Annotated in this window: 59 protein-coding genes and 1 pseudogene (2 of these 60 only partly in view); 34 read left to right on the plus strand and 26 right to left on the minus strand. The window is 37.3% G+C overall.

Annotated elements, in window-relative coordinates:
- Together GWI68_RS18775 and GWI68_RS18780 are read right to left on the minus strand one after the other, a co-directional pair.
- On the minus strand, nucleotides 1–552 hold the beginning of the coding sequence (locus GWI68_RS18775; protein WP_166541276.1) for a serine hydrolase. Its footprint begins 642 nt before the window's first position; 552 of the gene's 1,194 nt are visible here — the first part of the coding sequence; its start codon is at nucleotides 550–552; the stop codon falls past the left edge of the window.
- Between the two features lie 12 nt (nucleotides 553–564).
- Nucleotides 565–933, minus strand: a complete 369-nt coding sequence (locus GWI68_RS18780; RefSeq protein WP_166541277.1) for a hypothetical protein — start codon at nucleotides 931–933, stop codon at nucleotides 565–567.
- A 163-nt stretch (nucleotides 934–1,096) separates the two neighbouring features.
- Between GWI68_RS18780 and GWI68_RS18785 the strand changes: the two genes are divergently transcribed.
- Nucleotides 1,097–2,017, plus strand: coding sequence for a LysR family transcriptional regulator (locus GWI68_RS18785; protein ID WP_166541278.1), 921 nt, complete (start codon nucleotides 1,097–1,099; stop codon nucleotides 2,015–2,017).
- Between the two features lie 267 nt (nucleotides 2,018–2,284).
- Nucleotides 2,285–2,641 (plus strand): DUF4186 domain-containing protein, encoded by a 357-nt coding sequence (locus GWI68_RS18790; protein ID WP_166541279.1) that lies wholly within the window; start codon nucleotides 2,285–2,287, stop codon nucleotides 2,639–2,641.
- 264 nt (nucleotides 2,642–2,905) lie between these two features.
- Here the strand turns inward: GWI68_RS18790 and GWI68_RS18795 are convergent, their stop codons facing one another.
- On the minus strand, nucleotides 2,906–3,307 hold the full coding sequence (locus GWI68_RS18795) for a polyketide cyclase (protein ID WP_166541280.1): 402 nt from the start codon (nucleotides 3,305–3,307) through the stop codon (nucleotides 2,906–2,908).
- Nucleotides 3,308–3,414: 107 nt separating this feature from the next.
- Here GWI68_RS18795 and GWI68_RS18800 point away from each other — a divergent pair, with 107 nt between their 5' ends.
- The 4 genes from GWI68_RS18800 to GWI68_RS20545 all read left to right on the plus strand — a co-directional run bounded on the left by GWI68_RS18800 (nucleotide 3,415) and on the right by GWI68_RS20545 (nucleotide 7,242).
- Nucleotides 3,415–3,744 (plus strand): DHCW motif cupin fold protein, encoded by a 330-nt coding sequence (locus tag GWI68_RS18800; RefSeq protein ID WP_166541281.1) that lies wholly within the window; start codon nucleotides 3,415–3,417, stop codon nucleotides 3,742–3,744.
- 264 nt (nucleotides 3,745–4,008) lie between these two features.
- Nucleotides 4,009–5,130, plus strand: a complete 1,122-nt coding sequence (locus GWI68_RS18805; RefSeq protein ID WP_166541282.1) for a cupin domain-containing protein — start codon at nucleotides 4,009–4,011, stop codon at nucleotides 5,128–5,130.
- Nucleotides 5,131–5,479: 349 nt separating this feature from the next.
- Nucleotides 5,480–6,643 carry a 1,3-propanediol dehydrogenase gene (gene dhaT, locus GWI68_RS18810; protein ID WP_088495650.1) on the plus strand — a complete coding sequence of 388 codons (1,164 nt, stop codon included), beginning with the start codon at nucleotides 5,480–5,482 and terminating at the stop codon, nucleotides 6,641–6,643.
- 176 nt (nucleotides 6,644–6,819) lie between these two features.
- Nucleotides 6,820–7,242 carry a hypothetical protein gene (locus GWI68_RS20545; RefSeq protein ID WP_227336836.1) on the plus strand — a complete coding sequence of 141 codons (423 nt, stop codon included), beginning with the start codon at nucleotides 6,820–6,822 and terminating at the stop codon, nucleotides 7,240–7,242.
- Between the two features lie 98 nt (nucleotides 7,243–7,340).
- Here the strand turns inward: GWI68_RS20545 and GWI68_RS18820 are convergent, their stop codons facing one another.
- Nucleotides 7,341–7,595, minus strand: a complete 255-nt coding sequence (locus tag GWI68_RS18820) for a hypothetical protein (protein WP_166541095.1) — start codon at nucleotides 7,593–7,595, stop codon at nucleotides 7,341–7,343.
- Between the two features lie 97 nt (nucleotides 7,596–7,692).
- Nucleotides 7,693–7,995: a hypothetical protein gene (locus GWI68_RS18825; RefSeq protein ID WP_166541283.1), complete on the minus strand. Its 303-nt coding sequence runs from the start codon at nucleotides 7,993–7,995 to the stop codon at nucleotides 7,693–7,695.
- Between the two features lie 61 nt (nucleotides 7,996–8,056).
- Here GWI68_RS18825 and GWI68_RS18830 point away from each other — a divergent pair, with 61 nt between their 5' ends.
- Entirely contained in the window at nucleotides 8,057–8,560 is a 504-nt protein-coding gene (locus GWI68_RS18830) for an AAA family ATPase (protein ID WP_166541284.1), read from the plus strand.
- Between the two features lie 151 nt (nucleotides 8,561–8,711).
- Nucleotides 8,712–9,005 (plus strand): hypothetical protein, encoded by a 294-nt coding sequence (locus GWI68_RS18835; RefSeq protein ID WP_166541285.1) that lies wholly within the window; start codon nucleotides 8,712–8,714, stop codon nucleotides 9,003–9,005.
- A gap of 105 nt (nucleotides 9,006–9,110) precedes the next feature.
- On the opposite strand, the pseudogene tehA reads toward GWI68_RS18835, so the two are convergent.
- Nucleotides 9,111–10,097 (minus strand): annotated as a pseudogene (gene tehA, locus GWI68_RS18840) (dicarboxylate transporter/tellurite-resistance protein TehA).
- A gap of 229 nt (nucleotides 10,098–10,326) precedes the next feature.
- Here tehA and osmB point away from each other — a divergent pair.
- The 4 genes from osmB (at nucleotide 10,327) to GWI68_RS18860 (ending at nucleotide 12,578) form a co-directional block, all read left to right on the plus strand.
- The gene (osmB, locus tag GWI68_RS18845; RefSeq protein WP_166541286.1) at nucleotides 10,327–10,548 is read left to right on the plus strand and encodes an osmotically-inducible lipoprotein OsmB; all 222 of its coding nucleotides are present in this window, start codon (nucleotides 10,327–10,329) and stop codon (nucleotides 10,546–10,548) included.
- A 533-nt stretch (nucleotides 10,549–11,081) separates the two neighbouring features.
- Entirely contained in the window at nucleotides 11,082–11,831 is a 750-nt protein-coding gene (ydfG, locus tag GWI68_RS18850; protein ID WP_109408296.1) for a bifunctional NADP-dependent 3-hydroxy acid dehydrogenase/3-hydroxypropionate dehydrogenase YdfG, read from the plus strand.
- Nucleotides 11,832–11,931: 100 nt separating this feature from the next.
- Entirely contained in the window at nucleotides 11,932–12,288 is a 357-nt protein-coding gene (locus tag GWI68_RS18855; RefSeq protein ID WP_166541287.1) for a DUF1283 family protein, read from the plus strand.
- Nucleotides 12,289–12,341: 53 nt separating this feature from the next.
- Nucleotides 12,342–12,578 (plus strand): DUF1161 domain-containing protein, encoded by a 237-nt coding sequence (locus GWI68_RS18860; RefSeq protein ID WP_072068032.1) that lies wholly within the window; start codon nucleotides 12,342–12,344, stop codon nucleotides 12,576–12,578.
- Nucleotides 12,579–12,868: 290 nt separating this feature from the next.
- Here GWI68_RS18860 and bioD read toward each other — a convergent pair whose 3' ends face one another.
- From bioD to GWI68_RS18875, 3 genes are all read right to left on the minus strand, one after another.
- The gene (gene bioD / locus GWI68_RS18865; protein ID WP_072068031.1) at nucleotides 12,869–13,540 is read right to left on the minus strand and encodes a dethiobiotin synthase; all 672 of its coding nucleotides are present in this window, start codon (nucleotides 13,538–13,540) and stop codon (nucleotides 12,869–12,871) included.
- A gap of 196 nt (nucleotides 13,541–13,736) precedes the next feature.
- Nucleotides 13,737–14,948, minus strand: a complete 1,212-nt coding sequence (locus tag GWI68_RS18870; RefSeq protein WP_166541288.1) for an ROK family transcriptional regulator — start codon at nucleotides 14,946–14,948, stop codon at nucleotides 13,737–13,739.
- A gap of 129 nt (nucleotides 14,949–15,077) precedes the next feature.
- Nucleotides 15,078–15,992, minus strand: coding sequence for a LysR family transcriptional regulator (locus GWI68_RS18875; RefSeq protein ID WP_166541289.1), 915 nt, complete (start codon nucleotides 15,990–15,992; stop codon nucleotides 15,078–15,080).
- A gap of 125 nt (nucleotides 15,993–16,117) precedes the next feature.
- Here GWI68_RS18875 and GWI68_RS18880 point away from each other — a divergent pair, with 125 nt between their 5' ends.
- The 3 genes from GWI68_RS18880 to tus all read left to right on the plus strand — a co-directional run bounded on the left by GWI68_RS18880 (nucleotide 16,118) and on the right by tus (nucleotide 18,788).
- Nucleotides 16,118–17,401 (plus strand): MFS transporter, encoded by a 1,284-nt coding sequence (locus tag GWI68_RS18880; protein WP_166541290.1) that lies wholly within the window; start codon nucleotides 16,118–16,120, stop codon nucleotides 17,399–17,401.
- 110 nt (nucleotides 17,402–17,511) lie between these two features.
- Entirely contained in the window at nucleotides 17,512–17,682 is a 171-nt protein-coding gene (locus tag GWI68_RS18885; RefSeq protein ID WP_166541096.1) for a hypothetical protein, read from the plus strand.
- Between the two features lie 176 nt (nucleotides 17,683–17,858).
- Nucleotides 17,859–18,788, plus strand: coding sequence for a DNA replication terminus site-binding protein (tus, locus tag GWI68_RS18890; protein WP_166541291.1), 930 nt, complete (start codon nucleotides 17,859–17,861; stop codon nucleotides 18,786–18,788).
- Between the two features lie 12 nt (nucleotides 18,789–18,800).
- Here the strand turns inward: tus and GWI68_RS18895 are convergent, their stop codons facing one another.
- Nucleotides 18,801–19,217, minus strand: a complete 417-nt coding sequence (locus GWI68_RS18895; RefSeq protein ID WP_109408302.1) for a hypothetical protein — start codon at nucleotides 19,215–19,217, stop codon at nucleotides 18,801–18,803.
- A gap of 20 nt (nucleotides 19,218–19,237) precedes the next feature.
- Complete coding sequence (gene fumC / locus GWI68_RS18900; RefSeq protein ID WP_166541292.1) at nucleotides 19,238–20,635, minus strand: class II fumarate hydratase; 1,398 nt, start codon at nucleotides 20,633–20,635, stop codon at nucleotides 19,238–19,240.
- Between the two features lie 580 nt (nucleotides 20,636–21,215).
- Here fumC and GWI68_RS18905 point away from each other — a divergent pair.
- Entirely contained in the window at nucleotides 21,216–22,904 is a 1,689-nt protein-coding gene (locus tag GWI68_RS18905) for a YdgA family protein (RefSeq protein WP_166541293.1), read from the plus strand.
- An 84-nt stretch (nucleotides 22,905–22,988) separates the two neighbouring features.
- Here GWI68_RS18905 and GWI68_RS18910 read toward each other — a convergent pair whose 3' ends face one another.
- Nucleotides 22,989–23,957, minus strand: coding sequence for a VWA domain-containing protein (locus GWI68_RS18910; RefSeq protein ID WP_166541294.1), 969 nt, complete (start codon nucleotides 23,955–23,957; stop codon nucleotides 22,989–22,991).
- 660 nt (nucleotides 23,958–24,617) lie between these two features.
- Here GWI68_RS18910 and add point away from each other — a divergent pair.
- Nucleotides 24,618–25,619, plus strand: coding sequence for an adenosine deaminase (gene add / locus GWI68_RS18915; protein ID WP_109408305.1), 1,002 nt, complete (start codon nucleotides 24,618–24,620; stop codon nucleotides 25,617–25,619).
- A 137-nt stretch (nucleotides 25,620–25,756) separates the two neighbouring features.
- Complete coding sequence (locus GWI68_RS18920) at nucleotides 25,757–26,191, plus strand: DUF2007 domain-containing protein (RefSeq protein ID WP_166541295.1); 435 nt, start codon at nucleotides 25,757–25,759, stop codon at nucleotides 26,189–26,191.
- A gap of 99 nt (nucleotides 26,192–26,290) precedes the next feature.
- Here GWI68_RS18920 and GWI68_RS18925 read toward each other — a convergent pair whose 3' ends face one another.
- Together GWI68_RS18925 and GWI68_RS18930 are read right to left on the minus strand one after the other, a co-directional pair.
- Nucleotides 26,291–27,280, minus strand: coding sequence for a bile acid:sodium symporter family protein (locus GWI68_RS18925; protein WP_166541296.1), 990 nt, complete (start codon nucleotides 27,278–27,280; stop codon nucleotides 26,291–26,293).
- 22 nt (nucleotides 27,281–27,302) lie between these two features.
- On the minus strand, nucleotides 27,303–28,346 hold the full coding sequence (locus GWI68_RS18930; protein ID WP_166541297.1) for an oxidoreductase: 1,044 nt from the start codon (nucleotides 28,344–28,346) through the stop codon (nucleotides 27,303–27,305).
- Nucleotides 28,347–28,477: 131 nt separating this feature from the next.
- Here GWI68_RS18930 and GWI68_RS18935 point away from each other — a divergent pair, with 131 nt between their 5' ends.
- From GWI68_RS18935 to GWI68_RS18980, 10 genes are all read left to right on the plus strand, one after another.
- Nucleotides 28,478–28,945, plus strand: a complete 468-nt coding sequence (locus tag GWI68_RS18935; RefSeq protein WP_109408309.1) for a DUF2569 domain-containing protein — start codon at nucleotides 28,478–28,480, stop codon at nucleotides 28,943–28,945.
- Between the two features lie 94 nt (nucleotides 28,946–29,039).
- The gene (rsxA, locus tag GWI68_RS18940) at nucleotides 29,040–29,621 is read left to right on the plus strand and encodes an electron transport complex subunit RsxA (RefSeq protein WP_006536930.1); all 582 of its coding nucleotides are present in this window, start codon (nucleotides 29,040–29,042) and stop codon (nucleotides 29,619–29,621) included.
- Nucleotides 29,621–30,247, plus strand: coding sequence for an electron transport complex subunit RsxB (gene rsxB / locus GWI68_RS18945; RefSeq protein ID WP_036937055.1), 627 nt, complete (start codon nucleotides 29,621–29,623; stop codon nucleotides 30,245–30,247). Before rsxA ends, rsxB begins: the two co-directional genes overlap by 1 nt.
- Nucleotides 30,240–32,894: an electron transport complex subunit RsxC gene (gene rsxC, locus GWI68_RS18950; protein WP_166541298.1), complete on the plus strand. Its 2,655-nt coding sequence runs from the start codon at nucleotides 30,240–30,242 to the stop codon at nucleotides 32,892–32,894. Before rsxB ends, rsxC begins: the two co-directional genes overlap by 8 nt.
- 6 nt (nucleotides 32,895–32,900) lie before the next feature.
- Nucleotides 32,901–33,977 (plus strand): electron transport complex subunit RsxD, encoded by a 1,077-nt coding sequence (gene rsxD, locus GWI68_RS18955; RefSeq protein ID WP_166541299.1) that lies wholly within the window; start codon nucleotides 32,901–32,903, stop codon nucleotides 33,975–33,977.
- A gap of 18 nt (nucleotides 33,978–33,995) precedes the next feature.
- Nucleotides 33,996–34,622, plus strand: coding sequence for an electron transport complex subunit RsxG (gene rsxG, locus GWI68_RS18960; RefSeq protein WP_166541300.1), 627 nt, complete (start codon nucleotides 33,996–33,998; stop codon nucleotides 34,620–34,622).
- A gap of 1 nt (nucleotide 34,623) precedes the next feature.
- Nucleotides 34,624–35,328, plus strand: coding sequence for an electron transport complex subunit E (locus tag GWI68_RS18965; RefSeq protein ID WP_166541301.1), 705 nt, complete (start codon nucleotides 34,624–34,626; stop codon nucleotides 35,326–35,328).
- A gap of 12 nt (nucleotides 35,329–35,340) precedes the next feature.
- Complete coding sequence (gene nth / locus GWI68_RS18970) at nucleotides 35,341–35,979, plus strand: endonuclease III (protein WP_109408768.1); 639 nt, start codon at nucleotides 35,341–35,343, stop codon at nucleotides 35,977–35,979.
- A 113-nt stretch (nucleotides 35,980–36,092) separates the two neighbouring features.
- Entirely contained in the window at nucleotides 36,093–38,039 is a 1,947-nt protein-coding gene (locus GWI68_RS18975) for an exoribonuclease II (RefSeq protein ID WP_166541302.1), read from the plus strand.
- A 186-nt stretch (nucleotides 38,040–38,225) separates the two neighbouring features.
- Complete coding sequence (locus tag GWI68_RS18980) at nucleotides 38,226–38,774, plus strand: RNA 2'-phosphotransferase (protein WP_109408766.1); 549 nt, start codon at nucleotides 38,226–38,228, stop codon at nucleotides 38,772–38,774.
- A gap of 72 nt (nucleotides 38,775–38,846) precedes the next feature.
- On the opposite strand, the gene GWI68_RS18985 is transcribed toward GWI68_RS18980, so the two are convergent.
- The 6 genes from GWI68_RS18985 to pgpB form a co-directional block, all read right to left on the minus strand.
- A complete protein-coding gene (locus GWI68_RS18985; protein WP_166541303.1) occupies nucleotides 38,847–39,257 on the minus strand; it encodes a hypothetical protein in 411 nt (136 codons plus the stop codon).
- A 105-nt stretch (nucleotides 39,258–39,362) separates the two neighbouring features.
- A complete protein-coding gene (gene yciH / locus GWI68_RS18990) occupies nucleotides 39,363–39,686 on the minus strand; it encodes a stress response translation initiation inhibitor YciH (protein ID WP_072068012.1) in 324 nt (107 codons plus the stop codon).
- Between the two features lie 77 nt (nucleotides 39,687–39,763).
- A complete protein-coding gene (gene pyrF / locus GWI68_RS18995) occupies nucleotides 39,764–40,492 on the minus strand; it encodes an orotidine-5'-phosphate decarboxylase (RefSeq protein WP_109408764.1) in 729 nt (242 codons plus the stop codon).
- Between the two features lie 45 nt (nucleotides 40,493–40,537).
- Nucleotides 40,538–41,707 (minus strand): lipopolysaccharide assembly protein LapB, encoded by a 1,170-nt coding sequence (lapB, locus tag GWI68_RS19000; protein ID WP_166541304.1) that lies wholly within the window; start codon nucleotides 41,705–41,707, stop codon nucleotides 40,538–40,540.
- Nucleotides 41,708–41,719: 12 nt separating this feature from the next.
- Nucleotides 41,720–42,037, minus strand: coding sequence for a LapA family protein (locus GWI68_RS19005; protein ID WP_109408762.1), 318 nt, complete (start codon nucleotides 42,035–42,037; stop codon nucleotides 41,720–41,722).
- 159 nt (nucleotides 42,038–42,196) lie between these two features.
- Nucleotides 42,197–42,916, minus strand: coding sequence for a phosphatidylglycerophosphatase B (gene pgpB, locus GWI68_RS19010; protein WP_166541305.1), 720 nt, complete (start codon nucleotides 42,914–42,916; stop codon nucleotides 42,197–42,199).
- A gap of 266 nt (nucleotides 42,917–43,182) precedes the next feature.
- On the opposite strand from pgpB, the gene ribA reads away from it, so the two are divergent.
- The gene (gene ribA, locus GWI68_RS19015) at nucleotides 43,183–43,782 is read left to right on the plus strand and encodes a GTP cyclohydrolase II (protein ID WP_075672080.1); all 600 of its coding nucleotides are present in this window, start codon (nucleotides 43,183–43,185) and stop codon (nucleotides 43,780–43,782) included.
- A gap of 251 nt (nucleotides 43,783–44,033) precedes the next feature.
- A complete protein-coding gene (locus GWI68_RS19020; RefSeq protein ID WP_166541306.1) occupies nucleotides 44,034–44,849 on the plus strand; it encodes a MetQ/NlpA family lipoprotein in 816 nt (271 codons plus the stop codon).
- Between the two features lie 97 nt (nucleotides 44,850–44,946).
- Here the strand turns inward: GWI68_RS19020 and acnA are convergent, their stop codons facing one another.
- Nucleotides 44,947–47,619 (minus strand): aconitate hydratase AcnA, encoded by a 2,673-nt coding sequence (gene acnA, locus GWI68_RS19025; RefSeq protein WP_166541307.1) that lies wholly within the window; start codon nucleotides 47,617–47,619, stop codon nucleotides 44,947–44,949.
- 219 nt (nucleotides 47,620–47,838) lie between these two features.
- On the opposite strand from acnA, the gene GWI68_RS19030 reads away from it, so the two are divergent.
- On the plus strand, nucleotides 47,839–48,669 hold the full coding sequence (locus tag GWI68_RS19030; protein ID WP_166541308.1) for a hypothetical protein: 831 nt from the start codon (nucleotides 47,839–47,841) through the stop codon (nucleotides 48,667–48,669).
- Nucleotides 48,670–48,729: 60 nt separating this feature from the next.
- Here the strand turns inward: GWI68_RS19030 and cysB are convergent, their stop codons facing one another.
- The 3 genes from cysB to topA all read right to left on the minus strand — a co-directional run bounded on the left by cysB (nucleotide 48,730) and on the right by topA (nucleotide 53,222).
- On the minus strand, nucleotides 48,730–49,704 hold the full coding sequence (gene cysB / locus GWI68_RS19035) for an HTH-type transcriptional regulator CysB (protein WP_109408757.1): 975 nt from the start codon (nucleotides 49,702–49,704) through the stop codon (nucleotides 48,730–48,732).
- A 238-nt stretch (nucleotides 49,705–49,942) separates the two neighbouring features.
- Nucleotides 49,943–50,467 (minus strand): superoxide dismutase family protein, encoded by a 525-nt coding sequence (gene sodC, locus GWI68_RS19040; protein WP_109408756.1) that lies wholly within the window; start codon nucleotides 50,465–50,467, stop codon nucleotides 49,943–49,945.
- A gap of 157 nt (nucleotides 50,468–50,624) precedes the next feature.
- Nucleotides 50,625–53,222 carry a type I DNA topoisomerase gene (topA, locus tag GWI68_RS19045; protein WP_166541309.1) on the minus strand — a complete coding sequence of 866 codons (2,598 nt, stop codon included), beginning with the start codon at nucleotides 53,220–53,222 and terminating at the stop codon, nucleotides 50,625–50,627.
- 307 nt (nucleotides 53,223–53,529) lie between these two features.
- Between topA and GWI68_RS19050 the strand changes: the two genes are divergently transcribed.
- Nucleotides 53,530–53,778 carry a YciN family protein gene (locus GWI68_RS19050; RefSeq protein ID WP_072068001.1) on the plus strand — a complete coding sequence of 83 codons (249 nt, stop codon included), beginning with the start codon at nucleotides 53,530–53,532 and terminating at the stop codon, nucleotides 53,776–53,778.
- A gap of 481 nt (nucleotides 53,779–54,259) precedes the next feature.
- Here the strand turns inward: GWI68_RS19050 and sohB are convergent, their stop codons facing one another.
- A complete protein-coding gene (sohB, locus tag GWI68_RS19055; RefSeq protein WP_166541310.1) occupies nucleotides 54,260–55,306 on the minus strand; it encodes a protease SohB in 1,047 nt (348 codons plus the stop codon).
- 213 nt (nucleotides 55,307–55,519) lie between these two features.
- Between sohB and GWI68_RS19060 the strand changes: the two genes are divergently transcribed.
- Together GWI68_RS19060 and cobO are read left to right on the plus strand one after the other, a co-directional pair.
- Entirely contained in the window at nucleotides 55,520–56,281 is a 762-nt protein-coding gene (locus GWI68_RS19060) for a YciK family oxidoreductase (protein ID WP_176694681.1), read from the plus strand.
- 19 nt (nucleotides 56,282–56,300) lie between these two features.
- Complete coding sequence (gene cobO / locus GWI68_RS19065; protein ID WP_109408753.1) at nucleotides 56,301–56,891, plus strand: cob(I)yrinic acid a,c-diamide adenosyltransferase; 591 nt, start codon at nucleotides 56,301–56,303, stop codon at nucleotides 56,889–56,891.
- Between the two features lie 45 nt (nucleotides 56,892–56,936).
- Here cobO and GWI68_RS19070 read toward each other — a convergent pair whose 3' ends face one another.
- Nucleotides 56,937–57,671, minus strand: partial view of a hypothetical protein gene (locus GWI68_RS19070; protein WP_166541311.1) — the 3' portion only. 213 nt of this gene lie beyond the right edge of the window; only the last 735 of its 948 coding nucleotides appear in the window; its start codon lies off the right edge, out of view; it ends in the stop codon at nucleotides 56,937–56,939.

Here is a 57,671-nt window from a genome sequence, read left to right on the forward strand (position 1 = left end):
ATATGCCATATCTGAGGCAGAAGTGTATTGATTACCTGCATTTAATCCATGTACATTTTGAAAAATAGAATTTGTCATGCCAATATCTTTGGCGGTTTTATTCATTAATTCAACAAAGCCATCTTGACTATTGGCCATATACTTCGCGAGTGCAATTGCGGCATCATTAGCGGATTGGATCATTAATCCTTTTTTCAGAGAAGCCACATCGACCTGTTCACCAGCCTTAAGAAACATTAATGGCGAACCATTTAAAACGGGATTAGCATAAGCCCATGCTTCTTTATCTATAATAACGACATCTTCATTTTTGATATAACCTAATGATGTTGATTTTGCTACCAAATATGATGTCATTAATTTGACTAAACTTGCTGGTTCAATATGTTTTGTCCCTTCTTGTCCAACTAATATTTCTCCTGTTTCATAAGACATTAGCACCCAACTACCAGCAGAAATAATCGGCTTTTCTTCATTAGCATAAAGTGTCGTGGCAGAGATTAGGGCGATTAAAGGAATAGCAATTATAGGGGTGATTATCTTTTTATTCATAGTATTCAGTTTTTATTTAACAATGGGAAGGTTAGTGATCGAGATATTTTTAGATTTCACTGACTGACATTGGATACGTTCTCCATCATGAAACATAATCAGATGAAACTGGCTATTATCTATTTGATTAATATACATATCTCCATTTAAAAAAGGGTATAGGCTATATTTCACACCATTTATCATTTTTGTTTGCGAGCCTGGTGATACATAAAATTCATTATTATTTTTCAGTGTGCTGATTTTGTAATTAGTATGAAAAATAATAACTTCCCCTTTATTCATACAATCCAGTGTGATTTCCTTCATGGCATATGAAGCACTGCATAAAAAGCAACAAGAGAAAGATATTAATAATAGTAATATCTTATATTGGTACATTACGTATTCCTGTTTATTACTTAGAACAAATAGTGATTTCATTACTACTTGTTTATTATGAAAATATTTTTCAATAATAGATAAAATGAATCTCTATGTGAAAGTTGTTATTATGATGAAGATATAGCCTAAAATCTTCAACAGTAAATAGAGACTATCTAATATGAATAAAATTGATATCGAGTCAGTTGATTTAAATTTAATGAAAATATTTGAAGCGCTATTTGAAGAAGGTAGTGCGACAAGGGCCGCAATTAGGCTAGGTTTAACTCAATCTGCGGTTAGTGCATCATTATCAAAATTAAGAGTTATTTTTCACGATCCTCTATTTGAAAGAACAGGAAGGGGGTTAAAACCTTCGCCATACGCTAATGAGTTAGCGCCGATAATCGAGAGCGCATTAAGTCAATGTCGTTTAGTGGTAGCTTATGCTGTACCCAAAAATTATTTTGAAGGAAGAACCATTACGATTGGATTATCAGATGATTATGAAATTTCGATTGGTAAGCAGCTATTAGATACAATTAATGATGCATTACCAGGAATTCATGTTATTTATCGGCAAACACACTCGCGTGTTGTACAGGATATGCTCTTACAGCATCAAATTGATTTAGCCATAACTGCCGGCGGTATAGCATCTCATCTCATAAAAATACATCGTTTAGGCAAAGGTAATTATCTTTGCATTACAGATAAAAAAAATCCATTACCTCAAACTATTGAACAATATGCCGATTATCCTCATTTATTAGTGTCGTCTGGGGGATTTGTGGGGGTAGTGGATGAGGCACTAAAACCATTAGGACTAAAGCGAAAGATAAAGGTTTCTACGACACATTTTTCTGCTGTACCATTTTTGCTATCAGGTAATTATTTATTAACAACCATTCCATCTCATGCTGCATTAGCCATTGCTAAATTAACAGGAATGGTCGTGTTTGAACCGCCAGTTAATATGCCTTGTTACGAATTAATGATAGGTAATCGTATTGGAGGAAAACATGATGATGTTATCGATAAGATTAAAAAACTGATCATTGAAACATGTTCTACCTCTGAGTATCTAACGCTAAATATATAAAAATATTGATAAAGATCGAATGTTCGTGCTGAACCATCTATTATTCGACGCTACAACTATTACTTTGATGACTTTGTCAGAAATATATGATGAGTGAACAGGTAAGGGTACTTATCCAATGAAGCGTTTTATTCTCTTCATGGTGATAGGAGATAACCACATTTAGTAATTTTATCTACCATCAATGTTTGGGTAATAAACTAAAACATATGTGATTGTAAGCTATGTACTATAAGCGTACGATCATTGTTTTAGGTGGAAAATTTAATGAATAATGTAGATCTTTTATTTAACAGATTATCCAAATCAACTTTTCGACAAAAGTTTAAATTAGGGCCAAAAGAGCGACAATACTGTATTGATAAAGGCCCTGATACTATCGATCAACACGCTTTAGATTTTATTCAAAAACGCTTAGCTGCTGAAGAACCCAAAAATGATGGTAAGCAAACTCCAATGCGAGGACATCCTGTGTTTATTGCTCAGCATGCCACGGCGACTTGTTGTCGAGGATGTTTAAAAACCTGGCATGGTATAGAAAAACATCGTCAATTAACGGATGAAGAGCAAACATATATTGTTCAAATAATTCATCGTTGGCTAGTTAATCAAATGAATTCTTAAATTAATCAATAGAGTTAGATAATACGTTTCTTAACACGTATCTGAGGCAAGAGGGTTTTAAAAGCTAAATCCTTGAAAGGATCCATCTCATGAAGTTATTGGTTATTGGTTATTGGTTATTGGTTATTGGTTATTGGTTATTGGTTATTGGTTATTATATTCAATTTAACATAATATACATTATGCGAATCTTGGTGTCTAAATACAGATAGGCTCTTAAATCTCTGTTTTGGTCTGGTTGATTTATGTTGGTTCATTCTTAACTTAAGGCTTATTCGCCAATGCTTTTTCTAGGTCTTGAATATAGGTTTTCTGTCTTTTCTTCAGATACCACTTCACTAAAGGTTTTAAGAAAATCTTTTTGGATATCACGACTTCCGTAAAGTCGATTTCAGTAATTCCATTATCAGAGGTAAAAACACCCATCCAATGACCTTTGATGTTTTCATTTTCCATATCAAACTCCCATCGTTGATATGGCACTTTAGCTGTTACCGTAAATATGGTCGAATAACCATCTTTGGTGTGTTCAATAAATTTATGATCGTTTATCACTTCAATACTGCGTAAATCACTTCGCCATTGATAATTTTCTGTCAATGTAATCACTTGCCATAATTTTTCAATATCACACTGAAACGTCGCTTTTATATTTAGTGTTGCCATAAATTACCTCTGAGTCATCTTTTCTGCTTATTATATATTTTTACTTGCTAATATAATGTATTGTTAGCAAGCTTAGTGTCCTCAAAATCAATAAATAGGAAGAACAAATGAAAATGGCTAACATCCCTTTTGGTATAACTGATTGGAGCCGTATAGAGCCAGAAACTCATGCGGGAGAACAAGGTTTTGCGCTTTGGCGTACGGCCACATTTGGTGATATCAGAGTTCGCATGGTTGAATATTCAGCGGGTTATCTTGCGGATCATTGGTGTTTAAAAGGGCATATTTTATTATGTTTAGAGGGTGAACTACACTCTGAGCTTGATGACGGGCAAACCTTCGTATTGACACCGGGGATCAGCTATCAGGTCGGTGATAATGCCGAAGCACATCGTTCATCAACGGCTCTTGGGGCAAAGTTATTTATTGTTGATTGAAGTACAACAAGGATAGAAAGGCAGCTTGGGTCAGTCTGGTTCAAGCTTTACATTTTATTTTGTATATTTTTATTTCAGTAATTTCATTATTAGAAGTAAAATCCCCTACCCAATTTCCCTCTCAATTACCATTTTCCATATCAAACTCCCATCTCTGATCTTATTCCGATAAGAGTTATTGACTGGCATTTGATGCCAAACAAAAATATAACCACACATTACTTCTATAATTACCAGCTTATTCCTTTACACAGATGTGGTCACATGGTTAACAAACTGAATCTTAACTGGCCTGAATTTTTAGAAAAATACTGGCAAAAAAAACCTGTTGTATTGAAAAATGCATTTCCTAATTTTGTCGATCCTATTACTCCAGATGAATTAGCTGGTTTGGCAATGGAGCCAGAAGTTGACAGTCGTCTTGTCAGCCTCACAGACAACAAATGGCAGGCAAGCCATGGTCCATTTGAAGATTACAGCGAATTAGGCGAAAAAGGATGGTCACTACTGGTACAGGCTGTCAACCATTGGCATATGCCGTCAGCTGAGTTGGTGAAACCATTCCGTGTGTTGCCAGAATGGCGTCTTGATGATCTAATGATCTCCTATTCAGTACCCGGAGGTGGTGTCGGACCACATATTGATAACTATGATGTTTTTATCATTCAAGGAATGGGTCGTCGTCGCTGGCGTGTAGGTGATGCCCTACCAATGCGCCAGTTCTGCCCTCATCCTGCATTACTGCATGTTGATCCATTTGAGCCCATTATTGATGTAGAAATGGCACCGGGAGATATTCTGTATATTCCACCTGGATTCCCTCACGATGGCTTCACTTTCGAAGATACCATGAACTATTCTGTCGGCTTTCGTGGACCAAATGGCCGTGATTTGCTGAGCAGTTTTGCAGATTACGCACTGGAACAAGATCTAGGTGGAATAAATTATAGCGATCCTAATCTGACAGTACGCGACAATGCAGGAAGAATGGAAGCTCACGAAGTTGAACGCCTACGCGCCATGATGATTGAAATGATCAATAAACCTGGTGATTTTGAACAATGGTTAGGTCGTTTTGCTACCACTCCACGCCATGAACTGGACATTGCCCCTGCAGAACCACCATATCAGCCAGAAGAAGTATTAAGCGCGCTGAATGATGGTGAAAAATTGATCCGACTAAGCGGACTGCGCGTCCTACATATCGAAGATAATTTCTTTGTGAATACAGAAGTTTGGGCTACCAAAGAAACAAAAGGCGCAGATGCGCTGTGTCAGTTTACGGAAGTTGGAGCAGATGAACTCGGTGAAGCATTGATGGTTCCAGCCTTCGTTGCAGAATTAACCGAATTTATCAATCAAGGATATTGGTACTTCGACGAATAAACAACGCTTACCACATATAACATAATAAAACACCTGCTTGCGGGTGTTTTATCGTCTACGCATTCCTTTTACCTTATACCTCAAGCTATTTGGTTTTAGCTTAAAGTTCCTAATATTGCTTCTTATATTCCTTTTTTTGCCAAGATATTTAGAAACTCTAGCAGAGATTAGATGGATCACCTTTCCTCAAAGAAAGCATATCCTGTTGACTTATATCAAACCAACCAAAGTTAAACGAATCGATTCACCTCATTGATGAGCTACCTCTCTTGACTTAACAACCAATGAGGTGAGAATGCACTAATACTTTAATTTATCTGAATAATAATCTGATATTGGAAGGTTTATCATGAGCTATCGTATGTTTGATTACTTGGTACCGAATGTTAACTTTTTTGGTCCTGGTGCTATCTCTGTTGTTGGCGAACGTTGCAAATTATTGGGGGGTAAAAAAGCCCTGCTGGTAACGGATAAAGGCCTAAGAGCAATAAAAGATGGCGCCGTAGATAAAACTATTGGTTATCTAAAAGAAGCGGGTATTGATGTTGTCGTATTTGATGGCACAGAGCCTAACCCAAAAGACACTAATGTGCTTGAAGGTCTTGCAATGTTCCGTAAAGAACAATGTGACATGATAATTACAGTAGGTGGCGGTAGTCCACATGACTGTGGTAAAGGTATCGGTATTGCAGCTACTCATGAAGGTGATCTTTACAATTATGCAGGTATTGAAACACTAACAAATCCACTGCCACCTATTATTGCCGTAAATACTACTGCTGGTACAGCAAGTGAAGTCACCCGCCACTGTGTTCTGACCAACACAAAAACTAAAGTCAAATTCGTTATTGTGAGCTGGCGTAATCTCCCTTCCGTTTCTATTAACGATCCTCTGTTAATGATTGGTAAACCAGCAGGACTGACTGCCGCAACCGGTATGGATGCGTTAACTCACGCAGTTGAAGCTTATATTTCTAAAGATGCAAACCCCGTCACTGACGCTTCAGCTATTCAAGCAATCCGTTTAATTTCTCGTAACTTGCGTCAAGCCGTAGCCTTGGGGACAAACCTAAAAGCTCGTGAAAATATGGCTTATGCTTCACTTTTAGCAGGAATGGCATTTAATAACGCTAACCTTGGTTACGTTCATGCAATGGCTCACCAATTAGGTGGTTTATATGATATGCCTCATGGCGTAGCTAATGCGGTGCTATTACCACATGTACTGCGTTATAACCTGATTGCTAATCCAGAAAAATTTGCTGATATTGCTGAATTTATGGGTGAAAATATCACAGGGTTATCAGTGATGGATGCAGCAGAGCGCGCTATTGCAGCTATCGCTCGCCTATCTGCGGATATTGGTATTCCGCAACATTTAGGTGAATTAGGTGTGAAAGAGTCTGATTTTCCATATATGGCAGAAATGGCACTTAAAGACGGTAATGCATTCTCTAATCCTCGTAAAGGTAATGAAAAAGAGATCATTGAGATTTTCCGTCAAGCATTCTAATTTTTCTGAAAAATACCCGTCAGCTATGTTTTCTGTTGGCGGGTTTTTTAATGATATTTTATCTGTTTCTACTAGCCTGTATATTTAACTCATTAATATATAAAAATATATGTATATTATGTTTATAATAAGAGATAAATTAACGACTGTTTTATTTTCTTTTACAGGGAAATTCAATGAGTAGAAGTGGTAAAAATTATACCAAAGAAAAAATAACACGTCATAACATATTGATAAAAAGAAAAAATCACCCTATTCGTCTTTTTGTTAAAAGTTGGGATTTTTTAGGAAAACTACTCCTTAGCCTTTTTATTTTTATCCCTTTGATTTATGCATTAAGTGATCATGGAGATAAATTTATTTTAATGATTGTTTATGCTTGCCTTTGTACTCCGTTATTTCCATTTGCTAAAAGATGCAGTGATAATATACTGCTCCACTATTTTTCAAAATATACCTTTAATGAATATATTAATAACTCAGGTGCTAGAGGTGGGATAATATTTTACATTATCCTAATTATTCCATTTATTATTCCATTGGCAATAGGCTATTTTATTTATCAGATCAAAAAATATAATTCAAAACATCACATCTAATTATAGAAACTCATGCATTTACTAAAATTATGTTTTGATAAAAACAGATGATATGAGGTAAACAATAAAAAAAGAAATACTACAGATATTTTCAGTTTTCAGGGATATATTTTCCAATCTAAGGAACAAAAACCTTCGACAAAATCGAGTAAGTCTAAAATAGTGTCTTCATCCTCAATAACTCGTAATTGATTTAAACAATCTCGCATTATATCTTGAGTCATTCCATTGTATTTATAGGATAAAAGTAATTCCCTTAATACTAGTAAATCTCGATTTAAAGCAATGCCCTTTTGTATGTCATCAACGAGAGCTTGCTGTTGCTGGTAGTATTGCTGTTTTATTTTATCCATATCTAACCTAAACCTGTCTTTTTACCCTTTTATTTCTTAACTCATTAATAATCAACAATAAATTAGCTTTATTCTGACTCTACTGGCTTTATAAATTTCAAAATGCTTTCCATTGATCTTGGTATTCTAATGGCACTAACTCTTTGTTATAAATTTTATCGTGATAAATCACGCGTCCATCATGTCTACATTGAGGCACCGTCACAACACCAGCCTCAAAAGTGGCATGGCGCCAATCTTCTTTAATTAAACCGCGTCGCCATAAGCGATAATATCGATTTGCTTGTGACTCTAATTCACTTTCTTTTAAAATAACTGTTAGTGGTGCAAATAGTTGTTGCGAAAGGTGATATTTTTCCATCAACCAACGTTTATTTCTTTTGACTAGTTTTCTTTTCATCGTTATTAGCCCTATTTCCCCTTATACTCTTCTTATCTTAAAGCAACTTATTGAAAAAGAAATGAAGATTTGCATTATGGGCCCTTCTGGCGCAGGGAAAACAACGCTATCTAAAGAACTCGCTATCGCATTATCTTTACCTGTATATCCGTTTGATGCCATTTATTGGGATATGACTGGAGATGAATTCCATAAAAATAGTGAGAATTTTATAACATCTCAAGTAAATGCTATTAGAGAAACAGATAAATGGGTCGTTGAAGGTGCTTACGACAAACGTTTATTACCCTTTCTTAATGACTGCACTGTTATTTTTAGAATAGACATTTCTTATTGGAAACGTGTTAATTACTTAATAAAGCGTTTATTTATTAATAGAATTAAGCGCCAATTACCTAAAGAAACATTAGTGAATACGTGGGAACTTCTTTGCTTTTCAAAGAAATATGATAAGCGTTTAGATGCTTTCTTTAATAACCACTCTGAATTATCTTCAAAAGTGATTGTTATTAATGATATTTCTTTATGCGTAGAAATATTTAATAAGAAATTTAAAAATAAATAGATAATTAATAATGTCACATTTTTTAAATATTAATGAGTTATTTACCTATATGTGTATTTATCTATTTCAATTTATCGCTATAATTTAAAATCTTATCTTTATAAAAATATCATTACTCATTGTGTGCTTTATTTGACAAGGAAAATAAATAATGAAAAGTAATATGATGTCTTTTACTTCTGCATTATGTTGGTTAAGTTTTTGGTTTGGCTCTGTTCTTGTAGGTGCTTCATGGTTATATGCAAGATTACAAGAAAAAGTATTTTTAACTGGATTAGATAAAGGGTTTTTAGAATTAACATCACCAGATCCCACAGTGGCATTGATGTTATCGATTGGTATTATGATGGTTGCGTTAGGTTTGATTTATGTTCCTTTATATTACTCTGCCATGTTTATCGGTAATACTGTCGCTATTTTAAGCAGGAAGCCTATTAGAATTTAATACATGATAATATTAGATTTCTAACTTATTTTTTTGATTATTCCCTGTATTAAACAAAAAGAGCCTAATTTTTTACTTAGGCTCTTCTCCTTTTTTGAGTGATATTCATACCACTTTAGAAGGGCTATATAATTGTTTCAATCCTTTAAAAACCCATAATAATGAATGAAAAATAAGTAATAAAATAATGGCATTAGCAAAAACAAATAAAGCCATTGATAATAACTGCATGAAATGACTATTAGATGTCATGCTCATATTTAATGAGGCTTTTGCTAATGCTGAAACACCAAAAGAAAAACTCCAAAATGGTAATGAAAACGGTTGTTTCACAAACCAAGGAATTAATCTCATCATAAATAAGAGTTGTAATAACCCATAACCTAATAACATTTTTGCGAAGAAATCGATATGGTTGTCGTTGATAGCCAAATAAGCACTACAGGCAACCAAAGCGGGTGCTAATTGAATACCAAATGATAGCCGTGATTTTTCATCCATTAATCCTTCACTACGTATTCTTTTTAAAATAGCAGGTTCTAAACTTTACCACGAAAATACGCCAGCCCCAAAAAATAAAATACCCAAATCATTAAAACCAAATGCACCACATGCCATGGCACAGATAAAGTTATTAGCGACAGTTGGTAAATATAACACTGGTGTGGTCGCCATTTTAGGATATTCACCCTTCCATTGATAACCAATCAACCAACTGGAATACCCAAGCTGGGCAATTGCTCCGATGCTAAACAGTATCAAAGAAAATAAAGGTAAATATGGGCTTAGTCCTATCGAGACTAAGACTGTCGTTGCGGGAAATAAACTAGTAAATCCACTGGCAACCGGATGTTTAATTTCATTAAGAATTGCTTGTCGATGAAATAGCCATTTACTAAGCAAAAACAGCGTAAGCATTAACCAAACCAAGCAACCCACACCAATAAATATTTCACCAATATAAGCTGGATAATTATGCTCTTTAGCTGCATAGCGCCATGCCATTCCCGTACCAATCATCCCTAATACAACACCAAAATAGCCTGATGCAAACTGTGAAGAGAGTGCTTTTAATTTATTTATCAATATCATATTGTTACGTTAACTCATGTAAATGACATAATACATTGATGCTTTATTCTGAACATCAAATAATAATAGAGATAATAAAATTTATTTTTATAAAATGCATTTAAAATATGTGTTATCAATAACAACTCATTTTAAGACTATTCCCTTTTTGTGTTCCCGAATATTCTGATGCTTGTATGAATACGATAACGATATCTTTATATTGTCCTTTATTTTGGAGTTTATAAAAATGAATATCATGCTAAAAAAGATTGGAACACTGTGTGTCGCTTCTGTTCTACTTTTTTCTCTTGCTGGCTGTTCCAGCATGACAAAACGCGACCGTAATACAGCAATTGGAGCCGGTGCAGGTGCTATTGGTGGCGCTATTTTAACTGACGGTAGTGCATTGGGTACTATTGGCGGTGGTGTTTTAGGTGGCGTTATTGGCCATCAAGTTGGTAAAAAATAACCTTTCTATCCTTATTCTCTGCTAGACTGGGTCTTCATTATTTCGGCTCAGTTTAGCAACGAGTCACAATCAGATAATCTGTATTTATTTTGGTGTGATATGAATAAATCGTTTCTCTTTCAATTAAAAAAAACTTTCGTCGTTTTATATAAGTCGTTTAGTGATTTGATTCATATCGTAGTGACCCTTATTTTGTGTTACTTCTGTTTTCTTTTATCACCCACCTTGGTAATAGCCGTAATTGGCAGTATCATTATTATTATCACCCTATTTTTACTTAGTTTATTTGTTTTTCCGTGATACAAGGCATTCTCTTTGTCTCCCTTATTTTTTAATCAAAAATTGACTAAATAAACACCTCTTGTTCTGTCAGTTAAAAACAAAAATACAAGTTACTATTAAAGATAAAAATCTTTCACATCATAAAAGAACCTTGTTTTTAGGCTGATTTATCACAATCCTTACTTTTAAACTTGACTCTTTTTAGTGATAGCCTTTTACTTTCAATTATTATAACTATCGAGGGTAATTAAATGATTATTTTTATCACGGGTGCTTCTGCTGGCTTTGGTGAAGCCATTGCTCGTCATTTTATCAGCCATGGACACAAAGTTATTGGTACTGCTCGCCGTTTAGATAAGCTTAATAACTTACATAAAGAGTTAGGTGAGCAATTTTACCCATTACAGTTAGATGTTACAGATAAAAAAGCCGTTAGTGAGGTTTACACTCAATTACCTGAAAAATGGCGCGAAATCGATGTGTTAGTGAATAACGCTGGTTTAGCGTTAGGCTTAAACACCGCAGATAAAGCCAGTCTCGATGATTGGGATACGATGATCGAGACGAATAATAAAGGTCTTGTTCATGTTACTCGTGCCATTCTTCCTTTGATGGTGGAAAGAAACAAAGGCCATATCATTAATATTAGCTCAACCGCTGCATCCTGGCCTTATATGGGAGGTAATGTTTATGGGGCAACTAAAGCTTTTGTTAAACAATTTAGCTTAGGGTTACGAGCTGATCTACAAGGTAAAAAGGTACGTGTTACCGATATTGAACCTGGCCTTGTTGGTGGTACCGAGTTCTCATTAGTTCGTTTTAAAGGTGATAGTGACAAAGTTGAACAAACGTATGCAAATGCAAATGCGTTAACCCCAGAAGATGTTGCAGAAGCCGTGTATTGGACAGCAACATTACCTGCCCATGTTAATATTAATACCTTAGAAATGATGCCCGTTAGTCAATCATTTGCCGGGTTAAGTGTTCATCGTCAAAACTAAACGCACTGAAAAATCATTTTTTATTAAGGCATCAGCTATAATTATTAAGATATAATAGTCATTGACAGTAATAGCGACATAACTTTAGAGGATAGCAACTATGATCAATACACTAACTAAGAAACCAATGGTAAGAACCGTATTGTTCTCCTTATTTCTTGGTTTATCTGTGTCTTCTTTTTCTTCTATTGCCGCCTCTACCAATGTAACCATTAATGGTAATGGCTATGACAATGTCTTAGATAAAGAACAAGCTCGACAACTGAAAGAAGACTGGGATCAAAAGCGTGAGCTTCGGACTCAAGTCAATCAGCGAGAAAAAATTGAATTTAATAAAGTAGATAAAGCCATTGATGAGCGAGATGCTTGTCTGAAAAGTGCAAATGTCTACGCTTATTGGGAGCCTGAAACCCGCCGTTGTTTAGACAGTAATACTGGGCGCCCTGTTAATCCATAAGAAAATCGTGTAAAACAGTGATGTTTTGCGTTGTAAAACAAGGAGAATGTAATATGAAAAAATATATCTTTGCAGTAATGGCAACCCTCGTAGCATTTGCCCCTTTAGCAGCAAATGCAGGTTGTGATGAAGTCGTTGAATCTATTCAACAAAAAATCGTTAATAACGGTGTGCCCGCAGCTAACTTTACTTTAACTGTCGTTGAAAACGACCAAGTTGCACAAACAGAAGGTAAAGTGGTAGGCACTTGCGAGAATGACACTAAGAAGATCATCTATACTCGCCATTAATGTACTGCTGATAAAAACTTGTAATTAAAAAAGGGCGCAATTATTAGCGCCCTTTTCTTTATCATTCAATATGAATGAGTATCTTACTGATTTAAAATCATTTTATTTATTTTTTTCCATATTTACTTTAATTCTGTCGTTTTTTTTCATCATTATTCCAGTTTTAAGCAAAGTTCAGAAAAAACAAAAACACCCAATGAATTTACTCATCAGGCGTTTAAAAGTAACAAGTTTGGCTCCGTTAAAAAACAGGCAACTCAATCCACTTCGTTACTTATTTATATTCTCTCTTAAGCAGGTACAGCGATTTCCAACTGACTTAAATCAAGGTAACAAGAGAGATCACGTTCTTCAGGACGTAATAAATACGGGATTTCACCAATCAGCGGCGCAGGAATATGCTGAGACAGCCTTTCCACAATTTTCGCATAATAAGGTAATCCTGGATTTATTCTGTTAGCAACCCAACCGACTAATTTCAAACCATCGTTGATAATAGATTGTGCTGTTAATATTGAGTGATTAACACAGCCTGGTTGAATACCAACAACCAAAACAACTGGAATTTGTTCTTTTACCACCCAATCAGAATAAAAGGTATTATCATCGAGTAGATAACGCCAACCGCCATTACCTTCGATAACAACACACTCTGCTTTTTTACTTAAATTATCGAGCTCATTTGAAATTTTATTAAAATCAATTTCATTTTCGCTAACATAACAATTATCAAGCAAAATAGGATTAATTTCGTCGTAGCGAACTTCAACTGGCGATGAATTATGAATAATCATTGCATCACGATTACGCTCACCATCAGCCGTTTCATGTAATTCTGTTGCAATAGGCTTATAACCCACTGCCGTTGACCCGCCACGATTTAATGACTGAAGAAGTGCTCGGGTTACAACAGTTTTACCCACGTTGGTATCTGTCCCCGTAACAAAAAAGCGTGTTAACATATAATTTACTTCCGTTATGACAGATAAATCAGGTTCATAAAAAATGACAGAGATTAGAGTTTAGGGTAACACTGTTTCTGGTGGCTTGAGGTAGCTCAATTTTTTAGTTAATTGGTCGAAAATAGAGAATTCGTTAATGATCAATTGAGGTATTTACGCTTGCAAAACACTTCTGTTACGATTTTTTGCACTTCATTTAGCCTTGCATCAACTCAATTAACAAAGAACCGTTGTACAGAGCCTCTTTAACCAATGAGGCTGCTGGTAAAGTACCTTTATTTCTTAATTCTGTTTCTTCAATAATTAATGATTGGGCGTAACGAGGCATGGCCTGATTTTGAACATGACTTAAAATCAATGGAAAAAGAATAGATTTAGCTCGACAAAGTGGCGAACCAATTAATATTTTTTGTGGATTAAAGATATTAATCATCACAGAAAGAATAAAACCTAATCGCTGTGCAACTAAATGCACGACTTCAAGGGCTTGTTTATCTCCAACTAATATTGCATCACACAATGTTTCTATGGTAATAGGATATTTGTTTAGCAACGAGGTGGGATCTTCTTGTGCCAATAATTGAGCTTTTTTAATTAATTGAGGAATAGCAATTTCGGTTTCTAAACATCCTTTCGCCCCACAATAACAGCTATTTTCAGAGTCGATGACTTTAGTATGCCCAATTTCAACCGCACTGTGACTATGAGAATGTAATGTCCTCCCATTACTAATCACTCCGGCACCAACAATGTCATCAATGACAATTTGCAAAATATCTGTATTGTTTTTTGCCGCACCATATAAAGATTCAGCCATTGTCCAGGCCGTGACACTATGCTGTAAGAAAACAGAAACGCCTGTTTTTTCATGAATTTTATCAGCAAGAGGAACATCTTTAATATCATAATAAGGAGAACTATGAATAACCCCACTAATGGGATCAATAATCGCATTCATAGTAATACTTATGGCCGTCAGCCTTTCAACATGTGATTGATAGCGTTCGAAAAATTCATCAATAGCAAGTAAAAAATGAGTAAGAAAGTTATCACTGTTCTCTTTAGGAAAATCAAACGTGTCTTCAGTAACAAGTTTACTGTCTAGTTCTCTTAAACTAAAAAGTAAATTACCTTTATTGACTCGGATACAGAGAAATTGCCACCCTTGGCTTTCTAATTTTAATCCGACCGCAGGTCGGCCACGAAATCCCACATCCGGAAACTCTGTTTCATGAATAAGATGAGCTTCAACTAATTCCCGCGTAATTTTGGTAATACTCGCAGGAGCCAGTTCTGCTTTTTTTGACAGTGAAATACGGGAAATGGGGCCATGTTCATCAATCAAACGAAAGACTGTGCCAAGGTTAAACTGTTTCACGTGATCGATGTGGCTAGGTTGGTTCCCCATTGAATGTCATCCTTAATTAAGAAGCCATAATTAATTCGAGGCTCCAAATAATTCATTACCGATTATGTCGTCAATTTGTGATAATTGTACAATACTTACATAAAAAGCGTGATCAAAAACACAGATAAATCAATATTTTTGGTGATCTAAGATATTTTTTAACAACAATTGCGTTAATCGATTTGCTGCCGCGGGTATTGTGCGTTTTTTATGAGAAACTAACCAAACTTCAGAAAATGCTTGTGAATTAGCGAAGTGTAAATAATGCACACCATCGACTTTCATTCGAGTAAAAGATTTAGTCACAATTGAGATGCCTAGTCCTGCAGCAACTAACCCTAAAATCGTCATAGCTTCACCGGCTTCTTGTGCAATAGTTGGCGTAATTCCTGACAAACTTAGTAATTGAATTATTTCATCATAAAGGGCTGTACCAACATCTCTTTCAAAGAAAACAAAAGGATACTGCCCAATATCTTGAATATTAACGCCTGTTTCTTTGTAAGCAAGTAATGGATGCCCTTCATAAACAGCCAAAATAAAAGGCTCTCGAAACAATAGCTGGTGGTGTAAATTTTCGGGTAACGTGGTGTTTCGCATGATACCCAGATCAATACGCCCTGTAAGCAATGGTGATATTTGTTGCTTTGTATTCATTTGATGCATATGAATACCAACTTCAGGATAATTTTCTCTAAATTGCCTTAAACTCAACGTTACTAAATGCATAAAAGGTGTCGTTGATGTAAAACCTATAGATATTTCACCTAACTCACCTTTTTCCATTCTAGCTGCACGTGTTGCAGCGGCGTTGACCTGCGCCATAATTTGGTAAGACTCTTTTAAAAACATTTGACCTGCTGGTGTTAGTGCAACAGAACGATTAGTTCGCTCTAAAAGCCTGGCTCCTATTTCACTTTCAAGTGCTTGTATTTGTTGGCTCAGCGGTGGTTGAGAAATATTTAATCTTTCTGCTGCTTTGCCAAAATGAAGCTCTTCCGCTACAGCAATAAAATAACGTAAATGCCTCAATTCAATATTCATATTTCTCTCACTTTAGCATTGATACTTTAAAAGTCTTATTTCTAATGATTAATATATTAGACAAAAAAATCAAATATTTCTAACATTGACATAAATCAAATTTAAGTAATGGAAGTTTAATCAATATGGATACTCACGAAATAGACAGTAAAAGTATGAGCTTAGGCACTGATATTTCAGACAATACATCATGTATAGAAAAGCCAGCTCATCGCCAATCTAACCCAAAACACTATATTCAACGTGATGATGCACTGTATATAAAAGTGACAGTGTCATTTTTTATGGTGGGTTTAGCGACATTTGCCTTACTCTATTTTGTGCAACCCATATTGCCAGTGTTATCTAACGAATTTTCTGTTAGTCCAGCAACCAGTAGTCTAGCGCTCTCACTTTCAACCGCATTAATGGCATGTGGTTTATTAATCACAGGTCCACTTTCAGACGCTTTTGGGCGTAAAAATGTCATGGTCATTGCATTATTTTGCGCTGCATTTTTTACATTATTAAGTGCAACAATGAATAGTTGGACAGGCATCTTAATTACTCGCGCCTTAGTGGGGCTTTCATTAAGTGGCGTTGCTGCGGTGGCAATGACTTATTTAAGCGAAGAGATCCACCCTGCCTACTTAGCTCTATCAATGGGGTTATATATTAGTGGTAATTCTATTGGTGGAATGAGTGGTCGTGTTATTACTGGGGTATTAAGTGATTATTACTCTTGGCGTTTATCTGTCGTTATTCTCGGTATTTTTGCCCTTTTTGCTGCGATTACTTTTTGGAAGATATTACCTGCTTCAAAGCACTTTAGACCTACCACATTAAAACCGCGCAACCTTCTTATTACCACAAAATTGCATTTTAGAGATAAAGGATTACCTCTGTTATTTATCGAAGGTGGTTTATTAATGGGCGGATTTGTCACTTTATTTAACTACATTGGCTATCGTTTATTAGATGCCCCCTATTCATTAAGCCAAACAACTGTGGGATTGATTTCCATTGTCTATTTAAGTGGCACTTATAGTGCATCAAAAGCGGGATTACTAACCACTAAATATGGTTTAGGTAAAGTATTTATTGCGGGTATCTCTATGATGTTAATAGGTATATTGATTACCTTAATTGAATCATTGCCAGTTATCTTCGTCGGTATGCTTATCTTAACAACAGGTTTCTTTGCTGCACATGCAGTCGCAAGTAGTTGGGTTGGTCGCCGTGCAAAACGAGGACGAGCTCAAGCCTCTTCACTTTATCTTTTTACTTACTATGCGGGCTCTAGCCTTGCAGGTACTCTAGGGGGATTATTCTGGGTGAGTTTCGGTTGGTTGGGTGTAGGATTATTTATAGCTCTTTTAATGTTAATTGCCTTATTAATAGCATTACACTTAAACAAAGTTGCCCAGTAAATTCATTGATAATGAATAAAGTGCAAAAGCGGATTAATACGGTTTAATGTTGTCGATTTTGCACTTCTTTCTTAAGGTATAAACTTATTCTTTAAGAAGGAACAACGATTATGCCAATTATAAAACTATCCGTTACTCTGCTATTTCTCTTTTTTACATCTCTTACGAGTGCGTTTACAGAACACTGCCCACCAACAAAACCAGATTGTGATGTTACTCATGATTCATTAGCACAACAGAGTGAAAAACAGACTGTCTTTGATTTAAAAACCATCAAATAATCCCTTTTTAGGAAAAACACCATCCTAATATGCCCTTTTTACGGTATACTGTATAAATAAACAGTATACCGTGTTTTTGACATTTCCCTCTGCTAAGCGATGTACTTTTCACTGAATTTAATGTATTGTTTTAAATAAAGGCTAATTGTATGTTGTAACTAAATAAGGATATTAAGATGAGCAAATATGATTTAATTGAACAATTTAATCTCTGTTTTAAGCAGTTAGAGAACGAGATAAATACTCTGACAGAAAAGCTACAAAAACTAACATTATTACCTTCTGCTGTTTTTGAATTACCCGATGTAACGAAAGAAGAAGAACATGATGATGTTATACACGTGACGGTGTCACCTAGTTATGATGAAGAGGCCCGCGAGATTGCCTTAAAACTAATGGCCAACCTATTTATTTATGATAATGCACCGCATATCAGCAGTAAGCGTGCTATTCGTTTACCTGGTGTGCTTTGCTTTAGTACCAGTAACAATGAATTTAAGTCAGTAAAAGAAGACGTTGAACGTATTAACTCATTAAAAAAACAGCTTTCTGATATCGTGACTAAAAAATCTGGGATTTCTAAAGAAGAACGTTTTGATTTTGTTCATAATCAGTTAAAAGGCTTAATTACGCTAAATGCTTATCGCACCCTCACCTTGTTGTCTGATCCTGATACTGTACGTTTTGGTTGGGCAAATAAAAATATTATTAAAAATTTAACGCGCAATGACGTACTGGCTCAATTAGAAAAAAGCCGTGAAGCCAATCGTGCAGTTCCGCCATATACCAGTGAACAATGGGCAGAACGTATTGATAAAGAGATAATCACCCTTTCTCAATTACCTGAAAATGCAAAATTAAAAATAAAGCGCCCTGTAAAAGTACAACCTATTGCTCGTGTTTGGTACTCGGAGCTTCAAAAACAAGTACAATATGCTTGCCCATTGCCTTTATTGGCTTTCTATATTGATAAAGAGAGCGATTTTAAACCGATTATTGGCGAATTACCTGATTATGATGCCGATAACATTCAAATTCGCCATCGCCCTAAAGCTAAGAAACTACAACTGATTATTCCAAGAATGCATTTATATCTTGAAATATAATCAATTAAAAAGTTAATTAATGAGCTTAATTGAACTTCCTTTAAGAATTTGTATGAGATAATCATTAATATGAGCAAATTGATTATCTTCAATTTTCAAATCAATAGAGATCATGAGATTATTCTTTAATACAAAAATAATTTTCTCTCGTGTTAATGTAATATGTTCAAGGCTATTAATGGCTTCTATATCAGATAAATGCGTCATTAAACCGATGGAATTATCAATATCTTCTTCTTCCTCATCAAATCTTGAAAGAATGACAAAGTGCTCAGGTGAAACAGGATCATCCCCTATTCCAATAATAGTAACATCATCTTCAACGTAACAATTTACTTCGGTTGCAGTAAAAATAATTTCTTCATTCATTATTGTCGTCCCAAAACGATCTAAAAATCCCGCCATGATAGCGGGATTTAATTTCTGCATTAAATAAGTGTTATATACACTTATTTTTTCATGCTACCAACCATATCTTCTGGACGAACCCAGCTATCAAATTCTTCCGATGTGAGGTAGTTCAGTTTCAGCGCAGATTCTTTCAGCGTTAAGCCTTCTTTATGCGCTTTTTTCGCAATTTCAGCTGCTTTATCGTAGCCAATATGCGTATTTAATGCAGTCACTAGCATTAATGATTCATGCAGTAATTTATTGATACGCTCACGATTTGGTTCAATACCAATTGCACAGTGCTCATTGAAGCTACGCATACCATCAGCCAGTAAACGAACTGATTGTAAGAAGTTATCAATGATCATTGGACGATAAACGTTCAATTCAAAGTTACCTGACGCACCACCAATATTAATAGCAACGTCATTACCCATTACTTGAGCACATAACATTGTTAATGCTTCACACTGTGTTGGGTTAACTTTACCTGGCATGATGGAACTACCTGGCTCATTTTCTGGAATAGCAATTTCGCCAATACCACAACGAGGGCCTGATGCTAACCAACGCACGTCATTAGCAATCTTCATTAATGAAGAAGCCAGACCTTTTAATGCACCATGTGAATGAACTAATGCATCACAAGTTGCTAAGGCTTCAAATTTATTAGGCGCAGTGACAAATGGTTGACCTGATAATTCAGCGATACGTTTAGCCACACGAACAGCATATTCAGGATGAGTATTTAAACCTGTTCCAACGGCTGTACCACCCAGTGCTAATTCGCAAACATGAGGAACAGAGTCATCGATATGTTTGATGTTGTGCTCAAGCATAGCAGCCCAACCAGAGATCTCTTGGCCTAATGTCAGTGGTGTCGCATCTTGCAGGTGAGTACGACCAATTTTAACGATGTCATGGAAAGCTTCTGCTTTCTCTTTGAATACTTTCAGCAGTGATTTTAATTCTGGCAATAAATCCTGACGTAATGCAATAACAGCAGCGACATGCATGGCAGTTGGGAACACATCATTTGAACTTTGACTTTTATTAACATCATCATTCGGATGGATTTTGCGCTCCATGCCACGGATACCACCAAGTATCTCACTACCACGGTTAGCTAACACTTCATTCATATTCATGTTTGATTGAGTGCCAGAACCGGTCTGCCAGATTGCTAATGGGAATTCAGTTGGGTGTTTACCTGCAAGCACTTCATCTGCGGCTGCGATAATTGCATCAGCGCGCTCTTTTGGTAATAAACCTAAATCCATGTTAACACCAGCGGCTGCTTTCTTTGTGATAGCAAGCGCATGGATAAGTGCAACAGGCATTTTCTCAACTGAAATACGGAAGTGTTCAAGAGAACGCTGCGTTTGAGCTCCCCATAACTGGTCAGCTGGTACTTCGATTTGTCCCATTGAGTCTTTTTCAATGCGAGTGGCTGCCATTTCAATCTCCTTAAGTACACAGAATAATTGATTAATTCCGAATCACTTTCTAGTAAATAACTCGGATACCAGTATCATGCCATAAACAGAATAATAAATATGAGAGCTAAAGCGAGCTTATGAAATTTATAACAGAATGAAATCTGTTGATTTTTTGGGGAAAGTACGATTAGCAATCTTATTTTATTGCCAATGTTATTATTTAAGCTTTCATATTTATATCCATACTTATTATGAGCCTTTATTATTCATCATAAATAGAATCACATCACAATTAAATATTGTCTAAATCGAAAAATGAGTAAAAAAAGAGAGTTTTAATGATTATTTGAATTATCTTATAAATCATATCCATTTTGCTTTAAACTCATTATGTTAGCGAGTAACTAAGTAAGTTCTGATTGCGATTTTATTCCACTAAATCTATATTTACAGTTAATATAGGTGGCGATGTATATATGTGGATTATCTATATTTAAATTTAGTAAAATTTATCACCAATTTATCGGGTTGTTTAAGGGTTACAAAACAGCCTTTATAACGTACATCGCCAGATGTACACAGAGGATGGACTAGAATTATGAAGAAATCGCTTGTCGCTGTTGGTGTTATCGTCGCACTAGGTGTTGTTTGGACTGGTGCGTCGTGGTACATGGGCAGCAAAATTGAAAGTCGCTTACAGGAAGAAACGAAACTAGCTAATGTCCAATTAGCGCAACTTGCTAAAAATGCACAATTTGGCGCTGATATTAAACTTGAAATTCGTGACTATAAAAAAGGGGTATTCACCTCTAATGCAGACTTTGCTGTCGTGATTTCAAAAGATGCTAGTGAAGTCGTTGAAGACCAGGATAAAAAAGTAGAAGAGATTATCTTCACTACTGATATTGATCACGGCCCATTCCCTCTTTCTGATTTGGCTAAATTTAATTTAGCACCAAAATTAGCGGCCATGAATAATACGTTGGTCAACAATGATACAACTAAAGAATTATTCAAACTGACTAAAGATAAATCTCTTTTTGATATCCATACATCTTTAGCTTTTGATGGTGCAGTATCAGGTGAAGCTAAACTAAATCCTATCGATTTCGCTGAAAACGGTGGCACAGTTAAAACGACACCATTAACAATTGAATTCTCATCAGATAAAACCGCAACCAACTTCACTACCTCTGTAAAAGGTGATCAAGTTGTTGTGACTAAAGATGGCGAAGAAACTTTCACAATTAAAAATATTGCAGGTTCTGTTGCTGGAACTAAAGTTAACAACGATCAATATTTATTTAATGAGCAGTTATTAAGTTTTGCTGAAATTGCACATACCAGTAAAGACAAAGCCTCTGATTTTTCACTGAAAGATTTTTCTCTGACAACCAAAAGTGATATCAAAGATAAGCTCTTTAACATTTCTCAAACTTATTACTTTAAGTCACTGAATGTTGCAGGACTTGAATTTGGTGCAGGTAAATTCGGCTATTCAATTGATAAAGCTGATACTGATGCAATGTTGCTATTAACCAAAGTTTATAACAATTCGTTATTACCTTGGAATAAATACCATTATGGCAACGATGATATTGTAGAAAAAGCCGTTCGTGATGTACTGGAGAAAGGCTTAGTTTTCCGTATCGATGAAGCGTCTTTAACCAATAAAAGCGGTGTAAGTAAACTAAACTTTAACTTAGACTTAAATGCGTTTAACGTTAAAGTATTAGAAAGCCAAGAAAAATCACCAGCAGAATTATTTAACTATCTGTTTAAAAACATCGATTTCAATATTGATTTATCTCTTCCAATGTTAGCTGAGTTCCGTAACACCACTCAATACCTTGATGCAGCTCGTTACCAAGAAACCGCATTAACTGATGAAGAGAAAAAAGAAATTGAAACAGCAACAGCGACTGATATTGAACAGTTAAAAACTGAATTACAGCAAAATATCAATCAAATTTCTCAAGATGAGAAAGATGCATTACCTCTGATGCTACTTGCACAAGATGGTAAAGCATTAAGCCTGAAACTGAACTATGCTGCTGATAAATTTACCATGAATGGTAAAACCTATACTTTTGATGAGTTTATGGATGTTACTCAAGCTCCTCAAATGTTAGGTTTAGCCGCTATGTTATTCGGCATGGGTGCATCATCTTACGATTACGATGATTCTGATTATTCAGAAGAAGGTTATCAAGAAGAGATGACTGAAGATCCAGCGATTATCGAAGAGCAAGAAATCTTAATTCCTGAGCAACAACCAGCACAATAATTAAGTTTCTGTTAAAATAAATAAGTAAATAGAAACACCCCATTTGTCAAAACACAATGGGGTGTTTTTTTCTTCGTATTTTAATTAACAATCACAATCTTTAGCTGGAAGATGACGGTTGCCCCATTCATCTTTACAGCAAGAATCAATGGTTTTATTAATTATTCCTGCAAGTGTATTTACTGTTGAAATAATAGAAGTTAATTGTTCACAAACATGACCACAGTTAGATTTTTTATCATTCGGTTTAGGAATGTTTGGTAGTGTTAAACTATCACAGAGGATCTCTTGTAACACTAGAGAGAAATTCGCAATACCTGTAGTGTAAATATAAGAGCGCCCCCCTGTCTGCTCTGCTAAACGCACATACTCTTTTGTTACACGATCTCTATCAGCCACACTTGGGAAACGATCGAGGTTCGTTGCACTATCGTCTGGCGTTCCTTGGTAGGTATATACTTTGACTTTTTCCTGTTGGGCAACGGCAATCGCTTCATCATTTTTTATCTTTGCTGCGTTGGTCAATACACCTCCGCCACCTTCCATACCTTCATCACCCAAAACAAAAACTGCACGACGAGCACCATCACGCCAATCAAAATATTTACTTAAATCAATCACTGCTCGGCATAAATCTTCTTTATTACCCGCATGATCACGTCCATCAGCTTCTTTAAAGGGTTTTCTTGCCTGCAAACGACTTTCGGGTACACCTAATGCTTTTAAGTAGTCACTCGCTGATTGATCAAATTTAGTATCATCCCATGTACCTTCAATACCTAAAAAAGTTACCCGAAGTTTTGATGGGCAATTTTCCAGCGCTTTTTGTATTGCAATATCAATATCTTTACTCAAATCTAACGACTCATCAGCCATTGAACCACTGGTATCAATTACAACAACTAGATCTAATGCAATTGCACCATCACCAGTAACGACTTGCGATCCATAAGTGAGATTATTTGCCGATGAAGGAGGTAGTATTTTAGAAACTAATTGGTGTTGTATTGCATTATCTCTCTTTCCAAGATTTAAATTTGAATTCTCATTCATATTTATACGCCTTAAGTTTTAAACAATTAGGATTTAATTAAAAATAATTATTATGTAAATAATTATTTGCTGTTAAATATATCCATCAAACAGCAATTTATTATGGCGTCAATTTTCTATTCTTTATTCCTTATTTAATAAAAGAGATATATTGTTTTTTATTTTAATGAATAAAATATAAGCATAAATAATTTTTTATATTTATAAAAACATCTCACTATCGTTTACTCAAAAGTATTAGAAATCATAAAATGAGTAACTCATTGGGTAAAGTGATAAGAAAATCAAGATTTAAACTATTTTTTGCTTAACCTCCACCTTCAAATCTATCAGAATAATTGATAAGATATTTCAATTATTATGACAACTCTGTTTTCAGCTTAATTTTTAATGTATCAGTTATCTTGATAATACACGTCAATTGCATTGAATATTGTAGCTAATAAATAAACACCTCTCTTTTTCGCTTTCTATTTTTTAACTTAAAATTGAGAAAAAATGGCATTTTTAGTTTTAAAAACAACCAATTTAAGTTTATTTATTAGTGAATAAAATAAAAATCAGTCATAATAATCTGCAACTCATTTATATTTACCCGATTATAAGAAAATCACTATAAACGATAGATTTTCATTATTTCTATTAAAAGGAAAATAACACGTGATTGACACACAGTTGCCTTTAACCGATTTACATCGTCATTTAGATGGTAATATCCGCCCACAAACTATTTTAGATTTAGCAAAACAACACAATATTGCGCTCCCCGCTTATGAATTAGAAGCTTTGCGTCCTCATGTGCAAATTACAAAAAATGAGCCAAGTCTTGTGAGTTTCTTACAAAAATTAGATTGGGGAGTAGCAGTTTTAGCAGACTTAGATGCGTGTCATCGTGTTGCTTATGAAAACGTGGTGGATGTGGTTAATGCGGGTATTGATTACGCTGAACTGCGATTCTCTCCTTATTATATGGCAATGAAGCACCAGTTGCCTGTTGAAGGTGTCGTAGAAGCCATTGTTGATGGTGTACAAAGCGCACTGCAATCACACGATGTAGATATTCGTTTAATCGGTATTTTAAGCCGTACTTTTGGTGAAGATGCTTGCCAACAAGAATTAAATGGATTGTTGAAACATCAAGATAAAATTACTGCGCTCGATTTAGCGGGTGATGAATTAGGTTTTCCGGGTCACTTATTCCAACCTCATTTTAATCGTGCTCGTGACACAGGCTGGAATATTACAGTTCATGCCGGTGAAGCAGCAGGTGCTGAAAGTATCTGGCACGCAATTAAAGAATTAGGCGCAAGTCGTATCGGTCATGGTGTTAAGGCTATTGAAGATCCTCGTTTAATGGATTATCTCGCAGAGCATCAAATTGGTATTGAATCTTGCTTAACCTCAAACATTCAAACCAGCACTATCAATTCACTAGCAGAACATCCTCTAAAAACTTTCTTAGAGCATGGCATTATTGCATCGCTTAATACAGACGATCCTGCTGTTGAAGGCATTGAATTAAAACATGAATATAACGTTGCAGCACCAGCTGCGGGATTAACACCAGAGCAAATTCGCCAAACTCAAATTAATGGTTTAAAAATGGCGTTTATTAGCCAAGCTGAACGTGACGCATTAATTAAAAAAGTAAGCTTACGTTAATATTTAATGCTTTTTTCATCAAAACCATCTGTTAATCAGATGGTTTTTTTATATTCATAAAAAATAGATAGGATCATTAATGACGCTTAGACTAAAATTAATCTTCGTCAGAGATTATTTATCATTAAGGAAGAATTATGTGGAACATTCACCCAACAAGAGGTCATTATAAATTATTATCTCAATACTTATCGCCGCTTGATGCTTCAATTGAAGCAGGACTTCTCCAATCTGAAGGTATTGATGCTATTCTTTTAGATGAAAATATTGTTTGGAACAATCAGGTTTATGCTCAAGCAACCGGAGGTGTAAAACTGCTCGTTAATGATAAAGAATTTGAACAAGCACAAACCATACTTAATGAGCTTTACCAAGGTAAATATAATATTAACGATCAACTAGAACCGATTGATTGTGAATTAGAGACAACGGTAAAAAATAATAAAACAGATTATTTGAACATAGGTTTTGTTTTCTTAATTTACTTTGTGTTAGGTTTACCTCTTCCGTTAAAGTCACAACCTTCTTCATTGCTAGATAAAAAAGAAAACAACAAAGATCATAGTGAATAAAAAAAGCATCGATAAATAATCAAATCGATGCCTTTTTTATATTTGGCTCATAATCAATATTTAAACAATACTATTAATTATCCATCCAACTTAAATATGTTATTTCTTTTCAGCTTCTTTAGCTTGATTAGCGTAGCGCTGTGCTAATACAGCACAAACCATTAATTGGATCTGATGGAATATCATTAATGGTAATAACATTACCCCCACCGTTGCCGCAGGAAATAACACGTTAGCCATTGGTACACCATTTGCTAAACTCTTTTTAGAACCACAAAAAACAATGGTGATCTCATCGTCTTTATTAAAACCAAGCAACCTTGCACTGTACACGTTCACAAAAATGACAATCGCTAATAAAATACAGCTCACTACAGCAATCGTTAGTAACGACCAGCCGTCAATTTTATGCCAGATCCCTTCAACAACAGCTTCACTAAACGCCACATAAACCACCAGCAAAATAGAAGAACGATCTGTTCTATTAACTAATTTCTTATGCTTATCAACCCAACGACCAATTAAAGGGCGAGATAAATGACCAATAATAAAAGGCACCATTAATTGCAGTAAAATCGACTGAATTGCTCCAGCAGTATCAAAATCATCTGCTGAGCCTTGCGTTTGCATTAAAAAACCCACCAGCACCGGTGAAAGAAAAACACCTAGAATGCTCGATGCTGATGCACTACAAATAGCTGCGGCGACATTTCCCCCTGCCACAGAAGTAAAAGCAATGGCGGATTGAACGGTTGCAGGAAGAGCACAAAGGTATAAAAAACCCATATAGACTGTTGGTGACATCCATTCAGGCACAATCACTTGTAATCCTAGCCCCAAAATAGGGAAAAGAATAAAAGTGCTAGCAAATACGGTTAAATGTAATCGCCAATGCCCAAGCCCTGCCAGTATTGCCTCTCTAGAGAGCTTTGCACCATGCAAGAAGAAAAGTAGCGCAATAGCGCCTGTTGTTAGATATTGAAACAGGACTTTAATATCCCCTTGTGCGGGTAGTAGCGTTGCTAGGGTTACCACACAAATCATTATCATGAGAAAAGGATCAAGTTTTAATTTTTGCCACCAAGACATTAGATTTAGCGCTCCCTTTAGCTTATAGCGTAATAGTTTGTTTTAAACGATTTGAAATTTCGCCCGCTTCAATCAAACGCATAATGGCAGTTGCTTGTATTGGCGTAACGGGGTTTTCTTCACCCAATGTAATTGCACGATAAATTTGTTGATAATACGCAGGATAATTACCAGGGAGTGTTGCAAGCGTGGTTGTTTCTAACTCACCGGATGCTGATAATGTTGTTAATTCACCATCTTTATTATCCATTCCCCAATTATAAGTTTGATTAGGAAGATAACCGGCTTTTAAGGCATCTTCTTGAGTATCTAAACCGTATTTAACATAACTGCCTTTTGTTCCATGAATAGCAAAAATAGGTGTTGGAGATGCGACTAGCATAGAAGCATGAAGAATAACTCTAAGATTGTCATATTCTAATAACGCATGAAAGTAATCGGCATTTTTTGCATTAGGACGTAATTGAGCAATATCTGCCGTAATTGCTTTAGGCTCACCAAATAGGCAAACGGCTTGATCAAGAACATGGGGCGCTAAATCATACCAAAGTCCGCCACCAATTCCGGCATCTTCTCGCCAACGTTGACGCACGGTTGGGCGAAAGCGATCAAAATGAGCTTCATAGGCACTAATCTCACCGAGTGTTTTATCTGCTAAAAGTTTTTTAACCGTTAAGAAACCCGAATCCCAACGACGATTATGAAAAACAGAAAGTAGCTTACCGGCATTTGTTGCTTGTTGAGATAATTTTTCTGCTTCTTCCAGTGTTAGTGTAAACGGTTTATCAATAACAACATGTTTACCTTTTTCCAAAGCCTGTGAAGCTAACGAATAGTGAGTATTATTCGGTGTAGGGATAATAATTAAGTCTATTGAAGGATCATTAATAAGTGCTTGAGGATCTGCATAAACCGTGATGTGAGGAAAATCTTGTTTGACTTTATTTTCATCAGAGCTTGAAATTGCACTGAGGTTTAAGCCTTTGGTAGTTGTAATTAAGGGAGCATGAAAGGTTTTACTTGCATAGCCATACCCGATAATCCCAACATTGAGTTTATTTGCCATAACCCTATCCTATTTTTATCTGCTTTTTTATTAATAAAAATCACTTTCACTTTTGTAGCTAAATAAATAATAACAAAGTTTGTGATAATATCTCGTTTAGTTCTATACACACGAGTAGGAATAATTAATTAATGAAATTTGATCTCAAAGCAAACACGCAGAATAACCTTTCAGGAAAGGCGCCTATAACTGGATGGCTACTTGCGCCATTGGCTTATATGATCTTATCAATTATTGGCTCTGGCTTGATGTCTGTTCTCTACGTTCTTAAATATTTTGCGGATTTTTCGATCCTCCACCAGCTTCCTTTTCATTTAATATCAAGTTGGTATCTCTCTGCGTTAACCACGTGGGTGATGTTTGGTTTTACGGTATATCTACTACGCCAGTTTTTTTATCGCGCTAAAAACTTTCCACGTTTATTTATTTTATGGTTACTTATCAACTTACTATTAGCGATCAAAAGCTTTGGCTTTGCGCCTGTAGATGACCAAACAGCGTTAAAATCTCTTCTATGGTCTGTCTTCTCGACTGTCTGCTTTGTGCCTTATATCAAGTACTCTAAACGTGTTCGTGAAACTTTCACACAAGTTCGATAACTTCGTATCTTCACCCTTGATATTATATACGCTTGTTTAGCCTCTTTATTTCAGGAGGCTTTTTGTTTCTCTGTTTAACAATTTTGGCATAACAATGACTGATTACTTGCTTCTATTCGTCGGCACCGTATTGGTGAATAACTTTGTACTCGTCAAATTCCTAGGTTTATGCCCATTTATGGGTGTATCAAAAAAATTAGAAACCGCGATCGGTATGGGATTTGCGACGACCTTTGTTATGACTCTCGCCTCTATTAGTTCATGGCTGATGGATAACTTTATTTTAGTTCCTTTGGACTTACTTTATTTACGCACACTGAGCTTTATTTTAGTTATTGCAGTAGTTGTACAATTCACTGAAATGGTTGTAAGAAAAACAAGCCCGACACTCTATCGTTTGTTGGGGATCTTCTTACCTTTAATTACCACAAACTGTGCTGTCTTAGGCGTTGCGTTATTAAATATCAATCAAGCACACACGTTTATGCAGTCGGCTGTTTATGGTTTTGGTGCAGCAGTAGGTTTTTCTCTTGTGATGGTATTATTTGCCGCCATTAGAGAAAGGTTAGCAGTGGCAAATGTCCCTGCGCCATTTAAAGGTGCATCAATTGGTTTAATTACCGCAGGTTTAATGTCTCTCGCCTTTATGGGTTTTAGTGGTTTGGTGAAACTGTAATGAATTCTTTATGGATAGCAATTGGCGTACTTGGTGCGCTAGGTCTTATCTTTGGGCTAATTTTGGGCTATTCCGCGCGTCGTTTTAAAGTGGAAGAAGATCCTATTGTTGAAAAAATAGATGCTATTTTGCCACAGAGTCAATGTGGGCAATGTGGACATCCTGGTTGTCGCCCTTATGCCGACGCGGTTGCAAACAATGGTGAGATGATTAACCGGTGTGCGCCGGGTGGCGAACAAGTGATGTTAAAAATCGCAGAACTAATGGGTGTTGAACCTCAACCGCTTGATGGTGACGAAGAAGCATTAAATCCCGTTAGAAAAGTCGCCTTAATTGATGAAGATAATTGCATAGGATGTACTAAGTGCATTCAAGCTTGCCCTGTTGATGCCATTGTAGGTGCAACACGCGCAATGCATACGGTTATTGAAGACTTATGTACTGGATGTGACTTATGCGTTCCACCTTGCCCTACTGACTGTATTACCTTAGTGCCAGTCAAAGTAACAACCTCAAATTGGAAATGGGATTTAAATACCATCCCTGTTAAAAATATTCCAGCAGAGCCTGAAGAAACACCTGAAGATGAACCGTCATTAAAGACGGAGGATAACGCTCATGTTTAATCTCTTTTCGTTATTTAAAAAAGATAAAATCTGGGATTTTAAAGGCGGTATTCATCCTCCTGAAATGAAATTACAGTCAAGTCGCACACCAATGCGTATAGCACAATTGCCTGATGAAGTAATTGTCCCTATTCATCAACACTTAGGCGTACCTGGTCAACTTTGTGTTAGCGAGGGTGAACATGTTTTAAAAGGCCAACCTTTGACTAAAGGTGTTGGCAGAACACTCCCTGTTCATGCGTCTATTTCTGGTACTGTCACTGCTATAGAGCCTTTTCCAAGTGCTCACCCTTCGGGATTACCTGAAATTGCCGTAAGAATTCAATCTGACGGTAAAGATGAATGGCGTGAACAGTTCCCGCTCACTGATTACCAATCGCAAAGCAAAGAGACTTTACTCGCTCGTATCCATGAAGCGGGTATTGCTGGATTAGGGGGCGCCGGATTCCCGACTGCTTCAAAATTAAAAGGCGGTGGTGATTTAGTTAACACACTGATTGTCAATGCAGCAGAATGTGAACCTTATATCACAGCGGATGATCGCTTAATGCAAGAGCATGCTGATGAAGTGATTGCTGGTTGTCAGGTATTAATTCACCTTCTCTGTCCTGATGAAGTGTTAATTGGTATTGAAGATAACAAACCTGAAGCTATTGAAGCATTGAAATTGGCATTAAATGCCGTCCCTGATGAGAAACGAATTTTTATTCGTGTCATTCCCACAAAATATCCCTCTGGCGGTGCTAAACAACTGACCAAGATCTTAACAGGTAAAGAAGTGCCATCAGGTGGTCGTTCATCTGATATTGGTGTTTTGATGCAAAACGTGGGTACTGTTGTTGCTATCAAGCGTGCCATTATTGATGATGAGCCTTTAATTGAACGTGTTGTCACGATCACTGGTAATGGTGCCAAAACACCGGGTAACTTCTGGGCACGTTTGGGTACCCCTATTTATTCATTGCTAAAACAAGCGGGATTTGTTGCAGGCTCTGAACAAATGGTGATTATGGGTGGGCCATTAATGGGCTTTACCTTACCTGACTTAAATGCCCCTGTTGTTAAGATAACCAACTGCCTACTTATCCCTTCAGTTGAAGAAATGGATACAGATAATCTTGAAGAGGCGTGTATCCGTTGTGGTCATTGTGTTGATGCTTGCCCTAGTGGTTTATTACCCCAACAACTTTACTGGTTTAGTAAAGGTAAAGAGCATGAGAAAGCACAACAGCATAATTTATTTGATTGTATTGAATGTGGTGCTTGTGCGTTTGTTTGCCCAAGTAATATTCCGTTAGTTCAATACTATCGCCAAGAAAAGGCTGAAATACGTGAAATTGATGCAGAAGCAAAACGAGCAGCTGAAGCTAAAGCGCGTTTTGAAGCCAAAAAATTACGCATGGAGCGTGAAAAACTTGAGCGTGAAGCAAGGCATCAACGTGCGGCGGTTAAACTTGATGATAATGAACATAATGAAGTTCAATCTGCGCTCTCTCGTGTAAAAGAAAAACAGAGTATCGGTAAAATTATTTCTGTGAAAGCAGGTGAAGAGCCAGATAACGCAGCTGCTATCGCCGCACGTAGAAAGCGTAAAGAAGAAGTCAGAGCAAAACAAGCAGCCAAATTAGCACAGCAAAAAGCATTAGAAGCCTCAAATGATAATACAGTAAGTGACAACGAAGATGCTGATCCACGCAAAGCAGCTGTTGCTGCCGCACTGGCTCGTGTGAAAGCCAAAAAAGCACAACAAGCTTCTCAAGCAACGCCAACCGTTGAAGCTCCTGTTGAAAACGCAGAAGCCGAAGATGTCGATCCACGCAAAGCTGCCGTTGCGGCCGCTATTGCCAGAGCGAAAGCGAAAAAAGCACAACAAGCTTCTCAAGCAACGCCAACCGTTGAAGCTCCTGTTGAAAAAGCAGATGCCGAAGATGTCGATCCACGCAAAGCAGCTGTTGCTGCCGCACTGGCTCGTGTGAAAGCCAAAAAAGCACAGCAAGCTTCTCAAGCAACGCCAGCCGTTGAAGCTTCTGTTGAAAGCGCTGAAGCCGAAGATGTCGATCCACGCAAAGCTGCCGTTGCGGCCGCTATTGCCAGAGCGAAAGCGAAAAAAGCACAGCAAGCTTCTCAAGCAACGTCAACCGTTGAAGCTCCTGTTGAAAAAGCAGAAGCCGAAGATGTCGATCCACGCAAAGCAGCTGTTGCGGCCGCATTGGCTCGTGTGAAAGCGAAAAAAGCACAGCAAGCTTCTCAAGCAACGCCAACCGTTGAAGCTCCTGTTGAAAAAGCAGAAGCCGAAGATGTCGATCCACGCAAAGCTGCCGTTGCGGCCGCTATTGCCAGAGCGAAAGCGAAAAAAGCACAGCAAGCTTCTCAAGCAACGCCAGCCGTTGAAGCTCCTGTTGAAAAAGCAGAAGCCGAAGATATCGATCCACGCAAAGCTGCCGTTGCGGCCGCTATTGCCAGAGTGAAAGCGAAAAAAACACAGCAAGCTTCTCAAGCAATACCAGCCGTTGAAGCTCCTGTTGAAAAAGCAGAAGCCGAAGATGTCGATCCACGCAAAGCAGCCGTTGCGGCCGCTATTGCCAGAGTGAAAGCGAAAAAAGAAGCCGAACAACGTCGAGCTAAAGAAGAAGTTACCTTGGATTAATCACAGATGAAATTTAGACCGATACAAAATAACAACAGTAAATTAAAAATTGCGAGTTCCCCTTTTACGCATAATCAACAATCCACCAGCCAAGTTATGCTATGGGTTACATTAGCGGCATTACCGGGGATCATCAGTCAGATCTATTTTTTTGGTTTAGGCACTATTTACCAAATTATATTCGCCATCATCGTTGCGCTTGTGGCTGAAACTGTATGCGTAAAACTCAAAAAAGAAGATCCATTACTTTACCTTAAAGATAATTCCGCACTGCTTACTGGTGTATTGCTCGCAATTAGCATTCCGCCTTTGGCACCATGGTGGATCATTGTTTTAGGTACCTTTGTTGCTGTCGTTATCGCAAAACATATTTATGGCGGTTTAGGGCAAAATCCATTTAACCCCGCAATGGTAGGTTATGTAGTTTTACTTATCTCATTCCCAGTACAAATGACATCGTGGATGCCTCCTGTTGAATTACAAGCAGTCTCTTACAATGTCATGGACAGTTTAAGTATTTTCTTTACAGGTCATACATCATCAAGCTTAACACTTGAAGATTTAAGACGCTCTGTTGATGGCATTACACAAGCTACACCTCTTGATAGTTTTAAAACTGGATTATTAACTCATTCTATTGATGAAGTGTTAGCGACACCTATTTTACAAGGTGAGTTTGCCGGCATTGGATGGCAGTGGGTGAATGTAGCTTATTTAGTAGGTGGATTAGTTCTACTCTATAAACGCATTATTAGCTGGCATATCCCTGTTGCGATGATCTCAATGTTAGCCTTATGTTCGGTTATTAGTTGGGGGATCGATCCTACTCGTTACTCGCAACCCCTATTACAAATCTTCTCAGGGGCAACAATGTTAGGGGCTTTCTTCATAGCGACTGATCCTGTAAGTGCCTCTACAACCCCTAAAGGTCGTTTAATTTATGCGGGAATGATTGGTTTATTAGTTTGGGTTATCCGTGTTTATGGTGGATATCCAGATGCTGTTGCCTTTTCAGTATTACTTGCCAATATCGCTGTACCTTTAATCGATAGCTATACACGCCCTCGTGTTTATGGGCATTAATGTGCCAAGGAGAAAATGATGATCGATATCTTAAAACGTCATGGGCTAACATTAACTGTCTTTGCGGCTTGTACAACAGGTTTAACCGCTGTGGTGTACCACTTAACCGCAGATACCATTGCAGAGCAAGTGGCTATAGAAAAACAAAAATTATTGGATCAGGTGATCCCTCAAGCAATGTATGACAATGAACTTTCTAAAGATTGTTATCTACTTACGGCACCGGAATTGGGAAATTCAAAACCTCATAAACTTTATGTCGCACGTTTAGAAGGTAAACCCGTTGCAGCAGCCTTAGAATCTACCGCGCCAGATGGCTATTCAGGTGCAATTGAACTTCTTGTTGGCGCTGACTTTAAAGGCAACGTTCTAGGTGTTCGTGTAACCGCACATAACGAAACTCCTGGTCTGGGTGATAAAATTGAGACACGCATTTCCGATTGGATCACAACACTGAGCCATAAATTCATTTCCAGTGAAAACGATCCACATTGGGCGGTAAAAAAAGATGGTGGCGATTTTGATCAATTTACAGGTGCGACGATCACCCCCCGCGCTGTCGTTAACTCATCAAAACGCACAGCATGGCTAATACAATCATTACCAGAGAAATTAGAAACTCTCTCTGTCTGTGAGGCGAATTAATATGAACTCCATTAAAACGCTCTTTGCTCAAGGGTTATGGACAAACAACTCAGCTCTAGTGCAATTACTTGGTCTATGCCCTTTACTGGCGGTTTCCTCTACAGCAACTAACGCGCTAGGCTTAGGACTTGCGACAACATTAGTGCTATTTTGCACCAATGTGGCAGTTTCAAGTTTACGTCGTTGGGTTCCTTCTGAAATTCGTATCCCAATTTATGTTATGATAATCGCGTCTGTCGTCAGTGCTGTGCAATTACTGATCAACGCATACGCCTATGGTTTATACCAATCGTTGGGGATCTTTATTCCATTAATAGTCACCAACTGTATTGTTATTGGCCGTGCTGAAGCCTTCGCTGCTAAAAATGAAGTCTTTCCTTCTGCCATTGATGGTTTAGCAATGGGATTAGGGGCAACAGCCGCACTCTTTGTGTTAGGCGCGATCCGTGAAGTTTTAGGTAACGGAACATTATTTGACGGTGCAGATTTACTGTTAGGTGAATGGGCTCAAGTATTAAGAATCGAAATAGTTCATTTAGATTCCCCCTTCTTACTTGCCATTTTACCGCCAGGTGCTTTTATCGGTTTAGGCTTTATGTTAGCGGGAAAATACCTTATCGATGAAAGACAGAAAAAGCGCAGCGCTTCGATAATGAAAACTTATGAAAAAGAACAAGGCTGTGGTAGTCATATCGTTAAAAATTAATTTGTGAGCATAATGAATCAAGCAAAACGTATTGAAATTCTAACTCGGTTGCGTGATAACAATCCGCAACCTACGACAGAGCTAAAATTTGACTCTCCGTTTGAACTATTGATCTCCGTGTTACTCTCTGCACAAGCGACCGATGTGAGTGTCAATAAGGCAACTGCTAAACTTTATCCAGTTGCCAACACACCACAAGCTATCCTGAATTTAGGTGTGGATGGACTTAAGAAATACATTAAAACCATTGGCCTATATAATACCAAAGCTGAAAATGTGATTAAGACCTGTCAAATCTTGGTGGATAAACATCACAGTGAGGTTCCTGAAAACAGAGAAGCCCTTGAAGCTTTGCCTGGTGTTGGTCGCAAAACTGCAAATGTTGTTTTAAATACTGCATTTGGCTGGCCAACAATTGCTGTCGATACACATATCTTTAGAGTGAGTAATCGTACAGGCTTTGCCCCTGGCAAGAATGTCAATGAAGTTGAGCAAAAACTATTAAAGGTTGTTCCGGCAGAATTTAAAGTTGATTGCCATCACTGGCTTATTCTTCATGGTCGTTATACCTGTATTGCACGAAAACCACGGTGTGGCTCTTGTATTATTGAAGATCTGTGTGAATTTAAAGAAAAAACAGATCCTGAATAAAAATTTGCCGATTTGTCTGTTTTTCTGATGCAATATTACTTGCGTCGCTACGCACAATCGAATAAAACTATTGCCCACTTTTATTATTAAAACTGCCGACTTTCCGGAAAAATATGTTTCAAGACAATCCGCTGCTTGCACAGCTAAAACAGCAACTCCATGCCCAAACACCGCGCGTGGAAGGCCTTGTAAAGGGAACAGATAAAGGCTTTGGCTTCCTTGAAGTTGATGGTCAGAAAAGCTATTTTATTCCCCCTCCGCAAATGAAAAAAGTGATGCACGGTGACCGTGTAATTGCTGCTGTTCATACCAATAACGACAAAGAATCAGTTGAACCTGAAGAATTAGTTGAGCCCTTTTTAACTCGTTTTGTCGGCCGTATTCAAAGAAAAGAGGGTGATAACCGTCTGTGGATAATACCAGACCATCCTCTACTAAAAGATGCAATTCCTTGCCGTCCAGCTCAAGGTTTAACCCATAACTTTGTCAATCAAGATTGGGCTGTTGCGGTTATGCGCCGTCACCCACTTAATAAAGGTGATAAAGGTTTTCAGGCAGAAATCACCGACTATATTACAGATAAAGACGATCACTTTGCCCCTTGGTGGGTAACCTTAATGCGTCATCAACTTGAGCGCGATGCACCAGAAATGGGCAACGAAGCACTTACATTACATGATGCATTACCTCGTGAAGATCTGACTTCTCTCTCCTTTGTCACTATTGATAGTGCATCAACAGAAGACATGGATGACGCACTCTTTATTCGTAAAGAAGAGAACGGTCAATTAACGCTATTTATCGCCATTGCCGATCCTACGGCTTATATTTTGCCGAATAGTGAATTAGATAAAATTGCGGCACAACGCGCTCTAACTAACTATCTGCCGGGCTTTAACATCCCAATGTTGCCTCGTGAGCTATCTGATAACATTTGCTCATTACGCCCTAATGAAAAGCGCCCTGCATTAGTCTGTCAAGTCAGCATTGCCCAAGATGGTGCATTACATGAAGATATTCACTTCTATTCTGCATGGGTAGAATCAAAATCCAAACTGGTTTACGACCATATTTCAGATTGGTTAGAAGGCGCTAACAGCGATTGGAAACCAGAGAATGACATCGTTCATGAACAAGTAATGTTATTAAAAGAGATGTGTGAAAAACGTCATGAATGGCGTGAGAAACATGCTCTGGTCTTTAAAGAACGCCCTGATTACCGCTTTATTCTCGATGAAGGTGGTAATGTGTTAGATATCGTGGCTGAAAATCGTCGTATTGCAAATCGCATTGTCGAAGAAGCAATGATCACAGCCAATATCTGTGCAGCTAAAGTGCTGGCGAAAAACTTAGGCTTCGGTGTTTATAACGTTCACACTGGTTTTGATCCACTTTATATCGATCAAGTTGTACAAACTTTAAAAGATAATGGCATTGAAACCACTTCTGAAAGTTTGTTAACCCTTGAAGGTTTCTGTCAATTACGTCGTGAGCTAGATAACCAACCTAATCAATTCCTTGATAGCCGTATTCGTCGTTACCAAAACTTTGCTGAAATCAAATCAGAGCCAGGCCCACACTTTGGTTTAGGACTGGAAGCTTACGCAACATGGACATCACCGATCCGTAAATATAGTGATATTTTAAATCACCGTTTACTAAAAGCGATTATCAGTAAAGAGCCTGCTGAAAAGCCACAAGAAGAAGATGGTATTCGTATTGCAGAACGCCGTCGTGCTAATCGTATGGCTGAACGAGATGTGGGTGATTGGTTATATGCACGTTTCTTAAAACCTTTTGCGGGTACTGAAACACCATTTAACGCTGAAATTATCGATATTACACGTGGTGGTATTCGCGTTCGCTTAGTTGAAAATGGCGCAGTAGCCTTTATTCCGGCTCCTTTCTTACATGCTGTGCGTGATGAAATTCAATGCAGTCAAGAAACGGGTACAGTGATTGTGAAAGGTGAAAGTGCTTATAAACTCAATGATATCATTCCTGTTCGCATCGAAGATGTAAAACTTGAAACTCGTAATATCGTTGCTCGCCCTATCTAATTAGTCTGTAGTCGGTATACAATAAAGCTGATGGTTCATTTTGAGCCATCAGTTTTTTTATGCCTATTATCTTTGCTAGACATAACACTAGAAATTTAAAGGGAATAAAAAGGGAATATTTTTATGGTATTAAGGAAATAAAACACTCAGACCATAAATTTAGTAAATAACAAATGGATTGAATTAATGAAAGATAAAGTGCAGATTAGCCGTTTTTTAAGCTATATATTACGACACTCCCCTGAAAGTATTGGTTTATCACTTGATGAGCAAGGATGGGGTGAAATATCACAACTGATCTTGTTAGCGCAGAAAAAAGGCACGCAACTAACCCTTGAACTGATTAACGATGTAGTTAAAACGAATGATAAAAAGCGTTTCGCTATTTCAGAAAATGGGCTTTTTATTCGTGCCGTTCAAGGGCACTCTCTTAAGACTACGGTTGATTACCAAGCTATTACTCCTCCTAAAATACTTTATCACGGTACAGCAACTCGTTTTATCGACAGTATTTTTAATCAAGGTTTAATACCGAATGGTCGCCAATATGTTCATTTATCACAAGATTATAAAACAGCCGTGAATGTCGGCAATCGTCATGGAAAAGCCGTTGTTTTAATTGTTGATAGTGAAAAAATGTTTAGTGAAGGTTTTGAATTTTATCAGGCTGATAATGGTGTATGGTTAACGCTTTCCGTGCCTGTGAAATATCTAAAAATCGAAGAGAAAGAATAGAATGAAATATAAACAAGTAGGTGACATTGTCACCTATAATCTTGCTTATGGTGTTCTCTGTTTGACTAATACTTAATCAGGATGACCTGTGATGGTTATTTTAGTGCCCTTCTGATCTTCTTCTAACAAAATTTCGGTAAAACCACCTGCAAACTGCTGTTCTATTATTAATTTTTTGGGGTTTTCCCAATTATAGTCCACAGAAACGGCATCATTTGTGTACTCTTTTTGGATGTTATTATTCACTCTAATGACTTTTTCAAGATAAGCTTCATCGTGTTCGCTGACATATTTTTTATACGCATCAGTGATTGAAAGCCCAGTATAAATACAGTTGGTTATTGCCCCATGCTCGTAAATTTCATCCATTGTCTGCTCTGGTGAAGAACAATATTTATCATGGACAATCACTTTATCTATTTTGCTTTCTGCCAAAAGCACAGAAGAATACAACAACGTTACAATCATCAAATATGCTTTCATAAAACACCTTTAAAAAGACATCTATTAATAACAATAAAAAATGCGCTAATCTCAATAGAAAATCAGCGCACCCTTATTCATTTCATTGCTATCTAGCTAGCTAAATCAGCCACCAGCCAGTTTAACTTTCATTCCTTTGGCTTCTAATAGCGATTTAATTAAATCACGTTTGTCACCTTGGATCTCAATTAAACCGTCTTTTACACTACCACCACAGCCACATTTTTTCTTTAGTTCAGCGGCAAGTTTGGCCAGCTCTGCATCATCCAGATCGATACCTGAAACAACACAAACACCTTTACCTTTACGCCCACTAGTTTGACGCTGAATACGCACAATACCATCACCGACAGGACGTACAGGCTTTTGTTCTTCTTCTTTAATGCGACCCGCATCTGTGGAATAAACCAAACGAGAGTTATTATCCATGTTAATTACATACCTTGTATATATTCGTCATACTATTAAGATGCAGTGTATTGTCACTTAGCTACATCTTGAGTTATTTAGAGTATAGAACGATTAATTTGTTGCAACGTTTCAAGAGGATTATCACTACGTGTAATAGGACGTCCAATCACCATATAATCAACCCCTGCTGCAATGGCTTGTTCTGGCGTCATGACTCGACGCTGATCACCAACATCACTTCCTGCAGGGCGAATACCTGGTGTCACTAATAAGAAATCATCACCACAAACTTGTTTAAAACGTGTAGCTTCATGTGCAGAGCACACAACACCATCAAGGCCACAAGATTTTGTCAGCAACGCCAAGCGCTCGGCTTGTTCTGCGGGTGTTAATGTTATACCCAACTCAATCAAATCGGACTGATCCATACTCGTTAACACTGTTACTGCTGTTAAAAGTGGTGCATCTTTGCCATAGGATACAAGGCTTTCTTTAGCTGCACGCATCATGCGACTGCCACCACTTGCATGTACGTTCACCATCCATACACCTAAATCAGCCGCAGCTGCAACGGCTCTTGCAACGGTATTGGGAATATCATGAAATTTTAGATCCAAGAAAATGTCAAAACCGTCTTTTTGTAACTGCGTAACAAATTGAGGGCCAAAACGGGTAAACATCTCTTTACCAATTTTTAAACGGCAAGATGAGGGATCGATACGTTGTGCAAAATCTAATGCACTTTTTTGATCTTCATAGTCTAATGCCACAATAACGGGCGCGCAGGTGAACTCGGGCGATTTTTTATCACAATGAAATGACATTTTAGGGCCTTTATTTATAAAGAGACTATTAAAAAAGTGACATCGTCACTGACCATCTAAACCGCGAATAGGTTTAACGGTATCCCATGAACGACAGGATGGACAATGCCAATATAATGCATGAGAGGTAAAACCACATTTATGGCAACGATAATCTGGTTTGGTACGAATTTGTTCACCAACCATATAACGCAATAAAATAAGACTTTCTTTGGCTCGACCTTCTTCTGCTTCAGCTAAATGATAACGCATTAAGCGATAGAAAAGTCGCATTGTAGGATGGCGTTCTAATTGGCGGTTAATATAAAGCTGAGCAGCTTCAATACCTTCTTTGGCTTCAATGATATCTGCAAGGTAGAGTTCAGCAATAGCACCGCTATTACTATCAACACATTGGCGTAAATACGCCTCCCAACGAGAATTATCTTCTTGCGTCTGAAAACATTCAAAAAGCATAGGTAATGTTTCACTTACCATCTCTTTATCTTGCTCGATAACTTTCATCAGCACTTCAATGGCTTTTTGTTTCTCATCACGAGCAATATAAATACGACCATACATAATTGAAACACGAGCACAGAGGGGATCTGCTTGGCCTGCTTTTTGTAGAAAACTAAGTGCACTATCAAGATTATCACTACTCATTTCTTGAAGTGCCAACTCACAGTAAAAATGTGATATTTGTTCTTTTAATTCATGCTGACCTAATTTTACTAATTTTTCAGCTGTTTCGATGGCTTTGCCCCAATCACTTGTTAACTGGTAAATAGCCAGCAAAGATTGTAACGCGCTTTGGCGAAACTCTTGCTCATCAATAAGTTGCTGAAACATATTTTCAGCTCGATCGTAAACTCCCGCAGCAACATAGTCACGGCCAAGTTGTTGAACAGCTAGGAGACGTTGATCAAAAGAAAGCGCTGCACTTTCCATTAAGGATTGATGAATACGAATTGCGCGTTCAACTTCACCACGAGAACGGAAAAGATTGCCTAACGTAAGATGTGCTTCAAAAGCAGAACTATCTTCTTTAAGCATTTCAAGGAAGAGATCAACAGCTTTATCTTGTTGATCCGAAAGTAAGAAGTTAACACCCGCCACGTATTCTCGTGACAGGCGATCGGCATTCTGCTGTTTATCCTGTTGGGCGCCACGACGCCCCATATACCAGCCGTAAGCTGCCGCGACAGGTAATAACAGAAACAGCAATTCTAGCATCAGCTATCGTCCTTATTTCGTAGCAGAAGCAACCGTTGGGCGACTTTCTTGGCTTTCTTGTTTGGTTTGAGCGCTTTCAAGACGTTTAATTTTACGTTTTGCTCGGCCTAGTGATAAACGGGCGCGCAAATAGAAAACACCACTCACAATCCAACCAAGAACAAAGCCGACACCAAACAGTGTGGCTAACAAGGTAGAAATACGATATTCCCCTTGAGCAATAAGGTAATTGAATGTGACTACCTGATCGTTATTTGAGCCTAAAGTCATGGCAATGACCACGATGGCAAAAACAAGAATAACCAAAATAAAAAGTAGGACTTTTTTCACATTATTTCCTTTTTTATTCTCTTTTCTTTAGTGGACAGATAAAGGTAGCATTTTCACTGCGCACAAAGAAAGTCATTTCTTAGAATCAACTGATTTTCGTATATTTTTTCACATAAATACTGAAAAAGACATTCTGTATCTCAAAAATAAAGGCTATCGTCAGGATTTGAGTAATAAACGTCGCTCAATCACCTTAAATGCACACCAAACCAGCATAGTACTTATAAGAATACCCACAATCACATCAGATGCCCAGTGCATTCCCAACACAATACGCCCTACAGTGACATCGATTCCCCATAATAACCCGAGTGTTGCTAAAAAATAATGACCGCGCAACATAAAAAGGACAAAAACAAACAAGCCGAGTGTTGCTGCAAATAAGCTATGCCCGGATGGAAAAGCATAACCCGTTTCCGCTTTCCAATGTTTAAGTTGCCATTCGGGGATCATAGGGGAATTTGCCAATCCATTTTGGAGTAATTGTTCCCGCGCTGATCTGGGAACTTGATAAAATGCCTCTGGTGTAATGTGTAAATTGTCACTGACCCAAACAACATAAGGACGAGGTTCTTTGACTGTATTTTTAACTGCAACCTTAACTAATTGCCCAACGGCTAAGGTCGCAACAATTATCACCGCTAATTGAATAAAATTATTACGTTTTAATTTCAAAACCATAAACAGTAATGCCAAAAACACAATAATACTAATAGTTCCCCAAGGTTTCGCTGCACTATCTGCTATCCACAATGTGCTAATTCCCCCTAAAGGGTGATCAGTCGGTTGCCATTGCCAACCCAGCATTAACACTACACTAGGTATGATTAAGAGTAATATACTGCCTAATGAAATTAATCTTGTTATCTTCTTATTCAATATATCGACCCTTCTCAAATACAAACACTGTCTTTCGTTTATCTTTAAAGTTTATCAGTATAAACGATGCTCGTTTAGCAATAAATCATTATGCAATAAGGCTCAAAATCTGATAATTTGTAGTGGTGTGAATTTATAAGTGTGTGTTATCCCATTTCCTTGCCTATCAGACATGGAAACATTTCAGTGTTTTATTTCTCTTTGTTCTCGTTATAAAGTGTATAATCTTGAACGAGAGTTTCACCTGAAATTATGAGTCAAAAATAATGAAATTAAGACGTATCGCAGAAGCAAAACTACCTACTCCTTTTGGTGAGTTTTTAATGGTCGGTTTTGAAGAAATCGCAACAGGTAAAGATCACGTCGCCCTAGTCTATGGCGATATCTCAGGCTCAGAGCCTGTATTATCTCGTATTCATTCAGAATGCTTAACGGGTGATGCCTTATTTAGTTTGCGTTGTGATTGTGGTTTCCAACTTGAAGCTGCACTTTCACAAATAAGCAAAGCGGGTCGTGGTGTCTTACTTTATCATCGCCAAGAAGGCCGTAATATTGGCTTACTAAATAAAATAAGAGCTTATGCATTACAAGATAAAGGGTTAGATACTGTTGAAGCAAACCTCGAATTAGGTTTTAAAGCTGACGAACGCGATTTTACCCTTTGTGCTGACATGTATAATCTATTAGGTGTTCATGAGGTGCGGTTATTAACCAATAATCCGAAAAAAATTGAAATCATGAAAGCCGCAGGTATTAATGTTATCGAGCGAGTTCCTCTGATTGTCGGACGTAATCCAAGTAATGCACATTATCTTGATACCAAAGCCGATAAAATGGGCCATCTTTTATTTAAGAAAGCGCAATAATAAAGTAACAGCACAGCATTAATAATTTTCAAATCCGAGTCTAAGTTGCTCGGATTTTTATTTAGCTCTTTTTATTCTATTACCTTGTAAATTCATTCTTTATCTATTTTTCTTTGCTTATATTTCCTTCTTTTTTACAGATCATTCGTCATTAAATTATATCATGTGAAAATTTGTCATATGCGATTTCATTGACTATCTATCTGATTCTAAGTTATTTATTAATAAATAAATTTTGATAGGAAAACATTATGCCATTACATTTTTCTGGTAGGATTTTCGGCGCGCTATTATTAGTGGGAACATTATTAACAGGCTGTGATAATAGCGATAAAAACAGCTATTCAATCAAAGTTGGTGTGATCAATGGCGCTGAACAAGATGTGGCAGAAATTGCCAAAAAAGTCGCTAAAGAAAAATATGGTTTAGAGGTTGAATTAGTGGGTTTTAGTGGCTCATTATTACCTAATGATCCCACAGCAAATAAAGAATTAGATGCGAATGTTTTTCAGCATCGCCCTTTTCTTGCTCAAGATAATCAATCTCGGGGTTATAATTTAGTGGCTGTGGGCAATACCTTTGTTTTTCCTATGGCCGGCTATTCAACAAAAATCAAACACCCTTCTGAATTAAAATCTGGCGATACCATTGCAGTTCCTAACGATCCAACCAACTTGGGCCGAGCTTTACTGTTATTAGATAAAGAAAAACTTATCACATTAAAACCAAATAGTGGCTTGTTACCTACTGCCATCGATATTATTGATAATCCTCTTAAATTAAAAATTATGGAGCTAGAAGGCGCACAGTTACCACGAGTGTTAAACGATCCGAAAGTCACCGTTGCCATTATTAGCACCACTTACATCCAACAAATTAATTTATCTCCGACAAAAGACAGTATTTTTATTGAAGATAAAAACTCGCCTTACACCAATATTATAGTGGCAAGAGAAGACAACAAAGACGCTAATAATGTGCGTGATTTTATCAAGGCTTATCAATCCCCCGAAGTTGCAATAGCCGCCGAAACCATTTTTAATGGTGGTGCAGTTCAGGGTTGGTAAAAATTTATTAGCTTTTTTATGGCAGACGCCACTTAAGCAACCTAAAAAAACGCCCCATTTTTATAATGAGGCGTTTAGCGATATCAATAAGACCTAATTAAAGCATATTACGAATAACATAATGTAATATGCCACCATGTTGGAAATAAGCGAGTTCGGTTTGTGTATCAATACGGCAACGCGCCATAATAGTTTCAGTGCGATTATCCGCAAAAGTAATATTAACCGCGACATCTTGACCTGGTGTTAATGCATTAAGCCCAGTGATCTCAATTTTCTCATCACCTTTTAATCCTAATGTTTGACGTGTAACACCTGCTGGGAATTCTAACGGTAAAACTCCCATACCAATCAAGTTAGAACGATGAATACGCTCAAAAGAACCCGAAATCACGACACGAACACCTAATAAACGCGTTCCTTTTGCTGCCCAGTCACGGCTAGAGCCTGAACCATACTCACTTCCTGCAATGATCGCCAATGGGGTATTTTCTTGCTGGTAACGCATTGCAGCATCATAAATTGCTAACGTTTCCCCCGTTGGAATATGTTTGGTAAAACCACCTTCAATTCCCGGTACCATTTCATTACGAATACGAATATTGGCAAAGGTGCCTCGCATCATAACTTCATGGTTACCACGTCGAGAGCCGTAGGAGTTAAAATCTTTCGGTTCTACCCCATGCTCACGCAAATAACGTCCAGCGGGACTATCAGCTTTAATATTTCCAGCAGGTGAAATATGGTCAGTTGTTACCGAATCACCTAAAATTGCCAAGATACTGGCTTGGTGAATATCGTTAATTGGTGCTGGCGTTTTTGTCATTCCTTTAAAGAAAGGAGGATGACGAATATAAGTAGAATCTGCCTGCCAAGTATACACTGGCGTATTTTGTGTTTTCAGTGATTTCCACGTCTCATCTCCTTCAAACACCGCAGAGTACTCTTTATGGAACATCTCTGTTTTCACTTTTTCAACCGCATCTGCAATTGCTTTACTGTCAGGCCAAATATCTTTTAAGTAAACAGGGTTACCCTGCTTATCTTTACCTAAAGATTCTTTAGTAAGATCGATACTCATATTCCCTGACAATGCATAAGCAACCACCAGCGGAGGCGAAGCTAACCAGTTAGTTTTTACTAAAGGATGAATTCGACCTTCAAAGTTACGGTTACCTGATAATACCGCTGCAATAGTTAAATCATTGTCTTTAATTGCGCTTTCAATCGGTGCTAATAAAGGCCCAGAATTACCAATACAAGTCGTGCAACCATAACCCACAAGATTAAAACCTAACTCATCAAGATAAGGCGTTAATCCCGCTAAATTAAGGTAATCTGTGACCACTTTAGAGCCGGGGGCTAAAGAAGATTTTACCCAAGGTTTACGCTGTAATCCCTTTTCTACCGCATTTTTAGCCAGTAACCCCGCGGCCATTAAGACATTCGGGTTTGAAGTATTAGTACAAGATGTGATCGCTGCAATCACGACAGCACCATCAGTTAACTCAAATTCAGGGTAATCATCAATTTTTACTTGAGGTAACTGCGCCAGTGGTTTCTTATTGGTTTCAAGATCTACTGCCGCTTTAAATGCATTAGGAACACTTGCTAAATTCACTCTATCTTGAGGACGTTTAGGCCCAGCTAGACTTGCTTCAACTGTTCCCATGTCAAGAGATAATGTAGAGGTAAAGATAGGCTCATCACCAGCATGACGCCATAAACCTTGCTCTTTACTATAAGCTTCAACTAAAGCGATTTCTTGCTCTTCTCGCCCAGTTAAACGCAAATAATCAAGCGTAATATTGTCTATTGGGAAAAAGCCACATGTTGCTCCGTATTCTGGCGACATATTCGCTATCGTTGCCCGATCAGCTAAAGGTAATGAGGCTAAACCATCTCCGTAAAACTCAACAAATTTTCCTACTACACCATGGGCTCGTAGCATTTGGGTGACAGTAAGTACAAGATCTGTTGCTGTAATACCTTCTCGTAGTTTGCCTGTCAGTTTAAAACCAACAACATCAGGAATAAGCATTGAAATAGGCTGACCTAACATTGCAGCTTCAGCTTCAATACCTCCAACCCCCCAGCCTAAAACACCAAGACCATTAATCATGGTGGTGTGAGAATCTGTTCCTACTAAGGTATCTGGATAAGCTACATAACGGCCATCTTTTTCTTCAGGCCAGATAGCTTTACCTAAATACTCAAGGTTTACCTGATGGCAAATCCCTGTTCCTGGTGGCACAACACGAAAACGTTCAAACGATTGCTGCCCCCAACGCAAGAAAAGGTAACGTTCATAGTTACGTTCCATTTCTATTTCAACGTTTTCAGCAAATGCATTTTTACTTGCGTATTCATCAACCATCACAGAGTGATCAATAACTAAATCAACGGGCGATAATGGATTGACCTTTTCCACCTGTCCGCCTAATGATTTTACGGCTTCTCGCATTGCAGCTAAGTCAACAACAGCAGGCACACCTGTAAAGTCTTGCATTAAAACTCTTGCTGGTCGATAAGCTATTTCACGAGATGCATGGGCTGTTTTTTGCCAATCAACTAACGCCTTAATATCATCTTCAACAACCGTATCATTATCGAGATAACGTACTAAATTTTCTAACAGTACCTTCAGAGATTTAGGAAGACGGGTAATATCGCCTAATTGACGAGCAACTTCAGTAAGGCGGTAATACTCATATTCACGAGATCCAACTAAGAGCGTGGAATGGCTCTCTTTTTTCAAGTGTAACGACATAGCTCCTCCTTCTTATTTTTATACTGACAGCATGTTTAAACCATCAAAATAGGTAAGGTTATCTATTAAACATATCATATAACTCATAATTTCGCTTAAGGATCACACAATTTGTTAACGTAATGTTATGGCTATCATGGTGTTAATAAATTTTAGTCTCAAGCTTTTCATCTAATTAGGATTTAATAACGGAGGTATAACTGTGAAAGGATAATATTTATGAATAATAAACAATCTGAGTTACTAAAGAATATAATAAGTGCCGATCGTTACTTTGCTGAACCTATCAAACCTCCTTTTCCGCAAACTTTATCGATAAACTCATTACATTCTCAAAATCTAAAAGATACTGAAGGTCTGGTGCAATTTATCATCGCCTCACCAAAATTGTTTGAAGAATTCGAAATAGAAAAAATGTCACAACTTAAAAATATTCAAATTGGACTTATTTCTATCATAGCGAACCATCTGGCCGCATTAAAAAAAGAAGACAATGAAGCCTATTATCGTCCTGAACATTGGTTAGAAACGCTGAATCATCTTCCCCTTTTAGGGCACAATAAGGTGGAAACAAAAAAACTCCATAAACAGACATTTGATTTTTCTGTTGCTCAAGCTTTTATTCAGTTATTACTTGGTACAGCAATTAATGCCACTTCACCTGCTTTAGGTGAATTTATTGATTTTTTACGTACTCAAGGCCAAAAAATAGAAATTGGATTACGACAATCATTAGATAGTTATCAAACAATAACCATTGCAGGAGTGACCGAGATCCTTAATCATAATAACCATCTTATTTTTGTACCTAAGTTAAAAATCCTGAGCTTACGTTTTTCATATAAATCTGCAAAAATGCTTCTTGCTAGTTGTATTGGACGTAAATTTACTGTGTCTTTAGAGTACAGCACGATCACCTCTATCTTTGATGCTAACGCACTGGATGATCCGAAAATTAATCAACAATTTTATGATTTTTTAAATAAGTATCGTCAACTAAGCATTACAAAGTCAGACGCTTTCTTTAGTGGAGATTTTTATTTGAAATAAGTTATACGGGGTTAAGATTGATGATTACGCTTGAAGGCGGGAATTACCCGCCTTTCAGTATTACACTAATGGCAATTCAATATCTTTAAATAGCTCTTCAATTTCTTCATGTGTTCGCAATGTAACGGCTTGTTCAATTAAATTACGAGTTAAATGTGGAGCGAAACGCCACATAAAGTCATACATGTAACCACGTAAGAAACCACTGCGACGGAATGCAATTTTAGTGGTGCTATAGCTAAATTTATCACGCATATCAATCGCCACTAAATCACTGTCTAGCACAGGATCAAACGCCATACTAGCAATTACACCAATACCTAAATGTAATCTTACATACGTTTTAATGACATCAGCATCTGTTGCAGTGAAAACAATTTTAGGTTTTAAACCTACTTTGCCAAAAGCATCATCGAGATCAGAACGTCCTGTAAAACCTTGGGTATAAGTCACGATGTCGTAACAAGAAAGTTCTTTCAGTGTGACTTCTCTTTTTTGTGCTAAAGGATGATCTTTAGGAACCACCACAATACGGTTCCAACGATAACAAGGTAGCATCACTAAATCGTTATAAAGATGCAGTGACTCTGTCGCAATAGCGAAATCACTTTTACCTCTGCAAACATCTTCAGCTATTTGTGTTGGTGAACCTTGATTCATATGTAAAGAAACATCAGGGTAGCGCTCAATAAAGCCTTTTATCACAGGTGGCAATACATAACGAGCTTGAGTATGTGTTGTTGCAATAGACAGCGAACCTCTGTCTGGATAAGTATGTTCACCAGCTGCAGATCGAATGGCTTCTGTTTTCGACAATATTTCTCTAGACAGCCTAACAATCTCTTCACCTGCGGGTGTCACATGCGTTAAATGTTTACCACTACGAGAAAATATTTGTATACCTAATTCATCTTCTAACATGCGGATCTGCTTACTTATCCCCGGTTGAGATGTATACAAACGCTCTGCCGTGGTTGATACATTTAAATCGTTATTCACCACTTCAACGATATAACGCAACTGTTGTAATTTCATAGAGAGGCTATCCCTTCAACAAAAGACTTATTATTCCGTTATTCTATTTATATTCATATAACTAAAAAGAATAATAAAGATGTAATATATAACCACTATATCACTTATTTCATTTCGGTCTAACGTAATTAATAGGGTTATTTAGGTTTTGTTATATCGAATAGTTATAAGCTATAAATAAGCATAAAAAAAGCTGACTCGATGTCAGCTTTTATTTCAGAACAATAATGGCCTTAGATTATTTAATAACACCGCATGCCATTCTTGCACCACCACCGCCAAGTGCTTCTGGATTATCTGAATAGTTATCACCACCGACATGCACCATTATGGCTTTATCTTTCACTTGCTCAAGTTTAGTCAGTTTTGGCGCTAATACTGCGTAATCAGCAACGCCTTTATCATTAACAACCAATCCAGGTAAATCACCTAAGTGCCCTTCTTTATTATAAGGTCCCAAGTGAACACCGGTTTTTTCCGGATCTAAATGACCACCGGCTTTTAAAGCAGGAACAGGTTTACCCTCTTTCATATCTGGCTCACAAGAGCCATTAGCATGAATATGAAAACCATGCACACCAGGTGTTAATCCTGTCAATTTTGGCGTAAATAACAGTCCATAATCGGTTTCAGTGATAGTAACAACACCAATATCGTTACCGGCACCTGTAGGAAGTGCTTCTTTTAACGTGACATCTAATGTGGCTGCACTCGCCACTGAGGTGAAGAGTAAACCAGAGAGTAACAAAGGCATCAGTTTCATAGTATCTCCGTCTTATTATTAGCAAAGTAAAATATCAGACAAATAGAAATTAACCACTTACACTGTTTCAATGTACATTAATTAGCATATCTTCTTCATGCAAAAAAAGCGACTAACTCTCATTAGTCGCTTTTTTATTTATCACGCAATGCCAATGTTATTTGGTTTTTTCAACCCATTTACCATCGACATAAAACGCAGACCAACCCGTTGCTTTGCCATCTTTTTCAGAAGAAACATATTGTTGTTTAGTTTTACGACTAAACCGCACAATCGTTGGATTTCCTTCTGGATCAGCCACAGGTGCTTCAGCTAAATAACGCATTTTCTCTGCTAATCTGTCTTTAAAGCGAACCAATTCTTCTACTTTTGGTGCGCGCGTTTCTCTTGATTTAGGGAAGGTATTTGCGGCTAAGAATACACCCGCGGCACCATCACGTAAGACAAAATACGCATCAGATTTTTCACATGGTAACTCAGGAAGCGGTACAGGATCTTCCTTCGGTGGCGCAATTTCACCACTTTTTAAGATTTTACGGGTATTTTTACATTCATCATTAGTGCAACCCATGTATTTACCAAAACGCCCCATTTTCAGGTGCATTTCAGAGCCACATTTATCACACTCAATAACAGGCCCTTCGTAACCTTTTAAGCGGAATTCACCCTCTTCGACGTCATAACCATCACATGCAGGGTTATTACCACAAACATGTAATTTACGATGCGTGTCAATCAGGTAACTGTCCATTGCAGTACCACATTTCGGGCAACGGCGACGAGCTCGTAATGCGTTAGTTTCTGCATCTTCCCCTTCCAGAATATTCAATAATTCATCTTCAGGAATAAGGTTAATAGTCTGTTTACAACGTTCTTTGGGCGGTAATGCGTAACCTGAACATCCCAAGAATACCCCTGTTGTCGCCGTTCTAATTCCCATATGGCGAGAACAAGTTGGGCACTCAATAGAAGTGATTACCATTGGATTTGGTCGCATTCCTCCTTCTTCTGGATCTTTTTCAGCAACTTCTAATTGCTGACTAAAATCAGTAAAGAATGCATCTAATACCGCTTTCCAATTTTCTTCGTTGTTTGCAACATGGTCGAGGTGATCTTCCATTTGCGCAGTGAAATCGTAATTCATTAAATCGCTAAAATTCTCTTCTAAGCGATCTGTGACAATTTCACCCATTTTTTCTGCATAAAAACGGCGGTTTTCAACTTTTACATAACCACGATCTTGAATAGTGGAAATAATAGACGCATAAGTTGAAGGACGGCCAATACCGCGTTTTTCTAATTCTTTAACTAAAGTCGCTTCGCTAAAACGTGCTGGTGGCTTAGTAAAGTGTTGAGTCGGTTCTAATTCAGCTAAAGCCAGTTTCGCCCCTACATCAACAGCCGGCAACGTTTTATCTTCATCTTTATTACGCATTGCAGGCATCACTTTCGTCCAACCCGCAAAACGTAAAGTACGGCCTTTAGCACGTAATTTATAATCACCTGATTCGACAGTTAATGTCGTTGAATCATATTTTGCTGGTGTCATTTGACACGCCACAAATTGATTCCAAATTAGTTGATATAATCGTTTGGCATCGTTATCCATATCTTTTAAAGATTCTGAGATAACATTGATATCCGAAGGACGAATAGCTTCGTGCGCTTCTTGCGAATTTTCTTTGCTCGAATAAACATTTGGTTCTTTCGGCAAATACTTAGCACCAAATTGCTCGCTAATATAATCACGCGCCATTTGAATTGCATCCTGACTTAAGTTAGTCGAGTCAGTACGCATATAGGTAATATAACCAGCTTCATAAAGGCGTTGAGCTAGCATCATTGTCTTTTTCACACCAAAACTTAAACGCGTACTGGCCGCTTGTTGTAAAGTTGATGTGATAAGTGGTGCGCTTGGCTTGCTTGATGTTGGTCTATCTTCACGATCTTTTACTGTGAAGGTTGCATTTTTTAATGCATTAACCGCAACCTGCGTTTCATCAGATGAAACAGGATTGAAGGCTTTATCATTATAATGCGTGACTTCCATACGCAATGGTTGTTCATCAGGTGTTAATAATGATGCGTGTAACTGCCAATATTCTTCAGGAACAAAGGCTTTAATTTCACGTTCACGTTCAACCAATAGACGAACAGCTACAGATTGCACTCGACCCGCAGATAATCCACGAGCGACTTTTTTCCAAAGTAAAGGTGAAACCATATAGCCCACAACACGATCCATAAAACGACGTGCTTGTTGCGCGTTAACGCGGTCTATATTTAACTCACCTGGAGTTTGGAAAGCTTGTGTAATGGCATTTTTCGTGATTTCGTTAAAAACCACTCGACTAAATCTTTCATCATCACCGCCGATAACTTCGCGTAAATGCCACGCGATAGCTTCTCCTTCGCGGTCAAGGTCCGTTGCGAGATAGACATGATCAGCTTTATCAGCCAATGCTTTTAGTTCAGCCACAACCTTTTCTTTGCCGGGTAGAATTTGATAGTTCGCATTCCACCCATTATAAGGATCGATTCCCATACGGCTGACTAAGGCTGATTTCTCATCCTTTTTAACTTTTTTCACGCCTTTCGTGGCGGATGAGTTTTCGCTCTTCTGGCTGCCAGAACCACTCTTGGGCAAATCACGAATGTGACCCACGCTAGATTTAACTACGTAGTCATTGCCAAGATATTTATTGATCGTTTTGGCTTTTGCCGGGGACTCCACGATTACAAGAGCTTTACCCATAATTACCTTTACCTAATTAAACTTTGTTATGACGGTATTGTTTAATACCCTCAACTAAAAAAATGTTTAAAATCTCTTTTTTATATTGCGTTAGTTTTGCAATATATCAACCTGTTTTTATTCAAAGCTTTTGTTTGAGCTCAAAACTCATTACTTTTTTTGAGGTATTTTAATCACCTCACTGCTTTGATCGGGCAACGGGCAAATTATATTTGCTACATATAGCGTAGCTAAGCTTTTAAAAATGCCACACTCTACCTGATAAAAAGTGAGGCGCAACAAATTATTTTTCTAAGGAGCACAGATTATGTCAACACAAACTACACCTATTACAACAGAGATGCTACTTGAAAAAGCGAATAAAATCATATGCGAACATGAAGATTATTTACAAGGTATGCATGCAGATTCTGTTGAACAAAAAGGTAATGTCCTCGTATTTAAAGGTGAATTTTTTTTAGATGAGCAAGGTTTACCTACGGCAAAAAGCACTGCAGCTTTTAATATGTTTAAGCATTTAGCACATGTGCTATCAGATAAGTATCATTTAGAATAATCGCCATTAGGATTATTTCACACTTAATCTCACTATCGAGAAAGAGACGTTACTTGCCAGTTATTGTTTTTCCAATAAAAATAGCTGGCATAAAAAATCACCTTTAAAGAATAAAAATGCAAAAAAGTGGAGGCTGTTTATTATTCTCTTATATTTAGGATTACACTCACCTATTAATACAATCAGTAATATCAATTATTTTTATTTTGTTTTTACCGTTATATTGATACTTCCTAGAAAGAGGAAATATTTACCCTGTTGTTGTTAAGCAATATCAATTATTTCTTTGATTGCCAGTGAATACTTCACTGGCTTTTTTTTGCCTTATAGCAATACGATTTGCCAATAAAGCATCAAAATATCTGTGTGAAGAATTCAAGAAGTATTGATGAACAAGAAGGGAAAATGGCAGCGATACCAAGCTTTAGGTTTTAAATTCTCGGTATCGCTAATAAAACTTAACTTTGTGTACTCGGTTGGGTTATAGCAATGGTTTCTTACTTCTTTGAACCCAGCGCATCATCAATTTATCAACGCTTTCCATTGCACCACTTGTAACACGTTCAACCATTTTCTTTTTAAGAACATATCGAACAGAAAAGACTTCATAGTCGTTAATGTGATTAATTAACCAATCATCACTCACACCAACTTCATCAATTAAGCCTTTATTCAATGCTTCTGTGCCATACCAATATTCTCCAGTAGCGACACTATCAATATCAAGTTGAGGGCGATATTTATGTACAAAAGCTTTAAATAACAGGTGTGTTTCATTTAAATCTTGTTTAAATTTCTCACGACCTTCTTCTGTGTTTTCACCCAATAAAGTTAATGTACGTTTATATTCACCAGCAGTATGTAACTCAACATCAATGTCGTTTTTCTTAAGCAATCGGTGAATATTAGGGATTTGAGCAACGACACCAATTGAGCCAATAATCGCAAAAGGTGCTGCGACGATTTTATCAGCCACACAGGCCATCATATACCCACCACTTGCCGCAACTTTATCGACAACTGCAGTAAGTTTAATATCTTTTTCTTTTAAACGTGTTAATTGCGCGGCTGCTAGTCCATATCCGTGAACCATGCCACCAGGGCTTTCTAAACGGAGTAAAACTTCATCACCAGTTTGGGCAACAGAAAGAATGGCACTGATCTCTTCACGTAATGCACCCACTTCATGAGCATCCATGCTACCATTGAAATCAAGAACATATAAACAAGGTTTTACAACGCCTTTCTTACCTTCTTTCGCATTGTTTTTACTTTGTTTATTTTCTTTTTTCTGCTGTTTTTTAAACGCTTTGTACCAGACCTTTAATTCAGCATCGTCCATTCTCGCTTGTTGCATTACTCGCTGTTTTTCTTCATAAGCTTCAGCAAGATCTGTCACTTTTAACGTGCCTTTTCGATTTTGCTTCTTATTTCCAATAACAATAAAAAACAACACAATAGCGATAATAGCCACGACAACTGTGGCAATCTCTGCTAAAAACAGTCCATATTGTAAAATATACTCCACAAAGACCTCTTTTTAAGGTTAATAACACTGACTAAAACCAATATGCCTAGTTTAACGAAATTCTGCTTTAGCGCTAGTCACAAAGGCATAATTATGGGTAACACCATAAAAAAATCAGCTATAAATTGTAAACAAAAAACCAGACTAAACTGGTCGCTAGACAAATAAGACGTTACACTTTATTTACTTTTTACTAGACAGGATATCAATATGTTGCAATATCAACCGGATCATAGCGTGCTAAAAGATAAAATTATTCTAGTAACTGGTGCTGGTGATGGCATAGGAAAAGAAGCCGCACTAACTTATGCGCAATATGGCGCAACACTTATCTTATTAGGCCGTACTTTATCAAAACTTGAAGATGTTCAAGAAGAAATCATTACATCAGGTGGACAACAACCCATGTTGTATCCCCTTGATTTACTTACAGCAACGGAAAACGATTTTCAGCAATTTGCTGATACACTTGTTAAACGCTTTCCTCACCTTGATGGTGTGCTACAAAATGCAGGTCTGCTAGGTGTTGTTGAACCTATCATTAATCAACCAAGTAACCTTTGGCATGATGTTATGCAAGTTAACGTCAATGCGACATTCATGCTGACCAAAGCACTGCTACCTTTAATGCTAAAAGCCCCTCATGCAAGTCTTATTCTCACCACATCCAGCGTGGGTCGCCAAGGTCGTTACGGTTGGGGTGCTTATTCTGTTTCCAAATTCGCAACAGAAGGCTTTATGCAGGTACTCAATGAAGAATATAACGACAGCACCTTACGAATTAACTGCATTAATCCTGGTGGCACTCGTACCGCAATGAGAGCCAGTGCATTTCCTGATGAAAATGCACAAAAGCTAAAAACACCTAAAGACTTGATGCCGTTATATCTCTACCTGATGAGTGATGACAGCATTGATGTGAAAGGACAATCTTTAGATGCCCAACCAGGCCGTAAAGCAGGCCCTGCTGAATAACGTAAATTCGAGGTCAAAAATGAATGATGCACAACACCAAAAACGCCAACAACGCTTAAAAGAGAAAGTAGATACCCGAATTGAGCAAGCTCAACGAGAACAAGGTATTTTGATGATCTTTACAGGTAATGGTAAAGGTAAAACGACAGCAGCGATGGGTACAGCAACACGTGCTGTTGGTCATCAAAAAAAGGTCGGTGTTGTGCAGTTTATTAAAGGAACTTGGGAAAACGGTGAACGTAATTTATTAGAGCAATTTGGTGTGCCTTTTTATGTCATGGAGACAGGCTTTACTTGGGAAACTCAAGATAAAAGTGCCGATACAACGGCTTGCTTAAATACATGGCAATATGCACTCAAACTGCTTAATAACCCAGAGTATGATTTAGTTATCCTTGATGAAATAACTTATATGATTAGCTTTAACTATTTACCATTAGATGAGGTTATTTCAGCAATTAGCTCTCGCCCTGCACACCAAAACGTTATTATTACAGGAAGAGGCTGCCATAGAAAATTAATTGAGTTAGCTGATACAGTGACAGAAATGCGTCCTATCAAACATGCTTTTGATAGTGGGATAAAAGCACAAAAAGGTATAGATTGGTAATAATTACCTATTGTCTTTTTAATCACATAAAAAGTGAATAATTATTTATATTAAAGCAGGTTCACTTAATATACCTGCACCAAATATACGCCCTGTTTCATTTATCAGTTTGAAATAAGCTTCTTTATCATCAAATATATCATTTTGTATCTGCTGACTATAAACCATAGCCATTGCCATTACATGAAAATGATATTGATTATAGTAATTTATCTTTTCACTTGGATCACGAGAAGTTAAATAGGAATTGGTTATTTTATAAATATTTTTAGCTTCTTTAAGCATCTCACTATTATTAAACGTAATATTACTTATTGTCGGTATAAAATCATCTGTTCGCGTGTTCTCATTATTTATCCAGTTATATTTATTTTGTTCCTTATGCGCTTCTAATAAAGATAGATCAGAATAAACATGAATGTCATATGGTTTTTTTGATAAAAAATCTTGAAATTCGGATTGGGAAAAACACTTAGTTAATACATTTCCCATTCTCTTATTATCCCAATCAGATAAATACGTTGTAATAGGTTTATTTAAAGGAATTTCACACTGGAAGATATTATTATCAATGAATGTGGCATCAGAGCTATTAATAGCCCCACTCACAAGCTGTCCATCAATCCAAATGGAACGAGTTGTTAAGTATAAGTGTTCGTCATTTCCTTTAGGTGAAAAAGCAGAGGTAAAACTATAGTAGATATCCCTAGATGGATTAATTATCCCCCCATGATTGCCAGGATAAATCATAAAAATTTTCTTTTCTCCATCAGCATCAAC

Origin of the sequence: Proteus sp. G2669, assembly GCF_009915245.1 — a bacterium.
Classification (GTDB): Bacteria; Pseudomonadota; Gammaproteobacteria; order Enterobacterales; family Enterobacteriaceae; genus Proteus.

Excerpts from the sequence above, each read along its gene's own strand:
- GWI68_RS18780 (WP_166541277.1), bottom strand. The coding sequence starts at position 933 with ATGTACCAATATAAGATATTACTATTATTAATATCTTTCTCTTGTTGC.
- GWI68_RS18785 (WP_166541278.1), top strand. The coding sequence starts at position 1,097 with ATGAATAAAATTGATATCGAGTCAGTTGATTTAAATTTAATGAAAATA.
- GWI68_RS18790 (WP_166541279.1), top strand. The coding sequence starts at position 2,285 with ATGAATAATGTAGATCTTTTATTTAACAGATTATCCAAATCAACTTTT.
- GWI68_RS18795 (WP_166541280.1), bottom strand. The coding sequence starts at position 3,307 with ATGGCAACACTAAATATAAAAGCGACGTTTCAGTGTGATATTGAAAAA.
- GWI68_RS18800 (WP_166541281.1), top strand. The coding sequence starts at position 3,415 with ATGAAAATGGCTAACATCCCTTTTGGTATAACTGATTGGAGCCGTATA.
- GWI68_RS18805 (WP_166541282.1), top strand. The coding sequence starts at position 4,009 with ATGGTTAACAAACTGAATCTTAACTGGCCTGAATTTTTAGAAAAATAC.
- dhaT (WP_088495650.1), top strand. The coding sequence starts at position 5,480 with ATGAGCTATCGTATGTTTGATTACTTGGTACCGAATGTTAACTTTTTT.
- GWI68_RS20545 (WP_227336836.1), top strand. The coding sequence starts at position 6,820 with ATGAGTAGAAGTGGTAAAAATTATACCAAAGAAAAAATAACACGTCAT.
- GWI68_RS18820 (WP_166541095.1), bottom strand. The coding sequence starts at position 7,595 with ATGGATAAAATAAAACAGCAATACTACCAGCAACAGCAAGCTCTCGTT.
- GWI68_RS18825 (WP_166541283.1), bottom strand. The coding sequence starts at position 7,995 with ATGAAAAGAAAACTAGTCAAAAGAAATAAACGTTGGTTGATGGAAAAA.
- GWI68_RS18830 (WP_166541284.1), top strand. The coding sequence starts at position 8,057 with ATGAAGATTTGCATTATGGGCCCTTCTGGCGCAGGGAAAACAACGCTA.
- GWI68_RS18835 (WP_166541285.1), top strand. The coding sequence starts at position 8,712 with ATGAAAAGTAATATGATGTCTTTTACTTCTGCATTATGTTGGTTAAGT.
- osmB (WP_166541286.1), top strand. The coding sequence starts at position 10,327 with ATGAATATCATGCTAAAAAAGATTGGAACACTGTGTGTCGCTTCTGTT.
- ydfG (WP_109408296.1), top strand. The coding sequence starts at position 11,082 with ATGATTATTTTTATCACGGGTGCTTCTGCTGGCTTTGGTGAAGCCATT.
- GWI68_RS18855 (WP_166541287.1), top strand. The coding sequence starts at position 11,932 with ATGATCAATACACTAACTAAGAAACCAATGGTAAGAACCGTATTGTTC.
- GWI68_RS18860 (WP_072068032.1), top strand. The coding sequence starts at position 12,342 with ATGAAAAAATATATCTTTGCAGTAATGGCAACCCTCGTAGCATTTGCC.
- bioD (WP_072068031.1), bottom strand. The coding sequence starts at position 13,540 with ATGTTAACACGCTTTTTTGTTACGGGGACAGATACCAACGTGGGTAAA.
- GWI68_RS18870 (WP_166541288.1), bottom strand. The coding sequence starts at position 14,948 with ATGGGGAACCAACCTAGCCACATCGATCACGTGAAACAGTTTAACCTT.
- GWI68_RS18875 (WP_166541289.1), bottom strand. The coding sequence starts at position 15,992 with ATGAATATTGAATTGAGGCATTTACGTTATTTTATTGCTGTAGCGGAA.
- GWI68_RS18880 (WP_166541290.1), top strand. The coding sequence starts at position 16,118 with ATGGATACTCACGAAATAGACAGTAAAAGTATGAGCTTAGGCACTGAT.
- GWI68_RS18885 (WP_166541096.1), top strand. The coding sequence starts at position 17,512 with ATGCCAATTATAAAACTATCCGTTACTCTGCTATTTCTCTTTTTTACA.
- tus (WP_166541291.1), top strand. The coding sequence starts at position 17,859 with ATGAGCAAATATGATTTAATTGAACAATTTAATCTCTGTTTTAAGCAG.
- GWI68_RS18895 (WP_109408302.1), bottom strand. The coding sequence starts at position 19,217 with ATGCAGAAATTAAATCCCGCTATCATGGCGGGATTTTTAGATCGTTTT.
- fumC (WP_166541292.1), bottom strand. The coding sequence starts at position 20,635 with ATGGCAGCCACTCGCATTGAAAAAGACTCAATGGGACAAATCGAAGTA.
- GWI68_RS18905 (WP_166541293.1), top strand. The coding sequence starts at position 21,216 with ATGAAGAAATCGCTTGTCGCTGTTGGTGTTATCGTCGCACTAGGTGTT.
- GWI68_RS18910 (WP_166541294.1), bottom strand. The coding sequence starts at position 23,957 with ATGAATGAGAATTCAAATTTAAATCTTGGAAAGAGAGATAATGCAATA.
- GWI68_RS18920 (WP_166541295.1), top strand. The coding sequence starts at position 25,757 with ATGTGGAACATTCACCCAACAAGAGGTCATTATAAATTATTATCTCAA.
- GWI68_RS18925 (WP_166541296.1), bottom strand. The coding sequence starts at position 27,280 with ATGTCTTGGTGGCAAAAATTAAAACTTGATCCTTTTCTCATGATAATG.
- GWI68_RS18930 (WP_166541297.1), bottom strand. The coding sequence starts at position 28,346 with ATGGCAAATAAACTCAATGTTGGGATTATCGGGTATGGCTATGCAAGT.
- GWI68_RS18935 (WP_109408309.1), top strand. The coding sequence starts at position 28,478 with ATGAAATTTGATCTCAAAGCAAACACGCAGAATAACCTTTCAGGAAAG.
- rsxA (WP_006536930.1), top strand. The coding sequence starts at position 29,040 with ATGACTGATTACTTGCTTCTATTCGTCGGCACCGTATTGGTGAATAAC.
- rsxB (WP_036937055.1), top strand. The coding sequence starts at position 29,621 with ATGAATTCTTTATGGATAGCAATTGGCGTACTTGGTGCGCTAGGTCTT.
- rsxC (WP_166541298.1), top strand. The coding sequence starts at position 30,240 with ATGTTTAATCTCTTTTCGTTATTTAAAAAAGATAAAATCTGGGATTTT.
- rsxD (WP_166541299.1), top strand. The coding sequence starts at position 32,901 with ATGAAATTTAGACCGATACAAAATAACAACAGTAAATTAAAAATTGCG.
- rsxG (WP_166541300.1), top strand. The coding sequence starts at position 33,996 with ATGATCGATATCTTAAAACGTCATGGGCTAACATTAACTGTCTTTGCG.
- GWI68_RS18965 (WP_166541301.1), top strand. The coding sequence starts at position 34,624 with ATGAACTCCATTAAAACGCTCTTTGCTCAAGGGTTATGGACAAACAAC.
- nth (WP_109408768.1), top strand. The coding sequence starts at position 35,341 with ATGAATCAAGCAAAACGTATTGAAATTCTAACTCGGTTGCGTGATAAC.
- GWI68_RS18975 (WP_166541302.1), top strand. The coding sequence starts at position 36,093 with ATGTTTCAAGACAATCCGCTGCTTGCACAGCTAAAACAGCAACTCCAT.
- GWI68_RS18980 (WP_109408766.1), top strand. The coding sequence starts at position 38,226 with ATGAAAGATAAAGTGCAGATTAGCCGTTTTTTAAGCTATATATTACGA.
- GWI68_RS18985 (WP_166541303.1), bottom strand. The coding sequence starts at position 39,257 with ATGAAAGCATATTTGATGATTGTAACGTTGTTGTATTCTTCTGTGCTT.
- yciH (WP_072068012.1), bottom strand. The coding sequence starts at position 39,686 with ATGGATAATAACTCTCGTTTGGTTTATTCCACAGATGCGGGTCGCATT.
- pyrF (WP_109408764.1), bottom strand. The coding sequence starts at position 40,492 with ATGTCATTTCATTGTGATAAAAAATCGCCCGAGTTCACCTGCGCGCCC.
- lapB (WP_166541304.1), bottom strand. The coding sequence starts at position 41,707 with ATGCTAGAATTGCTGTTTCTGTTATTACCTGTCGCGGCAGCTTACGGC.
- ribA (WP_075672080.1), top strand. The coding sequence starts at position 43,183 with ATGAAATTAAGACGTATCGCAGAAGCAAAACTACCTACTCCTTTTGGT.
- GWI68_RS19020 (WP_166541306.1), top strand. The coding sequence starts at position 44,034 with ATGCCATTACATTTTTCTGGTAGGATTTTCGGCGCGCTATTATTAGTG.
- acnA (WP_166541307.1), bottom strand. The coding sequence starts at position 47,619 with ATGTCGTTACACTTGAAAAAAGAGAGCCATTCCACGCTCTTAGTTGGA.
- GWI68_RS19030 (WP_166541308.1), top strand. The coding sequence starts at position 47,839 with ATGAATAATAAACAATCTGAGTTACTAAAGAATATAATAAGTGCCGAT.
- cysB (WP_109408757.1), bottom strand. The coding sequence starts at position 49,704 with ATGAAATTACAACAGTTGCGTTATATCGTTGAAGTGGTGAATAACGAT.
- sodC (WP_109408756.1), bottom strand. The coding sequence starts at position 50,467 with ATGAAACTGATGCCTTTGTTACTCTCTGGTTTACTCTTCACCTCAGTG.
- topA (WP_166541309.1), bottom strand. The coding sequence starts at position 53,222 with ATGGGTAAAGCTCTTGTAATCGTGGAGTCCCCGGCAAAAGCCAAAACG.
- GWI68_RS19050 (WP_072068001.1), top strand. The coding sequence starts at position 53,530 with ATGTCAACACAAACTACACCTATTACAACAGAGATGCTACTTGAAAAA.
- cobO (WP_109408753.1), top strand. The coding sequence starts at position 56,301 with ATGAATGATGCACAACACCAAAAACGCCAACAACGCTTAAAAGAGAAA.